This is a genomic window from Hymenobacter fastidiosus (genome assembly GCF_039539565.1).
Classification (GTDB): domain Bacteria; phylum Bacteroidota; class Bacteroidia; order Cytophagales; family Hymenobacteraceae; genus Hymenobacter; species Hymenobacter fastidiosus.
On sequence record NZ_BAABDJ010000006.1, the window covers coordinates 5,584 to 63,254 of the forward strand.

Genomic DNA, 57,671 nt, shown 5'->3' on the forward strand with positions numbered 1-57,671 from the left:
GGGGGCAAGTCTGGGTCAAGGCCCTGGCTGAAGGGGAGTTTCTCTTTCTCTTTGGCACGGCCGGCCTGACTTCGCTGGGGCAGTTCTACGCCAAGCGCTGGACGATAGAGCAGTGCTTTCAAAATCTGAAAGAAAGGAGATTCAACCTGGAAAACAGCCACTTGCGCTCGCACGACAAGCTGCGCAAACTCGTCGCGCTCGTCAGCCTGGCCTATGCTTTTTGCCTGAGCGTGGGCCAGGCGACGGACCGGCGCACGCCAGTGGCGCATGGCACGAATGCGCCGTAAGAGCAAAGAAGAACGATGACCTTACGCGTCCCTTTAGGCAATCGTAAAGAGGGTAGCGAAAACGAACGTTAAGACTACCACTCGCGCCATTATCTCAGATATTTAACTACTTAACAAGGTGTTAATCATGAAAACAGGCTCTAGTACCTCCGAGTCGGAGGTTCTGCCCTATTTGTTTAACAACACCCTTTATTTCTTTTCGGTCGGGAGCAACACCTGGTAGGTGTTCCAGAACTCGGCCCGGTAGGGCACTTTGCCGGCTGCTTCCAGCAGGTTGCCTTGCAGCACCTGTGGCTTGGTCAGCTCCACGCTGGTGGTGAGCATCTCGTGAATGTCCTGCCAGTGGTGTTTCTCTTGGCTGTCGCGCATTACGAAATCAAACGTTGACTCCCGCCGGGCGTATTTGAGGAAGTACGTGCCCTTCACTTCCTCGTACTGGTACACGTCGTGGTGTTTCAGGTAGTTCGTAAAGGGCTGCGTAAACCCGTAGCGTTTGAGGAACTTGGGCTTGCTCACTTCGTAGGGGCTGCGCGTGGTGAAGGCTTCGTACTTCACAACCGCGAAGTTCTCGGCATCGACATACACGGTGCCCACATAGGCATCAGCCGCCGGGTAGCCGTAGGGCGTGGTGAAGGCGCTGGGCCGGTTGCACACGAAGGCTACTGCGTACACCGACCGGCCGTTGTACTGCGTCTGGCCTTGCAGGGTGAGGGTGTACTTCGGCATCGTGCCGGCCTGGAGGGGGTTGCGGGTGGTCAGCACGGGGTCGTCGCTCCACAGCAGCCAGAAGTACGGCTGCTCCTTGTACTCCCACATGGTGGGGTCACCGGATTTGCGCTGCTGACGCAGTTGCAGAAAGCGGTAGCGGCTGGCGTGTTCCCAGCTGCCCCGGCGGTAGCCTTCCTGGTCGTAGAAGTCGAGCGCGCCTTCCTGCTGCACCCGCAGGGAGTCGTCGCGCCGGTACTGGGCCCGCGAATAAAGCTGCATGCTATGCGCCTGCTGGGGGTAGTTGGTCCCGATACGTTCGCGGGCCTTGGTCAGAATGGCCGCGGCGCTAAGCGGGGCCCGCACCAGCACGTCGCCCAGCATGTGGGCCTGTGGGGTGAGTGTCACGGCCAGCAGCACCCCGGCGGGCTGCCGGACCAGCGCCCGTCGCACCGTGGCGTAGCCGATGCAGGAAATCTGAAGGGTGTCGCGCGCGTGGGCCGTGGGCACAAACAGCGCAAACCCGCCGTCGAGGCCCGACACCGTGCCCGTGCCGGTGCCCCGGATGCCAATGCTGGCAAAGGAGACGGAGACGCCGGTTTTGGCGTCGCGCACCAGCCCCCGCAGCTGGTGGCCGGTTACGGGCACGGCCGCCACGGTTCCGGCCGCCAAGTTGTTGGTCGGGCGCATGGTTTGGGTGTAGAACAGGCCGTCGAACACTTCCGACCAGGGTGCCCGCGCGGGCAGATAGCCCAGCGGGGAGGCGTGGTAGCTGCCGGCGGACGTGCCGCGCAGGTTCACAAAGCCCGTGGCGCAGCCTCGCGCCCGAAACGCCTGCTCGATGCTGCCGGGCGGCGGCGTAGGCACCGGATAGAGGCGGGTGCTGTCGCCGGCCCGGCCGTAGGTGCCCTCGTAGGCCACGAAGCCCAGGGCATACACCCGGTTGCCCAGTTTTTCCTTCACCAGCCGCCCCATCGGCACGGCCCCGCCCAGCATGTGGCGCAGCGCGGCCGACGCGTCCTCGTCCGGCTCCCGGCGCTGCTGCACGGCCAATTGCTTCGCGTAGGCGGCCGTGGTGGCATCGTCCAGGTCGATGCGCTCCACCCGGTTGGCCAGGTGGTAGGAGGCGGCCCACACGATAATCTTCGGATGTTCGGGCTGTTGGGCCAGAAACAGCAGATTGTCGGCCATCTGCGCGTCGCGGTCGTTCTGGTTGGTCGGGGCCAGCTGGCGGCGGGCCTGGGCCTTCGCGTCCTGTTGCGACCGGGCCGCCATCTTTAGCCACTGCTGCCAGAACGCCGCCCGGCCGGCCTGGGCGGGGTATTGGGCCGCCACGTTGGCCAGCGACTTTCGGGTGCGGGCAAACCAGCGGGCCAGCGCCACGGTGTCGGCGGGGTGCAGCAGTTCTTGCTTGAAGTCGCCGCCCGAAAGCTCCGCCAGCAATTCCTGCGCGGGGTAAAAGTCAGCCTCGCGCCACTTCGTGCGCCGGTCCTGGGCCACGAAATCACGCAGCTCCGGCAATAGCAACTCGTGCGTGTACTCTCCAGAGAGCTGGCAATCGAAGCCCGCCACTTGTAGCTTAGGGTGCGTGCTCAGGTAGTCGGCCAGGGCCTTAAATTCCTGCGTGCCCGACCAGATGCCTTCGTACACCGAGTTTTGCAGCGTCGGCAGCACGGGCTTGCCCGCCGCTATTTCCCGGCGGGCTTTGTCCATGGCGTACAGGTCGCTCTCGAAGGCCAGCGTGGTGAAGCCCAACGAGTCGTGCAGGTAGCGAATCAGGTCGATTTTGGCTTCGAACGTCGTCGCGTCGTAGTGCGTCTGTTCGCCCAGCATCACCACGCGGGCATCGCCGATGGCCTGCCCCAGCGGCGTGTAGCGGTCGGGCGCAGCCGGGGCCAGGCAGTGCAGCGGCAGGGAGGGAAGAGGGTCATGTTTCGGCAAAGACTGCCCCCACGTCGATAATAGCCCTGCTCCCTGCACCAAAAGCACCAACACCAGCCGGGGCAGCAAATAATAACACCACTTTCTCATGCGTACCGCGTTGTTTCAGGCAAATTATCCAAGCAAATCCAGGCGGCTTTCGTCCCATTTTTCCTAAGTAGCGTCATAGCCTGTCCCATGAGCGAGTACGATGATTCCCGCCCTGCTGTGAAACGTGTCAATCGCCACTTAGCGTACTTTCACCACCGTAGTAAATGCCGTAGAGTAATTTTATTCCCCCGCTGTTGTAAGAAGGCCAGACAAGCCCTTTTACATACTGCAAACGGTCGTCTGAAACACGTAAAACCACGGCTTCGAAGGTCGTTTTCTGAGAGGACGCCATTAAGCGGCGAAAGGGGCGGGGGGTAAGGCGCCCCGTTGAACGACTCCTCGCTTACTGCTGCCCGACTACTTAAACTCTCAATTCGGCATCAGGCTCAGCTCGTGCAGCAGGCGCTCGGTGATTTCGCGGCGGCCCCGCAGGAACTGCTCGTTGGCATCCCTGCCGTCTTTGGGCTCCACGTTCAGGGCGAAGAAGTACACGTGGCCGGCCTGCTCCAGCCAGCCTACAAACCAGCCGTTGCTCATCTTGCCGCGCCGCGTTTTGCCCGTGGTGCCATACAGCGTCCAGTTGGGCGTGGCCTGCAGACGGAACAGGCTTTTGGTCAGCGCCTGGTTGTGCTCGGCGAAAGGCAGCTGCTGGTTGTAGAGCCGTCGCAGGAACGCCACCTGCTGAAACTGCGACACGCGCGACACGCCCGTCTGCCAGAAGCTGTCCAGCGTTTCGGGCACCACTACCATCATCCCGAACTTCAGACCGGCCAGCTGCTGGTGGAAGTTTTTCACCCCGATATCGTGGGCCAGCTGCTGAAAGCAGGGGCCGCACCGCGCCCGAATGGCCCGGCCAACCGCCATGGGCTGGTTCCAGGTGGAGTCGGGGCGCGGGGGGCCGGTGTAGGCAATCAGCTGAGTGGTATCGGCCAGCGCGCCGGTTTCCAGGCCGATGAGCACCGTGGGAATGTCGAACGTGCCCCCGGGCAGGAAGCCTTCGTTGCAGCGGGCCATGTTGTAGGCCGTGAAGCGGTTGGCCTGCTGGTCGTAGAGCAGGAACGAGCCGCGGACGCCATACTCGTCGAAATGCTTCTGAAAATTGCGTTCCGTAACCGCCTGAGCCACCGCCCCCGTCTGAATCAGTACCAGCGCAAAACCGAGCAGAAAACGCATGAACAGGAAGAAAATAAGGACTGACGACCAACCGGGTATCGGCTGACGAACGGGAGCGAAGGACGCCGTTCCGGGGGGGAGCGTTGCGCTCCGACCAGCCCGGGGCCCGAGCAGGAACAGCGCAATATAAGCGCCATTATCGTTTGGGTCCATCAGGCCGTACTACCTTGCCGGGGATCCTGCGGTCGGGCTCCGCTACATCCTCCAAAACTATCAGAGGACTTACGCAAAACCCTCCTGGTGCCATTTCACGCAGTGTTTCGCAGTGTTAAACCGCAGTGTTTCGCAGTGTTTAACGTCCTCGCACTGCGAAACACTGCGTGAAAGCATTTTGCGTAAGTCCTATATCCTGCAGAAACGCCCTCTCGGGCAATCTGACCTGCAGCTGGCGCCCCTGATGCTGGGCGGCAACGTGTTCGGCCGGACCGCCGACGGCTACCCGGCAGGGATGCCCGGCCTCACCGCGCCCATTGCCAGCGCCACCCGCCCGGAGCAGGTGCCGGAGCTGCTGAAAGCCCCCGAGCTGATGCTCAGCCCTGACGAACGTACCTTGTTAGGCCAGGCCGGCGCGTAGGCCCTTTGGGGGTGTTTGCCGGTCTGGGTGACGCCTGGTCGTAGCGCAACGCTGGCGGCTGACTACTCCGGAATTTCGGCTACCGGACCCGGCGGCGCGTAAACAGGCCGAGGCCGCCAGCACCCTTCTCTACTCTTGCTATTATGTCCCGAATAGATTCCACCGCCCTGGCTTTCCTCGACCTGCGCTGCCCGCGCTGCCACGAGGGCAAGCTTTTTACCACCCCGGCCCTCAGCCCGCGCTTTGCCCAGATGCCCGCGCACTGCCCGGTCTGCAACCAGGCCTACGAGCCGGAGCCGGGCTTTTACTGGGGCGCTATGTTCGTGAGCTACGGATTTTCGGTGGGCAGCTTTTTCATCGGCGGCGCGGCGGCCTACTACCTGTTCGATGACCCGCCCGTGTGGGTGTACATCCTGCTGGTCACGCTGCTCGTGCTGCTGTCTACGCCGCTGGTGCTGCGCTATTCCCGGGCCATCATGCTCTACCTGTTCGGCGGCATCAGCTACAACCCCGACGTGGCGAAGACCGCGCCGCAGCCCCGAGGCTGAAGCTGGCTTCAGTGCCCCCCCCGGCCGGCCGGCCATTCCGCGGCGCGGATTCCTGGTCGGCGCGGGCAAAAAATCGTTATTTGAGCCATGCCCTACCAGATTCTTTTCGCCTTCCTGCTGGCCGGACTGCTGCCGGCCTGCACTTCTACCCCGCCTCCCCGGCAGTGCGCCCCCACCCCGGCCGCCTACACCATCACCCCCCCGGAGTGGGCGCGCAACGCGAGCATCTACGAGGTAAATATCCGCCAGTACTCGCCGGAGGGCACGTTTAAGGCCTTTGAGCAGTCCTTGCCCCGCCTGCAGCGCATGGGCGTGGGCATTCTGTGGCTGATGCCGGTTCAGCCCATTGGCGAGCTGAACCGCAAGGGCACGCTCGGCAGCGGCTACTCCATCCGCGACTACCGGGCCGTGAACCCGGATATGGGCACCCTCGCCGACCTGCGCCACCTCATTGAGGCCGCCCACGCCCTGGGCCTGCACGTTATTCTGGACTGGGTGGGCAACCATACGGCCTGGGACAGTAAGCTGGCCACGGAACACCCCGGGTGGTTTACCAAAACGCCCCAGGGCAAGTTCCGCCCGCCGGTGTCCGACTGGCAGGACGTCATCGACCTCGACTACAGCAAGCCCGCCCTGCGCCAGTACATGCGCGAAGCCATGAGCTACTGGGTGCGCGACGTAGGCTTCGACGGCTTCCGCTGCGACGTGGCCGGACTGGTGCCCACCGATTTCTGGGTGGCGGCCCGCCAGGATCTGGAGCAGATCAAGCCCGTGTTCATGCTGGCCGAGTGGGACGAGCTGTTTCCGCCCACGTTTCTGCCGCCGGGCGAATTCGACCCCAACACTCACCTGCTGGAACAGGCTTTCGACATGACCTACGCCCTGCGCCTGCACGGCGTGCTCGACAGCATCGGCCAGCATAAGCTCCCGATGACGGCCCTCAACGGTTATCTGGCCCGGGAGCGGAAGAGGTATCCTCCCAGCGTGTACCTGATGACCTTCACCACCAGCCACGACATCAACTCCTGGGACGGCAGCGAGTACGAGCGGCTGGGGGCCAATGCCCTGCCCATGGCCGTGCTGACGGCCACGCTGCCCGGCATGCCCATGGTGTACAGCGGCCAGGAAGCGGGCCTGAAAAAGCGCCTTTCCTTCTTCGACAAAGACACTATTGCGTGGCATAACTACCCCCTGGCCGGCTTTTACACCAGGCTGCTCACCCTCAAAAAACAGCACCCGGCCCTGCTGAACGGTGACCCCTGCAGCCAGTTTGAGCCCCTGCCCACCGCCGGTTCGCCGGACGTATTTGCCTTCGTGCGCCGCAAGGATGCCGCCGCCGTGGTAGTAGCCGTGAACGTGGCTGATCAGGCCCGGGCCTTGCCGCTGGATAAACTAGCTGATGGCAGCTACCGGGAGCTGTTTACCGGCAAAATACTGCGCCTGAAGGCCGGCACGACCCTTTCCCTGCCCCCGCACGGCTACCAGGTCTACGAGCGGATACCGGAAAAATAGGCGAAGTCCCGTCGAGCCGGCAAGCCTGGACGCTGCTTTTTCGGCATGGCCCGGGAGCCTCAAGAATTGAGAAAGGCAACTGTTTCTCATCTGGTTTCGTTAGAGGCAACTCGAAAGCCGCTTCCCTATGGAAGCCGGCTCGTTGCTCACTGAAAAAGACAGATCCTATGAAAAAGCTCCTCGTTTTTGCCGCCTTGCTCACCGCCGGGGCCTATTCAGCCACTGCTCAGACCAGCACGACGACGACCAAGCAAACCACCACCACGCCGGCTACCCCGGTCATGACCACCCCGGTCATAACCACGCCGGTACTGACGCCTGCTCCAACGACGACGACCGTGGAATCGACCACGACCACTGTCAATCCGACCACTACGGTAACCCAGACGCCGGTGGTGCAGACGGTACCGACTGATGCCAAGGTGAAGGACAAGCGCAAAAAAACCAAGATCAAGCCCCAGGACTAGTTCTCCGGCAGTCCTGTACCAGGAAGAAAAATCCCCGGCCGCACCTGTTGCGCCCGGGGATTTTCGCGTGCGCCCTTTAGCGGGCCGGCGCGGCCTGCAGGTCGAAGGCCAGCTGAAAGTCGTTGCGGATGGCATAGCTGCCCAGATCCTGGAAGAAGCTGCTGGAATTGTAGTTGACCCCGAACTGGGTCCGGTCGATGCTGGCCGTGCCGCGTACCCGAACCGTGCCATCGGGCTGCCGCACGACGGTGATGGGGAAGCGCACAGGTTTGGTGATGCCCTTCAGCGTGAGCTGGCCCACCGCCTCGCCCCTGGTCACTTCGCGCAGTTGAAATACGGCGACGGGAAAGCGGGTCACGTCGAAAAAGTCCTCGTTGCGCAGGTGTTCCTGGAGGTTGGCATCGGCGTGGGTGATGCTGGCCATGTCGAACTCGAAGCGGCCGTTTTTCAGTCTGGTGCCGTCGTAGTCGAAGCTGCCGCGGCGCAGCTGGAGGGCGCCGGTGGGGGCCCAGCTGCCGGCCTCGGCGTGGCCGGTCCAGGTGAGGCGGCTGGCCGCGGGGCTGATCTGGTAGGAAGGAGCCACCGGCTGAAAAGCGAGGAGCAGGGTACTGAACAGAATGAGGCCGAGCGTTTTCATGCGTGAGGCGGGTAGGGTCATGCGGCATTCCTTGGCACGACGGTTGAAAAGAAATTGATCAGGGCTTAGCGGACGGTGGCTTCCGTTTCGATCAGGCCAAAGCCTTTATAGAGCTTGCCCGACGCGTCTTTGGCCAGAATGTACCACAGCGCATCACCCCCATACAGGCTTTTGGCGCTGCCGGCGTAGCGGTAGTTTTTGACGAAGGTGTAGGTAGCCCCCGGCTTCAGCTGCCCCTGCGGACAGTTGAAGAGCTCAGCAAACCCGGCGGGCGTTTCGGTGAGGTTAGCCTGCCAGCCCGCGGCACTGTACCAGATCAGGCTGCCGCACTCCACCACCTGCAGCGGCTCGCCCACCTCGTTGCGCACCATGGTGCGGTGCTTCCATACGTACTGCCCGGGCGTGGCCGGGTCCGGCTCGGGGTAGTTGGGGTTGGGCGTGTGCCAGAGCGTGAGCCCCACCGGTACCTGCCGGAGCTTATCGGGCAGCACGCGGGAGTGGTCGGTCCAGGCCGTTTGGGCGCGGCCGGCGGCGGAACTGAGCAGCAGCAGGGCCAGCCCTGGGAGAAAGTTTTTCATGACCATAATCGGTTAAGAGTACGGTCCAAAGATGGTGGGCCGGCCGGCCCCAAGCGCCCCGGATGCGGATTCAGGACGTCCCGAATCATGATGTGGGCGCAGGCGGCGCGCTTAGGCCGGGCGGTAGTCGCTGGGGGCCACGCCGGTGAGCTGCTTGAAGATGCGGTTGAACGTGGTTTTGGAGTTGAAGCCGCACTCGAAGGCAATGCCCAGCAACGTGAGCCGGGCCACCTCCGCGGGCTGGGCCAGGCGGCGCTTCACGGCTTCCACCCGGTAGCCATTCACCACGTCGTTGAAGGGCTTGCCGAACCCGTTGTTCACGGTGAAGGAAATCAGGCGCGGGGCCAGCCCCGTGTGCGCCGACAGCTCGGCCAGGGTCAGCGTCGGGTTCAGATACAGGTGGTCGTCTTCCAGCGCCCGCCGCAGCCGGGCCAGCACCGCCGGGTCCACGGCCGCCGGCTCGCGCGGCTCCGGCGCAACCACAGCAGCCCCTACTTCAGCCGCAAGGCGAGGAGCCGGGCGGGGAGCCGAACTCCCCGCATCAGCTCTTGCCCCCGGCGCCCCGTCCGCTTCGAGCAGGGTGGCTTCCTCGGGCCCAAAGTTTACGGCCTGCATATCGGCCTGCCGCAGGCCGACGACGCCGATGAGCAGCACCACGCCGCCCAGTAGCCAGGTGGAGTAGTCGTAGGTGTAGTAGATGCTGAAGAACTCGCGCAGCACCACTTCCCCGAGCCACTGCGCACTCACCACCGTCAGCACCAGCAGCAGCACGCGCAGCCAGGAAAGCCGGAGCTGGGAGATTTCGGAGAAGTTATCGGCCAGCCAGCGCTGGTAGCGGCGCAGGCGGCGCAAGCTCAGCCCCAGGTAGACAATCAGCGAAAGCCAGGTGCCGATAAACTCGATGCGGTAAGTGTAGGGCTCGTGGACCTGCTCCCAGAACCAGAGCCGGAAAGAGTAGGACTGAAAGCGCAGCCCCCAGTACAATGCCGCCTGGAGCAGCACCGGCGCAAAGTGCCAGCCGTAGGCCGCCCGCCATCGGAACTCGTGATTCACCAGGCTCTGCACGTAGAAGTACAGCAGCGGGCCGAAGGCAAACGAGTAGTAGATGGGCAGAAAATACCAGTCGGCATTCTGCCCGTACACGTTGGCCACCCGAAAAAAACCATCGAGCACCCACAGGGCAATAGCCAGCAGCAGCAGGGCCAGAAAGCGGTTGGGCACCTGGTTATAGCGGGCCAGCCCCAGCAGCGCGGCCGCGAATACGGCCTGGGCCAGCACGGCAAACAGCACTACGACATCGGGTGTTACGGTAACCTGCATCCGGCAAAGAACCATTTTTTTTCGCTTGGGTTATCCCTCATTTTCGGTTCTTCCGCTTACGGCCGAAACCGGCAGCCCCGCCTCGCCACCCGGCGCCGGGCCGGAGCCGAGCAGCCGGCACCGGCACCCCGGGAAACAAACCCGGTTTGCCGTTCTGCCCAGGCACCGGGAGCAGGGTTTTTACGTACCTTTTCATAGCCGAAAAAAACCGGTGGGAGCCTGTTTTTTCCGCTACCGCAATGCTCAGATTCTTACTACTCCCTTTGCTGGTGCTCCCCCTCCCCGGGCAGGCCCAGAACCGCCTGGCGGCCGCCGCTTCCCGCCAGTCCGTCGTGACCAGCTCCCGGGGGCAGGCGCTGACGGTATCGGGCGCGTGCGCCGTGCTCTACGCCCCCGACGCCGCGAAAATCAGCCATCTCAAGCAGCAGTACGGGGAAGCCAATTTCAATACCAGCGCCGGCGACAACCACGCTTACGTAGCCCGGTCGCGGGCCTATCTGCAGGGAAAGGGAATCCGCATTATCGAAACCACGGCCACCCAGCTGCGCTTCACCACTACGGGTGGAGCCCATACGGTGCTCGATCTGAGCAGCCCGGCCTACTCCTGGGGGCTGCTGCTGTTCAACGGCCGCACCGCGCCCCAGGAAGCCAACTTGGCCGACCCGGCCACGGACGTTCAGACGGTGATGAAAAAGTAAGGCGTACTGCCGTCGACATCCGGCAGGTTCAGCAACGCCGGCGGGCGGAGTTGCGTTAGGGAAGCACCTGTTTTCTTACCCCGTGTTGTTGGCCGCTGAAATCCTCCCCTTCGATTGGCAACGCATGCTGTTCTCGGACGATGCGCCCCCGCTGTTTTTGCTGGAAGTCGCGCTGCGCTGCCTGCTCACCTACGTCATGGTTATCGGGGCCCTGCGCGTGACGGGGCGGCGCGGGGTGCGGCAGCTGTCCATCTTCGAGCTGAGCATCATCCTGGCCCTGGGCTCCGCCGCCGGCGACACCATGCTCTACCACGACACGCCGCTGCTGCACGCGGCGCTGGTATTCGTGATGGTGACGGTTCTCTACCGCTTTTTCAACTGGCTCACGGAAAGGCTGCCCCGCTTTTCCGACTGGCTCGAGGGCGCGCCGGTGCTGCTGGTGGAGGATGGCCGCATCTGCCTCGCCGCCTTCCGCCGCCAGAACCTGACCCAGAAGGAGCTGTTCGGCGAGCTGCGGCAGATGCAGGTCGAACACTTAGGCCAGGTGCGCCGGGCCTACATCGAAGCCACCGGCGACATCAGCGCCTATTTTTATGCCAATGAGGATATGCGCCCCGGCCTGCCCATCTGGCCCGAGCGCCTGACCCAGGCGCGCCGCCGCGTGGAAGAACCCGGCCTTTACGCCTGCGCCACCTGCGGCCACGTGCTGAAATTGCCCCGCGGCGCAGTAGCCCGCTGCCCCGAGTGCCACGAAGACCAGTGGATTCCGGCCTGCGCGACGAAGCGCACCGCCTAAAGCCCCTGCGCGGGCTTATTCCGGCGGGTAATTGTAGGGCACGTAGTTCTCCCACTGCCACGGTGTAGTCCGGTCCCCGAGCAGCTTCTCCAGCAGCTCCCGGAATATCTTGTCGGCGTTGGAGCTGTTGCTCATCAGCAGCAGCCCTTTTTTGCGGTCCTGAAACACGACGCTGTGGTTTTCCCAGCCGTCATCGTGCCCCTCCTTGAAGTACGCCGGGCCGTAGGGCGACTCAAACGTACCCCACCCTAAGCCGTAAGCAAGCCGGATGGTGCGGTTGCTGTCGGGCGCGGCCACGGTAGCGAGTGGGCCGAACTGGGCCTGGTAGGGAATCCGTACCTGGGCCCGGGTCATTTCGGCCTTGGTAGCGGCGTTGAGGCCCCGGCCCTGCATCACGGCGGCCAGGAAGGCGGCGTAGTCAGCGGGCGTGGTTTCCAGGGAGCCGGCGGCCCCGGGCTTGGTCCGCTTACGCTTGCGCAGCGGCTGGCCCTGCTCGTCGTAGCCCAGAGCATAGTTCTGCTCGAAGGCCGGCTGCCACACGTAGCTGGTGCGCGTGAGGCCCAGGGGCCGGAAGATACGCTCGGCACTCAGCTCGGTCAGGCTTTTCTGCGTGATGGTTTCCACCACCAGCTGGAGCAGCTGCAGGCCTTCCCCGGAGTACCAGTACTGGGTGCCGGGCGCAAACTTAAACCGCAGCTTTTCGTCGGGTTCCAGCCAGCGCCAGTTGGGCAGGCCGGTGGTATGAGTCAGGCACTGGCGGGCCGTGAGCTGCCGCCACCGCGCGTCAGCGGCCAGGTCCTGGTAGCCTTCGTACTCGGGCAGGGGCTTGGTCAGATACTGCTGCAGAGGCCGGTCGAGGTCGAGGCGCTGTTCCTGCACCAGCTGCATGACCAGGTAGGCAAACACGGCTTTGCTGAACGAAGCCCCGTACATGGCCGTGCTGGTTTCCAGCGGGGCGCGGGTTTCCAGGTTACGGTAGCCGTAGGCTTTCAGGTAGCGCACCTTGTTGTCTTCCAGCAAGGCCACCGCCAGCCCCGGCACCCGGGCCGAATCCATCAGCCGCCGCACGAGCCGGTCGATTTCCGGACCGCGTAGCTTGCGGCCATCCAGGGTGTGAAAGGTAGGATTGGCCTGCGCCCCGGCCCTGGCCGACAGCAGCAATAGCAACAGGCCAGCCAGCAGCCAGCCAGCAAGAAGGGTTTTCATAGCGCCGCAGGTTGAATCCGGGGCCAAGGAAATCAATTTGACCGATAGTATGGTCCGCCTCGACTGGCTAGGGGCTGCTCCGCCCCAGACAGCTAGGTGCCGGAAATCCGGTACGCCAGCCCCAGCCGGAACACCTGCGAGTATACTTTGCCGCTGCCCACGCTTCCCTCCCGGTAGTCGTTCAGCCCCTGCGAATAGCCTACTGACAGGCCGGTACGCTTATAGTAAGCCGTCAGGTTGAGGCGGACGCGCCCGTCGAAGTTGGGCCGGGCACCCAGTCGGCGGTGTAGGTTACGCCCTGCCCCGTCTTCGCCTCTCCAGCTTCCCGGTTGCGGAGCAGGATGCCCAGTTCCGGACCAGCCGTCAGATCCACCGCCAGAGCTTTGACGGCAAACCGGCGCCCCAAAAACGGGTGCACGTTGATAAAGTAATGCGCAAAGCGGATGTGCCCCGCAGTGCTGATACCCGCGTCACTGTCGGTAAAGACGTTGGCAATCTGTACCCGGCTGCGCAGGGCTTCGTACCCGGCCTGCACCCCGAACAGGCTGCGTCTGGTTCCCACGCGCTGCACCTGAGTGGCCGCGCCGTAGCTCAGGCCGGGCTGCCGGACGTAGGGATTTATAGTATAAGCTGATGATCGGGCAGACGGAGGCGGAGCAACAATGATGGACGTGGCGGTGCTGCCCGTGCCCCGGAACGCAGCCAGCCCGGAGGTGAGGTGGCCGGAGAATTCGGTTTGCTGGCCGTAGCCGAGGTGGGCGGCCAGCAGGCTTAGCGTCAGCAGAGGAATATTTTTCATAGTAGCGAATGGTCGACGGGTAGCTTCAAAAGGAGCCGTAGTTCCCCGGCAAAGGTTGTCCGCGCCGCGGGGGTTTTTTTTCTCCCCGGAATTTTTCACCGCGCCAATACCATTTCCGACCGATATTACCGCTGCTATGCCCCAACCAACCGCGCCGCTGCCCTACCTTATTATCGACTTCGACAGCACCTTCACCCAGGTGGAAGGGCTGGATGAGCTGGCCGATATTGCCCTGCAGGACCACCCCGACCGGGAGGGAATCGTGGGGGAAATCCGGGCCCTGACCGACGCGGGCATGAGCGGCAGCCTGAGCTTTTCGGAGTCGTTGCGGCAGCGGCTGGCTTTGCTGCCGGCCCGGCGCGAGCATCTGCCCCTGCTGGTGGCCCAGCTCAAAACCAAGGTTTCCGACAGCATCGTGCGCAACCGGGGCTTCTTCGCCCAGTTCCCGGGGCGCGTGTACATCGTCAGCAGCGGCTTCCGCGAGTTTATCGAGCCCGTGGTAGCCGACTTCGGCATCGACGCCGACCACGTGCTGGCCAACACCTTCACCTTTGCTGATGACGGCCGCATCACCGGTTTCGACCCCGACAACGTGCTGAGCCGCGACGGCGGCAAGATCGAGCAGTTGCGCCGCCTCGACTTAAGTGGCGACGTGTACGTGCTCGGCGACGGCTACACCGACTACCAGATGCGCGAAGCCGGCTTGGCTAACCGCTTCTACGCCTTCACCGAAAACGTCAGCCGCGAGGCCGTGACTTCCCGCGCCGACGAAGTAGTACCCTCTTTCGACGAATTCCTGTACCAGAACAAGCTCCCGATGACCCTCAGCTACCCCAAGAACCGCATCAAGGTGTTGTTGCTCGAAAACCCCGACCCCCGCGCCGCCGAGCTGTTGCGCGCCGAGGGCTACCAGGTCGATACCGTGCCCGGCGGCCTCGACGAGGACGAGCTGATCCGGCAGATTGAGGGCGTGAGCATTCTCGGCATCCGCAGCAAAACTCAGGTCACGGAGCGGGTGCTCGAAGCCGCCAACCGCCTGATTGCCGTGGGCGCGTTCTGCATCGGCACCAACCAGATTGACCTGACGGGCTGCATGAAGCGCGGTATTGCCGTGTTCAACGCACCCTTTTCCAATACCCGCTCGGTGGTGGAGCTGGCCCTGGGCGAAATCATCATGCTGGCCCGCCGCATTCCGGAGAAAAACCCCAGGATGCACCAGGGCGAGTGGGACAAGTCGGCGCGGGGGGCCTTTGAAATCCGGGGCAAGAAGCTCGGCATCATCGGCTACGGCAACATCGGCTCCCAGCTTTCGGTGGTGGCCGAGGCCGTGGGCATGCAGGTGCTCTACTACGACGTGGCCGAAAAGCTCCAGCTGGGCAATGCCGTGCGCTGCCGCACCCTGGAAGAGCTGCTCCGCCAGGCCGACGTGGTGACGTTGCACGTGGACGGCCGCCAGGAAAACACCAACCTGATCGGGGCCGCCGAGCTGGCGCTGATGAAACCCGGGGCCCTGCTGCTCAACAACGCCCGCGGCCACGTAGTCGACGTGGCGGCCCTGGCCGCGGCCCTGCGCAGCGGCCACCTCGGCGGCGCGGCCATCGACGTATTCCCCTACGAGCCCAAAACCAACGACGAGACGTTTGAAACCGAGCTACGGGGCCTGCCCAACGTGCTGCTCACGCCCCACATCGGCGGCAGCACGGCCGAGGCTCAGCGCAACATCGCCGAGTTCGTGCCCGAGCGCATCATGCAGTACGTGAACACCGGCAACACCCAGCAGAGCGTCAACTTCCCCAACATCCAGCTGCCCGTGCAGCAAGCCCACCGCCTCATTCACATCCACGCCAACGTCCCCGGGGTGCTGGCCCGCATCAACAATGTGCTGGCCGAGCACCACGTCAACATCCTGGGCCAGTACCTGAAAACCAACGAGCACATCGGCTACGTGATTACCGACATCGACAAGGAATATGCGCCCGAGGTCATTGGCGAGCTGCGCAAGGTGGAGCACACGATTAAGTTTCGGGTGCTGTATTAATGCTGACGGCCTTATCCACTCTCGGCGCCATGATCCTGCTGCTCATCGGCAAGCCGGCGCCGGCACTTTTGCCTACCTGGGCACAAGCTCATTGGGCAAAATCGGGGCTGAGCACTACCTTCAGCCGGGCGGCCTACGCCACTCCCGGCTACCTGCAAGCTGACTTCAATAGCCGTGCTGGTTACCAGACGCGCCACCGGCAGCCAAGGCATTATAGTTCTGCACCAGGCCCTGGCTGCCCATCACGTACTGGGAGCTGGTTCCGACCCAAAATCCGATATACTATCCGGGAATTTTTCCTGGGTGGCCTACTGGAGTCTGTATGCTAAGCCGACTACCGAAGAAGTAATACTGGATGCCAACGGCGATTTAAAGGACCGCCTGGTTCACCTGAAGCACCCCTGTATCGAACTAAGGAAGGAAGATACTGGCGGCATGATTTACTGGAATGGCAAACGCTACATCTGGCTGCATCAAGGCTGCTGAATGCTTCCCAAGCCTCCCCCGAACATGCTAAGCTTCCGTTTCCGGCGCCGGTAGCGTTACATTCGTTCCCGCACCTGCCCCAACACCCGCTCCATTTCGGCGCGCACCGGTGAGTCGTCGCCGGGAATGCTGTTGTTTAAAAAGCTGAACGCCAACAGCCGGCCGGACTTCGTGCGCACGTAGCCGGTCAGGTTGCAGATGTTGGTGAGCGTGCCGGTTTTCGCCCAGAGCCAGGGCTGGCCGGCCACCACCGGGCGGTAGCGCCGGCGCAGGGTGCCGTGCCCGCCACCCGCCGCCAACAGGTTCAGCAGCCGCGGCTCGGGCACTTCCCGGTGCAGCCTGAGCAGCAGGGCCGTGAGCGTGCGGGGCGTGACGAGGTTGAGGCGGGAGAGGCCCGAGCCGTCCACCCACTGCGGGGCGTCGGGCAGGTCGGCGAGGAACTGCTGGCGCACGGCGCGAATGGTGCGGTCCGAGTTCAGCGAGTCGGGGCCCAGCCGGGAGGAGCACATCAGCAGCAGCTGCTCGGCCAGGAAATTGTCGCTCACCTGCAGCATGCGCCGGTACAGCGAATCGACGGGCAGACCAGTCAGGGTGCGGATGCTGTCCTGGGGGCGCAGGGCCCACGGCAGGGCGCGCACCGGGCGGCGCAGCGTATCCTGCAGCAGCTTCAGCAACAGCTCGGGGCTGGTGCGGAAGGGCGTTTCATCAATCCAGGTTTTGGTGAAGGGCAGCACGAAGAAGCGGTTTTCGAGCACGGCCCGGCGCACGTGGTCGGTGCTGCGGAAGCTGGCCGGGGCCGGCTCCACCATGGCGCTGAAGTCGCGGGGCAGCACCCGGGGGCGCTGGTTGGGCTTGGCGTAGAAGCGTACCGTATGGCCGTAGATGGGGAAGGGGCCGCGCTCGGGCGAGTAGTAGTAATTATAGTCGTCCCAACTCCAGCCCGGCCCGAACGCCTCGACGCAGGGAATAGCCGAGTAGAACAGCTTTTCGGGGCGATTCTGCAGGAAGGCAAACGCCCGGCGCGAGGGTACGTCGCCGTGCAGCAGCGTCGGGTCGCCGGTGCCCCAGAACAGCAGCGAATCGTGCCGCACCACGTAGCGCAGGCTGGGCAGCGAGTCGCCGAGCAGGTGCAGGCCGGCATAAAAGCTGAACAGCTTCATGGTGCTGGCCGGGGTGAAGTAGCGCTCCGAATTCAGCTCGTACAGCGGCTCCCCGGTCGCCACCTCGGTGATGCATACTCCCACCTGGTGCTGGCGCAAAACGGGCGACGTGGTGATGAGCCGGTTGAGCCAGTGCGGCCCTTTGCCCCGCCGCAGCGCCGTTTCCATAGCCTGCTCATCGTCGCCGGAGCGGGGCGTGGCCGGGGCCGACAGGGCTCCGCAGACCAGGAGCAGGGCGAATAAGTAGCGCATATCAAGGGCGTTTGGGGCGCGCAATATGCAGCTTCAATCTTTGATTTCACTATACACTCTATAAAATTTATGTACAGGTATTTATTGCAGCTTACTTAAAGTGTAGAATTAACTAAAAACGGGTTTTTTCACTCTTCCTGTCATCCTGAGCAAAGCGAAGGGTCTTCCGCCTCGCCCCGGCCTACCGTGCTTCAGGGAGCAACGCTTTTCCCTGCGCGCGGGGCAGCGATTTTCTGAGGTAAAAAGCTGGGCTGCTTAGCCGGGGAAGGTCCTTCGCTCGGCTCAGGATGACCGACGACCAAACAGCCGGCGCAGCTTCCCTCCTACCCTACTGTCGGCGCCACATTCCGGAAGCGGCGCCGCCCGACCCACTTATTTGAGTAGCTTTGCGTCCTGTTATGCCAGACAGAACCCCCACCCCCGCGCCCACCGCCAAGTACATCTTCGTTACCGGCGGCGTTACCTCTTCCCTGGGTAAAGGCATCATTGCCGCCTCCCTCGCCAAGCTGCTCCAGGCCCGCGGCTTCCGGGTCACCATCCAGAAGTTCGACCCCTACATCAACATCGATCCGGGCACGCTGAACCCCTACGAGCACGGGGAATGCTACGTGACCGACGACGGCGCCGAAACCGACCTGGACCTGGGCCACTACGAGCGGTTTCTGAACGTGCCCACTTCCCAGGCCAACAACGTCACCACCGGCCGCATCTACGACACGGTGATCCGCAAGGAGCGCGAGGGGGCTTACCTGGGCAAGACCGTGCAGGTGGTGCCCCACATCACCGACGAGATTAAGCGGCGCATGCTGCTGCTCGGCGACCATGCCGACTTCGACATCGTCATCACCGAAATCGGGGGCTGCATCGGCGACATCGAGAGCCTGCCCTTCGTGGAAGCCGTGCGCCAGCTGCGCTGGGAGCTGCCACCGAACGACTCGGTCGTGATTCACCTGACGCTGCTGCCCTACCTGGCCGCGGCCGGGGAGCTGAAAACCAAACCCACCCAGCACTCGGTGCGCGACCTGCGCGAAGCCGGCCTGCAGCCCGACATCCTGGTGTGCCGCTCCGAGCACCCCATTCCGATGGAGATGCGCAAGAAGATTGCGCTGTTCTGCAACGTCAAAATCAACTCCGTCATCGAGGCCCTGGATGCCGACAGCATCTACTCGGTGCCCCTGCTCATGCTCAAGGAGCACCTCGACGAGCGGGTTATCAAGAAGATGCGCCTCACCGGCGGCAGCGCCGCGCCCGACCTGGAAATCTGGAAGGACTTCCTGGGCCGGCTCAAGAACCCGACTGAGGAAATCACCATTGCCCTGGTGGGCAAGTACGTGGAGCTGCCCGACGCCTACAAGTCCATCAACGAGGCCTTCGTGCACGCCGGCGCCCTGAACGAGTGCAAGGTGACCGTGCGCAGCATTCAGAGCGACAACATCACCCCCGACAACATCGCCCAGCTGCTGCACGGCGTGGATGGGGTGCTGGTGGCCCCTGGCTTCGGCGAGCGGGGCTTCGAGGGTAAGATTACGGCCATTAAGTACGTGCGCGAAAACCGGATTCCGTTCTTCGGCATCTGCCTGGGTATGCAGTGCGCGGTGGTCGAGTTTGCCCGCAATGTGCTGAAGATGGACGGCGCCTCCTCCACCGAGATGGACCCGGCCTCGCCCTACCCCGTCATTGCCATGATGGAGGAGCAGAAGAACATCACCCAAAAAGGCGGCACCATGCGCCTGGGGGCCTACAACTGCGAGCTGCGCAAGGGCTCCAGGGCGGCCAAAGCCTACGGCCGCAACCACATCAGCGAGCGGCACCGCCACCGCTACGAGTTCAACAACCAGTATCTGCAGGCCTTTGAGGAGGCCGGCATGGTGCCCTCGGGCCTGAATCCGGAAACGGGACTGGTGGAAGTGATTGAGCTGCCGGCTCACCCGTGGTTCGTGGCCGGGCAGTTTCACCCCGAGCTGAAAAGCACGGTCCAGAACCCCCACCCGCTGTTCGTGCGCTTCGTGAAAGCGGCCATCCAGCACCACAAAAACGAGATTTAACCATCTCTTTTCGGCTGTTCATAAATTCGTCTGTTATCCTGAGCCGGCGCAGGACCTTCCTCTTTCCGCGCTGAAAACGCCTTTCAACGGCCAAAGCCCTTCGCCTACACTGGTGAAGGGCTTTGCTCATTTCAAAGGGCCGGCAGTGGCGACGAGGAAGGTCCTTCACTCCGCTGCGCGCCGTTCAGGATGACAGACGTATTCGTGGCGGCGCCTGCCAAAAATACCGGCTGGCGAATATTCTTCTGCCAAAGCTGAACTTTGCGGCGGCTCGCCGGATTTTTGAAGCGGGCCGTGCTTTCGCGTACCTTTGCGTTTTGCGGCGCCCGGCGCCCGTTATCTTTTCCAGTCAGTACCCTTCGATGGACAAAAACCAAGCAACCGGCCTGTTTCTGATTTCGGCCTTGCTCCTCGTCTACCTGTTCTTCTTCGCGCCCAAAAAGCCCGAGGACCAGCCCGCCCCGAAAGCCACCACCACGACCGCCGCCGCGAAGCCCGGCGCGGTGGCCACCCCGGCGCCGCTGGATTCAGTTGCCGCCGTGAAGGCGTTGGGTAGCTTTGCCACGGCTGCCCAGGGCACGGCCCAGCAGGTGCAGCTGCAAAACCCTAACCTCACGGTTACTTTCTCGACCAAAGGCGGCCGGGTAGAAGCGGTGCGGCTGAACAAGTACAAGACCTTCTTCGGCAAGCCCCTGGATTTGCTGGATGCCCAAAGCGCCCGGCTCGACACCCGCTTCCGCACCACCGACGGCCGCACCGTGCGGTTGTCGGATCTGTATTTCCAGCCCACCGCCGCGCAGCCCGGAGCCCTGGGTGAGCGCAAAGGCCAGAGCATAACCTTCACGGCCGCCGTAGCCGGGGGCCGCGTGGAGCAGGTCTACACCCTGCTGGACGATTCCTACGAACTGGGCTACATGCTGCGCATGCCGGGCCTGACCAACACCCTGGCCCAGGAGCCGCTGACCTTCACCTTCCTGGACCGCGTGCGGCAGACCGAGCAGGACGCGCCGCAAAACCGCAACCACAGCACCATCAACCACTTCCTGGCCACCGAGGACCACGGCGCGCTGGCCGAAGCCTCGGAAAGCCCGGAGGAAATCATTGCCTCGGCGCCGGTGAAGTGGGCAGCCCACAAGCACGACTTCTTCGTGGCCGGCATCATTGCCGATAACCAGTTCACGACGGGCAAATTCAACTCCACCGTGAACCTGGGGGATTCGACCTTCCTGAAAACCATGAGCACCACGCTCACTATTCCGGTGGCCGACGTGACCCAGGGCAAGGCGGGCTTCAGGTTTTATTTCGGGCCTAACTCCTTCCCCGTGATGAAGGCGGTGACGCCGGAATTTGAGCGCAACGTATACCTGGGCTGGGGTATTTTCCGCTGGATGAACCAGTTTGTGGTCTTGCCCGTGTTCCACTTCCTGGAGCAGTTCGTCGGGTCTTACGGCGTGATTATCGCCCTGCTGGTGCTGCTGATCAAGCTCGTAACCTGGCCCCTGACCTACAAAACCTACGTCTCGCAAGCCCGCATGAAAGTGCTGAAGCCCGAAATCGACGAGCTCAAGGAAAAGTACGGCGATGACCAGACCAAGGTGCAGAGCGAGACCATGAAGCTTTACTCCGCTTTCGGCGTGAGCCCGCTCAGCGGCTGCGTACCCACGCTGCTCACCATCCCGATTCTGCTGGCCATGTTCCAGTTCTTCCCCAACGCCATTGAGCTGCGCCAGGAGCACTTCCTCTGGGCCAAGGACCTGAGCAGCTACGACGTGTTCCTGAAGCTGCCCTTCTACATTAAGTGGTATGGCGACCACGTGAGCATGTTCACGCTGCTCATGACGGCCTCCACCCTGCTCATGACGTGGCAGAGCAGCCAGGTGAACCCGCAGATGCAGGGCCAGATGAAGGTGATGGGCTACGCCATGCCCATCGTGTACATGTTCGTGCTGAACAGCTTCTCGGCCGGCCTGACCTGGTACTACTTCGTGTCGAACATGATTACGTTCGGCCAGCAGTTCATCACCAAGAGCTTCGTGGATGAAACCAAGCTCCGCGCCCAGCTCGAAGCCAACAAGGTGAAGAACAAGGACAAGAAGCCCGGCGGCTTCCAGGCTCGCATTGCCGAAGCCATGAAAAACGCCCAGGAGCGCGAAGCCCAGGCCAAGCAAGGCAGCGCGGCCCCGGCCGACAAGCCCAAAAAGCCTACCCGCCGCTCGTAGTCAGCCTTTGGCTGGCAAGTCTCAAAGCCCATCTGCTTCGGCCGATGGGCTTTTTTTCGTTCCTTAGCCGAAGTGGTGCCACGACTTTTTGGTCGTGGCACCACTATCGCTGAACGACAGTCGTGTCCGCCTCAGCCACGGTAGTACCACGACCGAAAAAAGCCGGGGTACCATGGCTTCGGTTTGTTCGTGGTACCACTATTGCTGAGCGACAGTCGTGTCCGCCTCAGCCACGGGGGTACCACGACCGAAAAAAGCCGGGGTACCACGGCTTCGGTTTGGTCGTGGTACCACTATTGCTGAGCGACTGTCGTGTCCGCCTCAGCCACGGGGGTACCCCGACCGAAAATAAAGCCGGGGTACTACTCCTTCGGACCACCACCCTCATTTCCACCGCCATGCGCCTGCTCTCTGCCCTGCTGCTTGCCCTCCTGATTTCCGCCTCGGCGGCAGTAGCCCAACAGACTCCGGTTAAAACTGCTACTCAAACCAAAGCCAAGCAGAAGGTCAAACAGCCAAAGTCGACGAAGCAGGTGGCCGCTAAAAAGGCCCCGGTCGCGCCGGTTATCGTCTTCAGGCAGACGCCCTGCTTCGGCATCTGCCCCGACTATGATGCCACCATTTACCCCAACGGCCGCGTGACCTACGTAGGACGTCAACACACCAAACTCACTGGTACGCACGAGCTGAAGCTGCCGGCCGCTACGGTGGCCATGATCCTGGCCGAAGCCCGGAATATCGGCTTCCGCAAGCTGCAACCGCACTACACCGAAAACACGTCCGACCTACCCTCCACCTTTCTCAGCATCCGTCAGCCCGACGGCACGCTGAAAACCGTGCAGGTCGAGGAAGGCGCCCCCGCCAGCCTGCAAAAGCTACTGCATTACATCAGCGGCGAGCTGGATAAGATTTCGAGTAACACGGCCGACAGATAAAGAGTCGGTGGCGGGAAGGCGTAATCCCGGTTCTTGCGGGCATGCTGCGCATGAAGCAGAGCCGGAGCAGTCCGTCCTGAGCAACGAAGAAAATCTGGTTTCCTCAAAAAACCCTGACGCATGCCAGCGCCGGGGCTTGCTGCGTTAACCAAGCTCAGGCCATTGCACAGGCCGGATTGACGCCGCCCGAAGCACGAAATGTCCTTCGTGCTCGCCATGACAGTGCCCTGGTTGGGAGTAGGACTGGCTTACTCCTTCCGCACCCGCTCCAGTACCAGCTGGTTCATCGGATTGGGCGTCAGGCCGCGGATGTTGTTCTGGGTGAGGCGCACGACCTCGTCGTAGTAGAGCGCGATGACCGGGCTTTCGTCCACGATGATGCGGTCCATCCGGCGGTAGAGGTCGTAGCGCTTTTCCACGTCCTGCTCCAGGTTGGCCTGCTCGTAGAGCCGGTCGTAGGCGGCGCTTTGGAAGTGGGTTTTGTTGGGGCCGGCCGGGGCGAAGTTCTTGCTGTAAAACAAAGCCAGGTAGTTTTCCGCGTCGGGGTAGTCGCCAAGCCAGCTTTTGGAGAAAAAAGCCGCGCGGCCGTTGTCTACCATTTCCTGCTGGGCCCCGCCCTGGTTGATGTCGATGGCCACCCGCACGCCCACGTCGGCCCAGTTTTTCTGCAGGTACTCGCACACTTCCTTGCGCTCCACCAGGGTGCTCAGGTGCAGCGTCAGCGGCCGGGCCGGCCCATAGCCCGCCGCCTTCAGCAGCGCCCGCGCTTTCCGGGGCTGATACGAATAGCCCGGTACCAACTTGGCGCTGTACGAGGGCAACGACGACGGCACGAAGCCCGAGATGCCCGGCACGCCCACGTTGTTGAGGAAGTAGGCAATCAGCTCGGGCTTGTTGAGCGCGTAGTTCAGGGCCTGCCGCACCCGCTTGTCGCGCAGGGCCGGGTTGGCCGCTTCACCCCGCAGGTTGGTAGCGTCGAGCTGGAAGCCCAGGTATTCGGTGTTCAGGTAGGGGACTTTCTGCAACCGGAATTTACCTTTGAAGTCGTCGCGCACCGTGCCGTCGGGGTGCAGGATAAGGTCGCGGCTGCCGGCCCGGATGCCGCTCAGAAAATCCAGCTTGCCCTGCTGGAAAGTCAGAAACTCCGTTTTGCGGTCCTGAATAAAGCTGATCTGCACCGCGTCGAGGTAGGGCAGCGGGCGGTTCCGGGCGTCGCGCTTCCAGTAGGTGGGGTTGCGGTGGTAGATGATGGCGTTACCCTCGTCCCATTCCTTGAATCGGAACGGGCCGGTGCCCACCGGATGCTCCCGGAAGTCCTTGCCGTACTTTTCCACGGCTTCGCGCGGCACTACGTAGGCGTAGGGCATGGCCAGGATACCCAGAAACGGAATAAACGGCTCCTTTAAGTACACCCGCAGCGTGGAGTCGTTCAGGGCTTTAAAGCAGGTATCGGCCGGTTCGCCGGCGGCGTTTTCCAGCACTTTGCCCCGGAATATCCAGCCGCCGGGGCTGGCGGTGGTTTTGTCGAGCAGGCGGCGGAAGCTGTACACGAAGTCGGGCGCGGTAACCCGGCGGCCTTTGCCCCGCGGGAATACGGCGGAGTCGTGGAAGCGCACGGTGGGGCGCAGCGTGAAGGTATACTGCCTGCCATCGGCCGAAACCTCGTAGCGCCGGGCCACCGACGGAATGGGCCGCAGGGCCGAATCCAGCTCCACCAGGCCATTGTAGAGCTGCGTTACGGCCCAGATATTGGCCTGGCGGTTGGAGAAGGCCGGGTCCAGCGAGGTCAGCGACTCGGGCTGGTTGTAGCGGAACACGCGCCGGGCGTCGGTGGGCGGGGTGGCGGGGCCGCACCCGGTCAGAACCGGGAGCAGCAGGACAACATAAACGGCAAAACGACGCGCAAACGAAAGCATGGGAACGGGGGAATCACGTATATTTGTCAGACAAAGGTACCGGGCTCAACGCTACCAGCGGCTTGCTGTTGGCTATTCACTTTTCCTTTCGGCCTTCCGACGAAAAGCGAGCCGCGGCTACCGTCCTGACTCCAACACGACAAGCTAACAGCTAAAAGCCATTAGCCAACAGCTTCTACAAACACATGGGAAAAATCATTGCGGTAGCCAATCAGAAGGGCGGCGTGGGCAAAACCACGACGGCCATCAACCTGGCTGCCAGCCTGGCGGCGCTGGAATATCGCACCCTGCTCGTCGATGCCGACCCGCAGGCCAACTCCACGTCCGGCGTCGGGTTCGACCCGAAGGATATCGAAAACAGCATCTACGAGTGCATGGTGGACGGCATCAACGCCCAGGACATCATTCTGCAAACCCAGGTGCTGCCCCACCTCGACCTGATGCCCTCCCACATCGACCTCGTGGGGGCTGAAGTGGAGATGATCAACCTGCCCAACCGGGAGGAGAAGATGAAGGACGCCCTGCGCCCGCTGGCCGATCAGTACGACTTCATCATCATCGACTGCTCCCCGTCGCTGGGTCTGATTACGGTGAATGCCCTCACGGCCGCCCACTCGGTTATCGTGCCGGTGCAGTGCGAGTATTTCGCCCTCGAAGGTTTGGGCAAGCTGCTCAACACCATCAAAATCATTCAGAGCCGGCTGAATGAGGAGCTGGAAATCGAAGGCATCCTGCTCACCATGTACGACGTGCGCCTGCGCCTGAGCAACCAGGTGGTGGAGGAAGTCAAGCTGCACTTCCAGCAGCTCGTGTTCGATACCATCATCCCCCGCAACGTGAAGCTGAGTGAGTCGCCGAGCTTCGGCATTCCGGTGATTCTGCACGACGCGGAAAGTAAAGGCAGCATCAGCTACCTGAACCTGGCCCGCGAAATCGTGGAGAAAAATATCGTGGCCAACGCCCCGGAAGCGGCCGAGGATACGGCGGCGTAGAAGTTTCTACCTGAATTTTTAAAAAGGCCAGCAGTTTTGCCGGCCTTTTTAGTTTCTATGTGACGCGAAGTTCCACTTCGCGAAACGCCCGCGCCGCCTCACCGATTATTGTTCAACGCCTCGCGAAGTAAAACTTCGTGTTACGCCAGCGCGGCTTTGCGAACGACAGTAACGCGAGCTTTGTAGTTCGCGCTACTGTCGTTCGCAAAGCCGCTCACTTTTCAGTTTATATAACGGTTTCGCAAACGGGGTGGCTGCCGGTCCGGCGGCTTTTTCAGCCGTCGGGCCGGTCGTCGCTTGCGCCATGCCGCCCGAGCAGCGTCAGCGAACGGAAACCGGCCCGACGGCTGAAAAAGCCACCGGACCGGGACTTACACCGTTCGCCAAACCGCTATAAGTGTGTCGATATGCTTGCCGCTATAGCGGTTTCGTGAACAGTATACCCAGTGTCCGCTACTCTGGACTGGTCGCCGGGAGCGGACGTTGAACGTCCCGGGCCAACGACGACCGGCCCGACGGCTGGCAGCCGCCGGACCGGCAGCCACACCGTTTGCGAAACCGCTATAACAGCCCCTAACATCCAGATACCCGCAACTCTCCCACTTCCAATTTGCCGCAAGCCTACCAACGGCAGCCCGCTACCCGCTACGCAGCGACCCATCCCGCTAGCGGCAATGCAGCGACGGGCCCGGCTAAGGTAAGCAAATGCCCCTTCGCTACTTCGGCGAAGCCGAGTCACTTCAGGCGCCTGCAGCGTCTTTTGCCGCGAACCGGCCCGCGCCCCACCCCTACCAGTGCCTCTGGTCAACCCGGTAATGCCCATTGGCACTTTGGCCGAACCGCCAGCCCGCTGACTGACAGCCTGCCACCGCAACGTTCCACGATTATTTCGGCACCGTGGAACATTTTTTCCGCTGCTTCGCCTCGGTTTGTGTATTTTTGAATCCCGCTTCCGCCTGGTATTGGGTACAAGCAGCTTGTAGGTATGTCCGAGAAGAACGAAGAGAAAACGACGCCGGCCGCCATTCCCGCGGTGGCCAAACGCAAAATCGGTGGGCTGGGCCGGGGCCTGAATGCCCTGATTGAAGGCAGCTACGAGAAGAAGGGCGAGCGGCTGGTGTCGCACCCCATGAACTCGGTGGGCTTCATTCCCCTCACGCATATTGAGGCGAATCCCTACCAGCCCCGCACCCACTTCGACCAGGAAGCGTTGCAGGAGCTGGCCGAATCCATCAAGATTCAGGGCATCATCCAGCCCGTAACGGTGCGGCAGATGGGCACCAACTCCTACCAGCTTATTTCCGGGGAGCGGCGCCTGCAGGCTTCCAAGCTGGCGGGGCTGGATACCATTCCGGCCTACGTCCGCAAGGCCGACGACCAGCAGATGCTGGAAATGGCCCTGATTGAGAACATCCAGCGCGAAAACCTCAACGCCATCGAAATTGCGCTCAGCTACCAGCGCTTGGTCAGCGAGTGCAACCTGAAGCAGGAAGAGCTGGGCGACCGGGTAGGCAAAAACCGCTCGACCGTAACCAACTACCTGCGCCTGCTCAAGCTGCCGCCCGACATTCAGATCGGTCTGCGCGATACGGCCATATCCATGGGCCACGCCCGCGCCCTGATCAACATCGAAGATGCCGAGCAGCAGCTGGCGTTGTTTCACCGCATTCTGGCGGAGGAATTGTCGGTGCGCAAGGTGGAGCAGCTGGTGCGCGCCGGGGGCGCCGCGCCCAGAAAGGCCGACGCGCCCGCAACGCCGAACGGGCCGGACCAGCCGCTGCACGTTCCCGTGGCCGAGCTGCGCCGCACCGAGCGCTACCTTTCCGACCGGTTTGGCAGCAAGGTGCTGGTGAAGCCCGGGCCGCAGGGCAATGGCGAGATTAAAATTGCGTTTGACTCGGTAGAAGACATGCAGCGTATTCTGCATATTCTGCAACCGGCTTAAGCTTTATTCCTTCCTATGATCGGGCTCCGCAACGTAACGGCCGGGTTGGGTTTGCTGCTGACCGGCGCGCTGGCGCCCGCCGCCCGGGCCCAGGCCGTGATGACGGCCGGCCCCGACTCGACCCAGGTCACTACCACTGCCGTCACGGACTCTTCGCGGCGCACTGAGCAGCTGTTTGGCTTTCGGATGACGCGGCCGGCCAAGGCGGGCCTGCTCTCGGCCCTGTTGCCCGGCACCGGCCAGATCTACAACCGCAAGTACTGGAAGCTGCCGCTGGTATACGGCGCGGTGGGCGGCACCATTTACGGGGAGATTTACTACCAGCGCCTGTATAAGGAGTTTAAAACAGCTTACGCGGGCTTGCTGCAGAACCCGAAAATAGCCCCTTCCGGCCCCAACAAAGACGTCATCGGGATGGACAGCAGCATTGCCTACCGGGGCATTGTCGCCAACCGTCGTCCCCGCGACCAGTTCTACTTCTACATCGGCGTGGCCTACGCCCTCAATATCCTGGATGCCGTAGTCGATGCCCACCTCCGCGACTTCGATATCAGCGACGACCTGAGTCTGCACTGGGAGCCCAGCATGCTCTGGGTCCCCACGGCTCTTCCTGCTCCCGGCATCACGCTGACGCTTAATCTGACCTCCCGGCGCCCGGCGCGCCCAACCACGACCTTATGAAACTGCTGCTGATTGGCTACGGCAAAATGGGCCAGGCTATCGAAGCCCGGGCTATTGCCCGCGGCCACCAGATTGTCGGCATCGTGGACCCGTCCCGCCCCGACACTCACATTTCTGATTTCGATTCCACCTCGGCCGACGTGGCCATCGAGTTTACCCACCCCGACGCGGCTTTTGCCAACGTCATGGCCGGCCTGAAACAGGGGCTGCCGGTGGTGTGCGGCTCTACGGGCTGGCTGCACCATTTCGCGGAAGCCAAAGCGCTGGCCCAGCAAACCGGCGGGTCCTTGTTCTACGCCTCCAACTACAGCGTGGGCGTGAACCTGTTCTTCCACTTCAATGAGTATATAGCCGCCAAGATGCACCAGTTCGGCGGCTACGACGTGCGGGTCCGGGAGATTCACCACACCCAGAAAGTAGACCAGCCCAGCGGCACGGCCCTCACGGCAGCCGAAGCCATTCTGCGCCACTTCCCCACCAAAACAACCTGGCGCAACGAGCTGACCCAGGCCGCCAACGAGCTGGCTATTCTCTCGGAGCGCGAAGGCCAGGTGGTGGGTACGCACATCGTTACCTACTCCTCGGAGGCCGACAGCCTAGAGCTCAGGCACGAGGCCCACAGCCGCGACGGCTTCGTGCAGGGCGCCCTGCTGGCCGCCGAGTGGCTGCCCGGCCGCCCGGGCGTGTTTGGCATGAAGGAGCTACTGGACCTGTAGGGTTTTGGTTGTTCGTTTTTGGTTGTTCATTTTTGGTTCCTGGAGTTTCGTTGTTCGTGGCGGCCTGAAAATCAAAAACCAATAACCCGAAACCAAATTCAGATATTACGTCGTTCAACAGCAGCTGCCGCTGCTCTATCCGTTTCATTTCGCCGACTTATGGCCGTCCAATCCTGGGAGGAGCGCACCGCCGCCCTCAATACCGCTACTCCATCGTCACCCCAGCAGAAGCCCAAAGGCTTCCTGCGCGAATGGGGCGATGCCATTCTGTTTGCCGTGGTAGCGGCCACCCTCATCCGCTGGGCTACGTTCGAAGCCTACACTATCCCGACGCCCTCGATGGAGGATTCGCTGCTGGTGGGCGACTACCTGTTCGTGAGCAAGCTGCACTACGGCCCGCGTACCCCGCAGACGCCTTTGCAGCTGCCCCTGACCCACCAGACCGTCTGGGGCACCAGTATCCCAAGCTACTCCGACGCCCTGCAGCTGCCCTCCTACCGCCTGCCGGGCTTTTCGGAGGTGAAGCGCAACGACGTAGTGGTATTCAACGTGCCCTTCGAAAATCAGCACCCCGCCGACCTGCGCACCAACTACATCAAGCGCTGCGTGGCCGTGGCCGGCGACGTGCTGGAGCTAAAGGAGCAGCAGGTCTACATCAACGGCAAGCCCTTCACGCACCCCGTGGAAAGCCAGAACCGCTACTTCCTGCAGGCCGCCGAGCCCATCCGCGACAAGGTATTCCAGGAGCAGGGCGTAACGGAGTACAACCCCACCGGCGTACCGCAGCCCCGCCCCGAGGCCATGGGCGCGTACGTGGTAGATATGACGCCCAAAACGGCCGAGTTCTTCCGGCAACAGCCCTACATAAAAGGCGTGGTGCTCGATAAGTCGGCAGCCGGCGTGGGCGAAGCGGACGTATTTCCCAACAATCCCGACTACCCCAACAGCCTGCCCAACATGACGGGGTACGGTCCCTACAGCAGGTGGAACAAGGATAATTACGGTCCGCTCCAGATTCCCAAGCAGGGCCAGACGGTGCAGCTCACGCCCCGGAATTCGCCCATCTACCAGAAAATCATTCTGCGCTACGAGCATAATGAAGGCATCACGGTAAAGGATGGCGTGATTCTGCAGAACGGCAAGCCGCTGACCAGCTACACCTTCAAGCAGGACTACTTCTTCATGATGGGTGACAACCGCCACGACTCGCTCGATTCGCGCTACTGGGGTTTCGTGCCCAAAGACCACATCGTGGGTAAGGCCGTGATGATCTGGCTGTCGGTAGACCCCTACGCCGATTTCTTCCGCAAGATCCGCTGGAGCCGCCTGTTCGACCTCATCCGCTAGACCACGGATTCGTCCGGATTTTTCGGATTAATCGGATTTTGTGGACGATTACTGGCACGACAAAGGCCACCCGCAGGGGTGGCCTTTGTCGTTGTCCTTGGCTGAGGATGAAAATGCCGGTGTTCGCGCCGTTCACAAAATCCGATTAATCCGAAAAATCCGGACGAATCCGTGGTTCAGACAGTTTTACCAGGCAATCGGCGCCAGCCCGTGCTTGGTCAGGTAGTCGTTGGTCTGGCTGAAGGGCCTGGAGCCGAAGAAGCCCCGGTCGGCGGCAAAGGGCGAGGGGTGGGCCGACTTGATAACCAGATGCTTTTGTCCGTCGATGACTTCCCCTTTTTTCTGGGCGTAAGCCCCCCAGAGAACGAACACGACGTGCTCCTTGCCGGCCGAGACCTGCTGAATCACGGCGTCGGTGAACGGCTCCCAGCCTTTTTTCTGGTGGGAGCCCGGCTCACTGGCCCGTACGGTAAGCGTAGCATTGAGCAGCAGCACGCCCTGCCGGGCCCAGCGGTCCAGGTTGCCGCTGGTGGTGGGCGGCGTACCGGGCAGCTCGTCCCGGAGCTCCTTGAAGATGTTCTGTAACGAGGGCGGGATACGGATGCCGTCGGCCACGGAAAATGACAAGCCGTTGGCCTGACCCTTGCCGTGGTAGGGGTCCTGCCCCAGAATTACCACTTTTACCTGATCGAATGGGCAGGCGTCGAAGGCATGAAAAATGCTCGGGCCGGGTGGGTACACGGTGGCCGTGGCATACTCGCCCCGAACGTAGGCAATAAGATGCTGAAAATAGGGTTTTTCAAATTCGGCGGCGAGTACCTTACGCCAGCTTTCTGCTATCTTTACAGACATTTTTGTGGACATTGAATGAAGTTTTCAGGGACCCGGGCAAGCCATCGGGGTTCCTGGTTGCGTAGATAAACCAATTGCCGAAGACGGCTGTTAGTTCTCCACCGCATAGCATAGGAGCCATGAATACTACAACAACCCAGGGCGTAACGGTAAGCGTTACGACCAACTATCTGCCCGATTACTCCAGCCCCGGCCAGGAACACTACGTGTTTGCCTATAAGATAGATATTCACAACGGCAGCGAATATACGGTGAAGCTGCTCCGACGCCACTGGTACATCTACGATGCCAACGGGGTGGTGCGCGAGGTGGAAGGCGAAGGCGTGGTAGGCCAGCAGCCGGTGCTGGAACCCAGCGAGTCGCACCAGTACGTGTCGGGCTGCAATCTGAAATCGGGCCTGGGCAAGATGCGCGGCACCTACCAGATGGAGCGCCTCGTGGACGGCAAGGAATTCACGGTTGAGATTCCCGAATTCACCCTCGTGGTTCCGTATCGGTTGAATTAAGTTTTTTGCTATTGGTTTCTGGTTTCTGGTTTTTGGGCTCCTGAACCCCAAAAAACTAAAAACCAAAAACCAAAAACCGCTTCCCTCCTTTGTTTTTTCAGGCGTTCAGCTACATCCGGTTTTTACTCCGCTCGGGGAATGCGCATGGTCTGCATTCCCCATTCGTTTTTGGGCTCTATACCCGCGTCATCCACGATGATACCGCTCGGGCGGCTTACGCCCCGGTAGAGGCCCGCCGGCAGGAGCTGCGGCACAGTGCCGATACCATCGCGGTGCGGGACTTTGGCGCGGGCTCCCATACCGGGGCGGGGCGGCAGCGCCGCATCCGCGACATTGCCCGCACGGCCGCCAAGCCGCGCCAGTTCGGGCAGCTGCTGTTCCGGCTGGTGCAGCACTTTCAGCCCCGCGTGGTGCTGGAGCTGGGTACGTCGCTGGGTTTGACTACCGCTTACCTGGCTTCGGCTGATGCGCAGAGCCAGATAGTCACCTTTGAAGGTTGCCCGCAAACGGCAGCCGTAGCCCGGCAGACTTTCGCGCAGCTGAGTCTGCCCAACATCAGGCTGGTTGAGGGCAACCTGGATGAAACCCTGGCCCCTGCCCTGGCCGCCCTGCCCGGTCCGCTCGACTTCGCCTTTTTCGACGGCAACCACCGCTACGAGCCCACGGTGCGCTACTTCGAGCAGTGCCTGCCCTACCGCACCGAGCACAGCGTGTTCGTGCTCGACGATATCCACTGGTCGGCGGAAATGGAGCGGGCCTGGCACACGATCAGGCGGCATCCCGAGGTGATGCTCACCATCGACCTGTTCTTTATCGGGCTGGTATTCTTCCGCCGCAATCAGCCCAAGCAGCACTTCACGCTCCGCTTCGATAACGCGGTGGATAAGCTGCTGAACCGCGTGAAGCCGCTATCAGCCTGATTCTTCAGTTGCCGGTTGCCAGTTGCCGGTTGCCGGTTGCCAGTTGCCGGTTGCCGGTTGCCGGTTGCCAGTTGCCGGTTGCCAGTTGCCGGTTGCCAGTTGCCAGTTGCCGGTTGCCGGTTGCCGGTTGCCAGTTGCCAGTTGCCGGTTGCCGGTTGCCAGTTGCCGGTTGCCAGTGCGTTCTTGGTGTGTAAATGAACTGGCAACCGGCAACCGGCAACTCAACGGATGGCTTCCCGCACCCGGGTTAGCTTGATGAGCAGCTCTTCCAGCTTGTCCAGCGCCAGCATGTTGGCTCCGTCCGATTTGGCGGTGGCGGGGGTTGGATGCGTTTCAATGAACAGGCCATCGGCACCCACGGCAATGGCGGCTTTGGCAATGGTTTCGATGAGGGCGGGCTGACCGCCCGTGACCCCGCTGGCCTGGTTGGGCTGTTGCAGGGAGTGCGTCACGTCCATCACCACCGGCACGCCGAAGCTGCGCATGGCGGGCAGGTTGCGGAAGTCGACTACGAGGTCGGAGTAGCCGAAGGAGTTGCCGCGGTCGGTGAGAATGACGTGCTCATTGCCCGACTGGCGCACCTTATCCACGGCAAACTGCATGGACTCGCCGCTCAGGAACTGGCCTTTCTTCACGTTGACCACCTTGCCGGTTCTGGCCGCCGCCACCAGCAAATCGGTCTGGCGGCACAGGAAAGCCGGAATCTGCAGCACATCCACGTACTCCGCCGCCAGCGCCGCTTCCTCCGACTCGTGGATATCGGTCACGGTAGGCACCCCGATTTCGCGCCCCACTTTAGCCAGGATGCGCAGGGCCGTTTCGTCGCCGATGCCGGTGAACGAGTCGAGGCGGCTGCGGTTGGCTTTGCGGTAGGAGCCCTTGAAAATAAACGGAATCTGGAGCTTGTCGGTGATATGCTGCACCCGCTCAGCGATGCGCAGGGCCATATCCTCGCCCTCGATGACGCAGGGCCCGGCCATCAGAAAAAACTGACCGGAATTGGTGTTGCGGAAATGGGGCAGCGCGGAGGCCAGGGAAGTCAGCATAAAGGAAAGAATGTGCCCCCAGGCTCCAGCCCGGGGCGGCGTTGAAAAGTATCGTTTCGTCGTTCAGCAAGCGGCCAGGCCGGAGCCCGGGGCTACTTCTTCTTCAGACAGATAAACAGCTCCCGACCCTGCCGGGGCTGGAGGGAATTGTAGGCCGTTTCGAAATGCCGGAAGTCAAAATACGGCGCAAAGTAGGCATGATACTCTTCCCGGCTGCCACCGAACGGCGGTTCCGTGACGGGTCCAAAATCAGTATCGAACAGCAGACCCATCAGCGTGCCACCGGGCCGGAGCAGGCTGGCGCAGTGCTGCGCGTAGGCTGGCCGCCGAGCTGGCGCCAGGGCGCAAAAAAATGTCTGCTCCACAATCAGATCGTAGGGGGGCTCGGCGGGCAGCCGGAAGAAGTCCTGCAGCAGCAGGTGCGCCGCCGGGAAGTCCGGCACTCGTTGCTGCAAAGCGGCCAGAGCCCCGGGCGCTACGTCGGCCACGAAAATATTTTCGTATCCTTGACGATGCAGATACTCCGCCTCGTAGGCCCGGCCCGCGCCCGGAATCAGAATGCGCCGGTTGTCGGAGGGGCCCAATTGGGCGAAATACTCCCGCAACGGCGGCGTTATCGCTCCCGCATCCCAGCCGGTGCGGCCGGTGGTGTAGCGCTCCTGCCAGTAGGCGGCGGCGAGCGGCGAATCCATTTCCATGCGGATGTAGTATTTATGGCTTAAACTTGCCAGGGTCGGCAATCCCTCTATTTTTGCCCAAAGGTAACTTCCCCTCCGGATTGTTCCGGCTTCATTTAACCCCTTCCCGCAATGGAACAAGATCAAAACCCCGAGCCCAAGACCAACAACAACCGCGTGCTGCTGATTGTGGCCCTGATCCTGGTTTTGCTCGGCATCAACGGCGTGCTGTTTTATATGAATCAGCAGAAAGGCAAGCAGAACGAGCAGCTGACCGCCGACCTGAAAGTGAAGGACACCAAGCTGGAAGAGCAAATCAAGCAGTATGAAACCCTGAAAGCCGATTTCGAGCGGCAGAGCCAGGAAGTGCAGGGCATGGGCCTGGCCAACGACTCGCTCGAAGCCCGGATTGCCTCTATCAACGCCGACCTGCTCAAGCTGCGCTCCTTCAAGGCAGGCAGCTTCTCGGTAGCCGAGCAGCGCCGCTTCCGTAACCGGGCGACGAATCTGGAAAGCCAGCTCCGCAAGAAAGACGAGGAAATTGCGCAGCTCAAGCAGGATAATGAAGCCCTCTACACCGAAACCACCACGCTGAAAGAGCGGCAGAACAAGCTCACGGATACCATCTCCACGGTGGTGCGGTCGAATCAGGAGCTATCGGAGAAGGTAACCATTGCCTCCCGCCTACAAACCGAGAATATCCGCGTGGGCGTTATCAACTCCCGCAACAAGGAGAAAGACGATGACGACAACGAGTTCAAGGCCAAGCGCGTGGAGAAGGTGAAAATCACCTTCAACCTGGCCCGCAACGATGTGTCGCCGAAGGAAACCAAGCAGGTCATGATGCGCCTGATTGAGCCCGACGGCGCGGCGCTCTACAACCTGAGCACCGGCGGCGGCACGTTCATGATTGATGGCTCCGAAGCCTTCTACACCGCCAAGCAGGACCTCGTGTACGACAACACGCGTCAGCCCGTGCAGTTCGTCTACGCCAAGGGGGCACCCTACAAAACTGGCCTCCACACCGTGGAAGTATACGAAGGCGGCGTGCTGATCGGCAAAACGACGTTCACGCTCAAATAAATCACTGATTCGCACTGATTAGATTGATTTCGCTGATTTTTTGTTCTGCTGAATCAACTTGCATCAAAAGACAAAGGCAAACAAAGAGCCCCGCCAAAATATGGCGGGGCTCTTTGTTTAATTGAGATAATCGCCAGGGCGAAAAATCAGCGAAATCAACCTAATCAACGTGAATCAGTGATTCGAACTCGTCCAGCTGCTTGTGGGTGGCGGTAATGTTCTCGGTGAAGATGACCACTACCGAGCCGTCCCGGGCCGTTTTGAGCACGTGGTCGATGGCTTCCGGCTCGTGCTCGATGTAGGTGATGGACAAATCGGGCTTGTCGAGGCGCAGGCCTTTTTCCATCAGGCTCTTGATTTCTTCGGCCGTTTTACCGCGCAGGTCGCGGTCCTGACGCAGAATCACCTCGTCGAAGATCTGACCGGCAATGCGGGCGAAGCCCAGCGTATCCTCGTCGCGCCGATCGCCCAGGCCCGATACGATACCGACCTTATGGGTTGCCGGCGTGGCGTTCAGGAACTCGGCGAATTTCTCGATGCCGGCCGTATTGTGGGCGTAGTCGACGATGACCTCAAACTTGGGAAACTTGTACACGTTCATGCGGCCCGGCGTTTTGGTAGCCGAGGGAATAAAGGTGCGCAGCGCGGTTTTGATGTCGTCCCGCTCGAATCCGGCCAGGTAGCCCGCCAGCGCCGCGGCCAGGCTGTTTTCAATGTTGAACCCGGCCCGGCCCCCGAAGGTAATCGGGAACTCGGCGGCCCGGTCGATGCGCAGCTTGTAGCTGTTGCGGTAAATGGTGATGTAGCCTTCCTCGTATACCGCGGCTACCCCCCCGGCTTCCACGTGGTCGAGGATGCGCGGGTTGTTTTCGTCCATGCTGAACAGGGCCACGCGGCATTGCAGGCCCTTCGTCATGGCGTACACCAGGTCGTCGTCGGCATTGAGTACGGCCCACCCGTTTTTGCGCACGGTGCGGGGCAGCACCCCCTTCACGGCGGCCATTTCCTCCACCGTGTGAATGTCGCGCATACCCAGGTGGTCGGCGGCCACGTTGGTTATCACGGCAATGTCGCAGGTGTGGAAGCCCAGCCCGGAGCGCAGCATACCCCCGCGGGCCGTTTCGAGGACCGCGAAATTTACGGTCGGGTCTTTCAGAACGAACTCCGCGCTGACGCCGCCGGTGCAGTCGCCTTTCTGCAGCTGCTTGTTCTGGATGTAGATGCCGTCGGTGGTTGTGAAGCCCACTTTGTAGCCCTTGGCGGCCACCATGTGCGCAATCAGGCGGGTAGTGGTGGTTTTGCCGTTGGTGCCCGTCACGGCGATGATCGGGATACGGGCCGTGACGCCGGGCGGGAACAGCATGTCCACCACCGGCGCGGCTACGTTGCGGGCCAGCCCAATGGTGGGCGAAATGTGCATCCGGAAGCCCGGCGCGGCATTCACCTCAATTACGGCCCCGCGCGACTCATTCAGCGGCACGGCAATATCGTTGGTCAGCAGATCGATACCGCAGATATCCAGCCCCACGATGCCGGCCACCCGCTCCGCGAGCAGCACGTTGTAGGGGTCCAGCAGGTCGGTTACGTCGGTAGCGGTGCCGCCGGTGCTGATGTTGGCCGTGCTCTTCAGGTACATGATTTCCCCGACCGGCAGCACGGATTTCAGCGTCAGGCCGGCGTCTTTCAGAATACCCAGCGTGTGCTTGTCGGCTTTGATACTGGTCAGCACTTTCTCGTGGCCCACGCCGCGGCGCGGATCCTGGTTAACTTCATCGATAAGCTGCTGAATCGTGTTCTTGCCGTTGCCCGTTACGGCGGCGGGGGTACGCTTGGCGGCCGCCACCAGCTTGCCGTTTACCACCAGCAGGCGGAAGTCGAAGCCCTCGATGAACTGCTCCACGATAACGGCCCGCGAGTACGCCTGCGCGGCTTTGAGGCCGGCCGCCGCGTCCTTCCAGTTCTTGATGTTGATGGTAGCGCCTTTGCCGTGGTTGCCGTCGAGCGGCTTGGTCACGATGGGGAAGCCCAGCTCCTCGATGGCGTCGCGCAGGCCGGCCTCCGAATACACCGTAGTGCCGTTGGGAACCGGTACGCCGCCATCCTTGAGCAGGGCCTTCGTGCGGTTCTTGTTGCCCGCAATTTCCACCCCGGCGTACGAGGTATGGGAAGTGGTGGTGGCCCAGATGCGCTTCTGGTTCACGCCGTAGCCGAGCAGAATGATGCTGCTGTTTTTGAGCTGGATGTAAGGAATATTGCGCGAAGCGGCTTCGGCCACGATGCTCCAGGTGCTGGGGCCGAAGAACTCGTCTTCCCGGATTTCGTGCAGCTCGGCAATGATGGGCTTGAGGTCCACCTTTTCCTTTTTGCACAGCGCCTCCACGATTTCTACCGCGGCTTCGGCGGCCACCCGGCCGGCGCGCTCTTCCTGATAGGCAAACACGACGAACTCCACGCCTTCTTCTTTGGCCGGATACGATTTGCCCCAGTACACGGGCATTCCGGCCAGGCGCTGCAGCTCCAGCGCCACGTGCTGAATCACGTGGCCCAGCGGCTCGCCGTCGGCCAGCTGCTCCTGGGTCAGCGGCGGATGCTTAACCGACTGTTTGGCGGACGTGTAGCCCGAATTAGCCGACGTATCGCCGGGCATGCCCAGACCGGGCAGGAGTTTGGTGAGGCGCCCCGCGAGGCCGGGCACGGCGTTGGACCATTTATCGGCAAAATCCCCGAGGTCCACCTTCATAACAATGAGCTTAAAGTGCTTTACGGACCAATAGCTTGGGCCGCGCATCGTGCGGAGGTCAATAATCTTCATACTGGGCTTGGGGGGTGGAGGGCGAGTTGTGGGCGGTTGTACGCGGAATTGAAATGTAGGGATAATGATTCAGGAAAACATCGTCAGCCCGACAGTTGGGCCATTTTTAGCGCCGCCCGGAGCCGTGGGGACTGAACGCAAAAAACCCGGTCGGGGCTAGTCGACCGGGTAACAGAGCTAATAGAAAACAGGAACTAGAAAAAGAGGTGACGGGCGGATTCGAACCGCCGTAGGAGGTTTTGCAGACCTCTACCTAGCCACTCGGTCACGTCACCGGGCTTTTGATTGGGTTGCAAAGCTAAGGCATTGAATTGCTTTTACCAAACCGCTACGCCGTTTTTCCTCGGCCAAGGCCCTAACCCATTGGGCAGCTGAAAGAAGAAATGAGAACCTCATGCTGAGCGCCGTCAAAGCCTCTCGCAGGCTGGCTCCTGATTACTACCTCACCCTCAGCCCGCGAGATGCTCCGCCAAGCCCGACAGAGCGGGCTGGGCTGGCAGCAATGGTCCGAAAAAAAGGCCCCGGATTGCTCCGGGGCCTTTTCACTTACGCCAAGCAGAAAACCCTAGGCTTTCTCTTCGTCCTTTTTGTCAGCGGCTTCGTCGCCGGCAATCAGGTCTTTGGCTTTGTCAGCCACGTCACCAGCAACTTCGGTCACCTTGGTAACCACGTCGCCAGCTACTTCTTTGGCCTTGGTGAAAGCCTCCGAGTGGGTAGCCGCGTCAACAGCGTCGCCGGCAACTTCCTTGGCCTTGTCGAAGGCGGCGGAAGCGGCACCGGTTACGGCCGCCAGGATACCACCTTCGGCGGGAGCCTCAGCAGCAGCAGGGACTTCAGCAGCCTCGGCGGCCGGAGCAGCTTCAGCAGCCGGAGCAGCTTCAACAGCGGGAGCTTCAACCGGAGCGGCAGCTTCAGCCGGGGCAGCCTTTTCGGCCTTCTCCGCCTTGGGAGCAGCCGGAGCCGCAAGCTTCTGCTCGCCAGCCTGACGCTCAGTACCCATCATCTTGTCGCGCAGAGCGGACAGCGCATCCAGGTCGCCGAGGGTCGACTTCTCACCCGTAGCGGGCTTCTTGAGGTCGCTCAGTTTGCCTTCACCCTGGGCAGCAGCGCCGCCAGCCGGCTTCTTCTTGGTGAACTTCGAGTTGCGGCTGTCTTCTTCCTGCTGCTGGTTAAATACAGCGGTGTGCGACAGCACAATGCGACGGTCATCCTTGGAGAACTCTACTACGCGGAAGTCCAGCTGCTCGCCGTTCTCGGCGTTTGAGCCGTCCTCTTTCACCAGCGACTTCGGATACGCGAAGCCTTCGATGCCGTACGGCAATTCGAGCACCGCGCCACGGTCGTTCTTCTCCGTAATCGTAGCCTTGTGCACCGAGCCGGGGGTGAATACCGTCTGGAACGTATCCCAGGGGTTTTCCTCCAGCTGCTTATGACCCAGGGCCAGACGACGGTTGGTTACGTCCAGCTCCAGTACTACCACGTCCAGACGGTCGCCCACCTTCACCATTTCGGAGGGGTGCTTGATCTTCTTGGTCCACGACAGGTCCGAAACGTGCACGAGGCCGTCTACGCCTTCTTCCAGCTCGACGAACAGGCCGAAGTTGGTCAGGTTACGCACCAGACCGTTGTGCTTGGTGCTCACGGCGTACTTGGTGCCGAAGTCGCCACGGGTCCACGGATCTTCGCTGAGCTGCTTGATACCCAGGCTCATCTTGCGGTCTTCGCGGTCGAGGGTCAGGATCTGCGCCTCTACTACGTCGCCCTGCTTGATGAAGTCCTGCGGGTTGCGCAGGTGCTGGCTCCAGCTCATTTCTGAAACGTGGATCAGGCCTTCTACGCCCGGTACGATTTCCATGAAGGCGCCATAGTCGGCTACGTTCACGATCCGGCCTTTCACTTTAGTGCCTATGCCCATTTCGGCGGGCAGCGAATCCCACGGATGCGGGGTCAGCTGCTTCAGGCCCAAGGAGATACGCTTCTTGGCTTCGTCGAAGTCGAGAACGACAACGTTGAGTTTCTGATCTAATTGCAGCACTTCGCTCGGGTGCGCAATACGGCCCCACGAGATGTCGGTGATGTGCAACAGACCATCTACGCCACCAAGGTCGATGAACACGCCGAAGTTGGTCATGTTCTTGATAACGCCCTCGAGGATCTGGCCTTTCTCCAGGTTGTTGAGGATCGCCTCACGCTGCTTCTCGAGGTCTTTCTCGATCAGGACTTTGTGCGAAACTACCACGTTGTCGAAAGCGGCGTTGATTTTCACCACCTTCACTTCCATGCGCCGGCCGACATAAATGTCGAAGTCACGGATGGGCTTCACGTCAATCTGCGAGCCGGGCAGGAAGGCTTCTACGCCGTCCAGGTCCATGATCAGACCACCTTTGGTCCGACGCTTTACCACGCCTTCGAGAATGGTATCATTCTCCAGCGCATCGTAAATCGACTTCCAGGCCTGCTTGATCTTTGCCTTCTTGCGGGACAAAATCAGCTGACCGTTCGAGTCTTCCTGATCTTCGATGAATACCTCTACCTGGTCGCCGATCTTCAGATCGACCAGGTCGCGGAATTCGGACAGGGGCACGAGACCGTCGGACTTGAAGCCGATGTTCAGGATAACGTCGCGGTCGGTGATACCTACGACGGTACCTTTTACCACTTCTTCTTCCTGGACCGTCGTCAGCGTGTCGCCGTACATCTGCTCCATCTCGGCGCGCTGCTCGGGGGTATAGCTACCGCCAAACTGCGAGGCTCCGAGGTTGTCCCAATCGAAGTTATCTGCTACTTCTACTGCCATAATACGTGTTGGCCCTTCTGTACACGTCCGGCGCAGGGCCCCCAACCGGAACGCGTTATGAGTAAGTTCCTGAAGCTCAGCCCCAGACCCCGCCACCCTGGCGGGGCGGCAAAGATACAGAGCCGGGAGCAGGAATCCGATAAGTAAAACGGCTGAACCGCATTCCTTTGAAGCTCTTCCCGGGAACGGGCCCTGCCATACGGGCTGTCACCCCGTTAGTACCAGCAGTACCAACGCAGCCTTTGGGTTTGCGGGAGCAGCAGTTTACTAATGTTCAAAATTTTGGCCTATGGGTACCATTTCAGCTTCCGATTCGCCCCGTTCAACGCCCCACCCCGCCGGTTAACCTATTCGGCGTCTATCGTCGGGGGGGCTTGCTGGTTCAGCGCTGGTAACTCCGCGTAGCGGGAAACAGTATGGGTTGGCATATCCGAATCATCACCACCAAACACCCTCCCTCATGAGCTACCTCAACGCCGGCCAGGATACCAATGGCCAGGACATCAAGCTGCACTATACCGACCAGGGCCAGGGCAACCCTATCGTGCTGATTCATGGCTGGCCTGCCACCTACGAAATGTGGGAGTACCAGCTGGCCGAGCTGCCCAAGCACGGCAACCGCGTAATCGCCTACACCCGCCGGGGCTTCGGCAACTCGACCAAAACCTGGGACGGCCACAACTACGACACGCTGGCCGACGACCTGAAGGCCGTACTCGACGAGCTGGACCTGCAAAACGTGACGCTCGTGGGCTTCTCGATGGGCGGCGGCGAAGTGGCCCGCTACATGAGCCGGCACGGCGGCGCCCGGGTGGCCCGGGTAGCTTTCGTATCAGCCGTAACGCCATTTCTGCTGCAAACCGACGACAACCCCGACGGAGCACCCAAGGAAGTGTTTGACGGGATGGTAGAGGGGATCCGCAAGGACCGGTTCGATTTCCTGGCTACGTTCGGCAAGAAGTTTTTCGGCGTGGGCACTATCAGCCACCCCGTCAGCGACGCTACGCTGAGCTGGATGCAGGCGATGTGCCAGCTGGCCTCGCCCCGCGCTACCGAGCAGGATGTGTACGCCTTTGCCACTACCGACTTCCGGCAGGATCTGAAGCGCCTTAAAGTGCCTACGCTGGTTATTCACGGCAGCAAGGACGAAACCGTACCGGCCAAAGTAAGCGGGGAGCGAATGACGCAGTACGTGCCCCACGCCGAGTTTATAGAGTACGACGGCGCCCCGCACGGCCTGTTCATAACGGAGAAAGACCGGCTGAACCAGGATCTGCTGGCCTTCGTGGGCTCGACCGTTACCATGCCCTCCAGGCAGTCGACGGATTAACCGGTAAAGCCGCTTAACCTGAAAGGGCCCGGTTCCGAAGCAATGCTTCAGAGCCGGGCCCTTTCGTATGGAACCTACGTACCGTAGTTACGCCCGGCCCATCTGGCGCAGGAAGGCAACGTGGGAAGCTACGGCGTAGCGCATCTTGGGGTATTCGTTGTAAGTAACGCCGAACTCCTCGCAGGCCTGGCGGATAATTTTGCTGATGGCCGGATAATGAACGTGGGAGATGGTGGGGAACAAGTGGTGCTCCACCTGGAAGTTCAGCCCGCCCACCAGCCAGCTGATGACGCGGTTGTTGGTGGCGAAGTTGGCCGTGGTCTTGATCTGGTGAATGGCCCACTCGTCTTCCAGCTTACCCGTGATTTCGTCGGGCATGGGGAAGGCCGCGTGCTCTACGGTATGCGCCAGCTGGAACACCAGGCTGAGGGTGAACCCGGCTACCGAGGCGAACAGCACGAAGCCCACCAGCCAGCTCACGAAGCCCACGGTGTAGATGGGCAGGACCACAAACAGGAACAGGTGCAGGACTTTGAAGCCCCAGAACACGGACTGGTCCGTAGCCGTCATTTTCTTGATCGGCATCGAGCCGACTTTGCCTTTGAAATACTTCTGGTAATCCATGAAGAAAATCCAGGCGATGTAGAGCAGGCCGTAGAGAAACCAGAAGTAGAGGTGCTGAAAGCGGTGCAGCTTGTGGCGCGGCTGGGTGCTGCTCATGCGCATCCAGGGCTGCACGTCGATGTCGTCGTCGACGCCATCGAGGTTGGTGTACATGTGGTGAATGAGGTTGTGCTTCACGTTCCACATAAAGCTGTTGCCGCCCATCACGTTCAGGGTGAAGGAAGCAAACTGGTTCACCCAGCGGCGCTTGCTGAAGCTGCCGTGGGCCCCGTCGTGCATCACATTGAAGCCAATGGCCGCACCGACCAACCCCAGCACGAGGCATTCCACCAACCCTAACCAGACCGGCGGGGTGAAAAATACCAGATGCACGTACAGAAACACGAAAGCGCCCGTCAGCACCAGGGCCTTCACGAACAGGCTGGCATTACCGGTGGTCGATGTTTTGGTTTCCTCGAAGTAGGTATTGATTCTACGCTTGAGCTCGGCGTGAAACGAGCGGGAAGCCGCAAACTTAGGAACTGCCATGGATGGGGATTGGATGGAATTTGCAAAGATATTCCATCCAACCTCAATTCGCGGCAGTTAGTTTAAGCCGGTTTTGCGGTCGAGTTGTTTTTCCGCCCCGGGGCCCACAAAAAAACCGGCCGCGCGGCGGTCGGCTTGGGCGGCTCATCAGTTCAGATAGGCGTGCCAGTGGTGGTCGAGGGTACCGGCGCTGAGCTTGAGGAACCCGGCCAGGGTGGGCTTTTTGGGTTTCTGCCGCACGTGCAGCCCGGCTTCGTCGGGGGTGCGGTGGCCTTTGGCGTGGTTGCAGCGCGAGCAGGCCGTGAGCAGGTTCGTCCAGCTGGAGTCGCCGCCGCGCGAGCGGGGCAGCACGTGGTCGAGGGTCAGGTTTTTGGTCGAGCCGCAGTACTGGCACTCGAAATGGTCCCGCTTCATAATGTTGTGGCGGCTCAGGGCAATGCCTTTGTAGGGCACGCGCACGTAGCGCTGCAAGCGGATGATGCTAGGCTTGGGATAAGTATGAGAGATGGTCCGCAGCGTGCCGTGGTCTGAGTTAGCTATCATCTCGGCTTTGTCGAGATAGAGCAGCACAAAGGCCTTCTGCACGCTGCACAACGTGATGGCAGTATAGTCGCCATTCAGCACTAGCACTTTTTGGTCCATACGCGCGGGAGTCGAATCATCGGGTACAGCGAAAGCTAGATGATTCTAAGCGTATTAACAACAGCGTAGTGGTTTCAGTTGCCGGTTGCCTGTTGCCTGTTGCCAGTTGTGTGTTGCCAGTTGCGTGTTGCCGGTTGCGTGTTGCCGGTTGCGTGTTGCCGGTTGCGTGTTGCCGGTTGCGTGTTGCCGGTTGCGTGTTGCCGGTTGCCGGCTATCAGTGTTCGTTGAACGAACTGGCAACTGGCAACACGCAACTGGCAACTGATAACACGCAACTGGCAACTGATAACTCAATCCGCCAGGATGCGCTTGATGAGGCGGAGCTTGTGGGAGTACTTCTGGCGCTGCCGGTGGTAGATGCCGTTGTGGTCGAGCGGGTCGATGCGCACCTCGCCGCTGGCGTGCAGAATCTGCTGGTCGTCGAGCATGATGCCGACGTGGACAATGACGCCGTCGGCGTTGTCGAAAAAGGCCAGGTCGCCGGGCCGGGTCTGGGATACGAAATGCACCGTCTGGCCGTGGTCGATCTGCTGGCGGGCATCGCGGGGCAGCGGCACCCCAATCAGCCCATAAAGCTGCTGCATCAGCCCCGAGCAGTCGAGCCCGAACAGGGACTTGCCGCCCCACACGTACGGCGACTTCAGATACACCTGTCCCATTTTCTGCACCAGCGCCAGGCGCTTGTCGACCGGGCCACCGGGGCCGTGGCCGTTGAGGGGATTGGTAGCGGCCCCGTTGTAAAACAGCTGCTGGCTGCCCAGGCGCAGCGTCATGCCATCAAAAAACGGCAGGCGGCTGCCCAGCGTGACCGGAATGCGGGTATGCGCGTCGCTGACCATCTGCACCACGTCGAGGCTGCGCGGGTGGTCCTGCGCATTCCAGGCCGTGAAATACTCCGCCGTCACGGACATGTGCTGCTTGAAGTCGATCCAGCCCAGGTAGTGGTCGGCGGCCAGGCGGATCTGGTGCCAGTTGCCCTGGGTGAGCAGAACGGTGTAGCACTCGCCAAAAATCAGCTGGGTAACCAGCTCGGCCTTATCCGTGGGCTCGGCGCGTACCGGCACGGCGCTCAACGCGCAGATTCCATATTCCACAATCGCTGATTAAGGCTGATTTCTTTGATTTCGCTGATGCTAACGGGCTCAACGGCGGGGCAGGCCGCCACATTGCGCACGAAGCTCCGGATAACTATCGGCTTCTCAAAAAAACAGTTGTGCTTAAAGCACTCTACTCCACCCCGCAGAAAGCCAATCGGCCAATAGCCAATATGGATCCGATGAAGCTGTTTAGTATTCGATTTTTTGTCGATTGTCATCCTCATCTGGCGTCCGCTTGCGAAGGAACTTCCTCTTTCAGCACTCCAAAACTCCTTTCAACGCACAACATCCTTCTCTACGCCACGGGGAAGGATGTTGTGCGTTGAACTAAGCTTGACAGGATATTCGAGGAAGGTCCTTCGCAAGCGGACGCCAGATGAGGATGACAGACTGCTTGACTTCCTAAACAGCTTCGATGTCAGAATCAGAGCAATCAAAAAAATCAGCGGCAATCAGCGATTAGTGTTCCCGCGCCCGGTCCATCTCGCGCTTCTGGTCTTTGGCCTTGATGTCGTCGCGCTTGTCGTAGAGCTTTTTGCCCTTGGCCAGCGCAATTTCCAGCTTGGCGAAGCCCCGGTCGTTCACGAACAGGCGGATGGGCACGATGGTCACGCCCTGCTCCACGGCCTTGCCGGCCAGCTGGCGCATTTCCTTCTTGGTGAGCAGCAGCTTCCGCTCGCGCTTGGCTTCGTGGTTGTTATAAGTCCCCAGCGAATACTGCGAGATGCTCAGGTTGTGCACCCACAAGCTGCCGTCGGCGTGAAACGCGCAGAAGCCGTCCTGCATGTTCACGTTGCCCTCGCGGATACTTTTGATTTCGGTGCCTTGCAGCATCATGCCCGCGTCGTACTTGGCCAGGAAGCTGTATTCGTAGCTGGCGCGGCGGTTCAGGATGTTAACGCGCTTGGGGGTATCGTCTTTTTGTTTGGCCATGGGAGGAGGTCGCGGCGGCCGGAGCCGCCGCGGGTAATGGGAGAGTAGCGTAAGTACGGAAATTCGCCGAAGCCGACGGGATTCCGCCTACTTCAGCTTCAGCCGGGGGTCGGGGCTGACGAGCTGGTTGGCAAAGTCCCCCGCTTCGTACTGGAAATGAGCCGTCATGGCGACCATGCCGGCGTTGTCGGTGCAAAACTCGAAGTCGGGAATGAAGATTTCCCAGCCTTTTTCGGCGCCGAGCTTCGTCAGCGCCTCGCGCAGGCCCGAGTTGGCCGCCACGCCGCCGGCTAAAGCCAGCTGGGTCAGGCCGTGGTCCTGGGCCGCGCGGGTCAGCTGACGCAGCAGGGTGAGGATAATGGTGTGCTGGATGCCGGCGCACAGGTCGGCCCGGTTTTCCGGGATGAAGTCCGGGTTGCGGGCCGTCTGCTGGCGCAGGAAGTACATCACCGCGGTTTTCAGGCCGCTGAAGGAGAAGTCGTAGCCGGCCATGGCCCCTACCGGAAACGGGAAGCGCGTGGGGTTGCCCAGCCGGGCCTGCTTGTCGAGGTGGGGGCCGCCGGGATAGGGCAGCCCGAGCAGCTTGGCCGTTTTGTCGAAGGCCTCCCCTGCCGCGTCGTCAATGGTCTGGCCGATAACCTCCATTTCCAAAGCGCTGCGCACAATCACCAGCTGGGTGTGGCCGCCGCTGACGGTGAGGCACAGAAACGGAAACGCCGGCCGCGGGGCCCGGATGAAGTGCGCCAGAATGTGGGCCCGCATGTGGTTTACGGCAATCAGCGGCTTGTTCAGGGCCAGGGCGAAGGTTTTGGCAAACATGCTGCCCACCAGCAGCGACCCCAGCAGGCCCGGCCCCTGGGTGAAGGCCACGGCGTCGAGGGCGGATTTATCTACCTTTGCCCGGCGCAGCGCCTCCTGCACCACCGGAATCAGGTGCTGCTGGTGGGCGCGGGAGGCCAGCTCCGGCACCACGCCGCCGTATTGCTCGTGTACTTGCTGCGTGGCCACCACGTTAGCGAGGATTTCGCCACCCGCCATCACGGCGGCGGCGGTATCATCGCACGAAGATTCGATGGCCAGGATAACGGGGGAAAGCATTGCGGTAAGGTCAGCGGTGGAAAAGCCGGCGGACCGGCTGCGGAAGCACAAAGGTCGTTTAAATCAGTAAACCGGGAATAGTGAAGATAGTCTGACGTACCTAAGGTGCTTTTTCGGGTGGGCACTGTTTTTGGAGGCGGGCGGTTTCGCGTCGGCGGCCATTGACCAAATTCCCGCATCTTCGTATTCTGCCCGACTTCCTTTTCCGCTCAATTCCCCGTGCCGCGCTTCCTCTCTATCCCGCTTAAAGTTCTGCTGGGCCTGCTGCTGCTGGTAGTGCTGGCGGTGGGCGGCGTGCTGCTGGCGTTGCGCGTGCCCAGCGTGCAGACCCGGCTGGCCCACCGGGCGGCGGCGCTGCTCACCGACAAGCTCGGGCAGCGCGTTATCATCGGTAGCGTGGATGTGCGGCCCTTTTCGCGGGTGCTCCTCGAAGGAATACAGGTGCTGGACCGCCGCGGCAACGAGCTGTTCAGCGTGGGCCGCGCCGACGCCGACATTCGCCTGTTTTCCGTGTTCGACCCCAGCCACCTGCACGTCGGCAAGCTCATTCTGGAGGAGCCCCGCTTTGCCCTGGTCACCTACGCCAACACGCCCGACTCGACCAACCTGAGCGAATTCCTGGGCGCCGTGCAGCGCCTGCTCGGCCCCACCGACACCACCAAGGTCAGTAAGCCGTTCGACTTTCAGATTGAATCTATTGGCCTGCGCAACGGCCGCTTTATCCTCGACCGGCAGGATACGCCCCGGATTCCGGAATACGGCCGCACGATGGACTATGCCCACATGCGCGTCGACAGCATCTACGCCGATGCCAGCGAGCTGCGCTTCCGGGCTGATTCCATGCACGCGAAGATTGCGGGCCTGCGGGCCGTGGAGACACCGTCGAAAACCCGCCTCCACGAGCTGACGGCCAACATGACCTACGCTACCCGGTTCTGGGAATTCGCGGGCCTGAACCTGCGCGTGGGCCGCAGCCAGCTGCACAACTACCTGCGCTTCGACTTCCGGCACTTCCTCAACTTCACCGACTTCAACGACTCGGTACGGGTGACGGCCAACCTGCTGCCCTCCCGCCTGTACTCCGCGGATATTGCCCGGTTCGCGCCCCAGCAGAATATCCGGGACCTGCAGGAAACGGTGCTGATTTCGGGGCAGCTGAAAGGCTATGTCCGCAACTTCACGACCCGCAACCTCGACGTCACCTACGGCAACCAGACCCACGTAGTGGGCAACATCGACGTGCAGGGGCTGCCCAACCTGAAGGAAAGCTTCGTGTCGATGCGCCTGAAGCCGTCGGTGATTGACGGGCGCGACATCCGGCGCTACATTCCGGCCTCGGGCTGGCCCTACGTGCAGCGCCTGGGCACGGTCCGGCTCCAGGGCGAGTTCCTGGGTTTCTACAACGACTTCGTCGCCAACGGCGCCTTCCGGACCGCGCTGGGCGACGTGGTGTCGGATGTAAACATCAAGTTCAAAACCGACCCGCGCTACTCCAGCTACGAGGGCCAGGTGCGCACCACGGGCTTCCAGCTCGGCAAGCTGCTCGGCGACGAAAGCACCGTGCGCGACATCACCATGAACGGCCGCGTGGAAGGCGTCGGCTTCCGGCCCGAAAGTGCCCGGCTGAAAGCCAACGCCACCGTGCAGAGCATCTGGCTCAACGGCTACCGCTTCCGCAACATCACCACCAACGGCCGGTTCAGCAAGCAGTTTTTCGACGGCCAGCTGGCCGTGAACGACCCCAACCTGCAGATCAGCGCCACCGGCACCGTAGACCTGAACAAAACCCGGCAGGCCTTCGATGTGAAAGCCCAGGTGCAGCGTGCCGACCTGCGGGCGTTGGGGTTGACCACCCAGCGCATCACGCTGGCCACCACGGCCAACGCCCGGTTCCGGGGCCTGAAGCTGGACGACCTCATCGGCACCATCAAGCTTCGCCGCTCGCGCCTGAGCTACGAGGGCCAGACCGTGGCCGTCGACACGTTCGACGTGGTGAGCCAGCGCGTGGCCGGGCAGCGCAACCTGACGGTGCGCTCGGAAGTGCTCAATCTGGCGGCGGCCGGCAACTTCAACTTCACCACCGTGGCCCGCGACGTGCAGACGCTGCTGACCGAGTACCGGCTCAACTTCGAAAGCAACCAGGCGGCTACGGCGGCCTACTACCGCCGCAAGCAGCAGCGCCCGATTGCGGAGTACGACATTGCCCTGGACCTCTACCTGAAGCAGGCCAATCCGGTGCTGCGCATGTTCGTGCCCCAGCTCACGGTATCGGACTACTCCCGGCTCGACGGCTCCTTCCGCAACGGGCTGACGTCTATTTTCCAGCTGGGCGGCCACTTCGACGGCCTGCAGTACGACAGCATCCGGGCCGTGAATACCGACTTCGAATTCACTACCTCCAAGCTGCCGTATAAGCCCGAAGTGCTGGCCCAGGCCAATATTACGTCGGAGCGGCAGGTGCTGCCCGGCCTCGGCCCGACGGAGAAGTTCTACGTCGAAGGCGTGTGGGACCAGCAGCGCATCAACTTCTCCACCTCCCTGGCCCAGACCGGCACCACGAATAAAGCCACCATCAACGGCTCCCTGGCCTTTCTGCCGCGGGCGCTCCAGGTGGTATTCCGCCAGTCGGGGGTGAACCTGCTGGGGAAAGACTGGACCATCGCGGCCGACAACTCCGTCATTATCTCGGGCAAGGGCACGGAGTTCGACATTCAGCACCTGAGCCTGAGCAACGGGGCCCAGAGCGTGAGTGCCCAGGGCTTTATCTCCAACGACCCCGGCAAGGTGCTGAAGCTGGCCCTGAAGGACTTTCAGCTGTCCACGCTCAGCTCCCTGACCACCCAGAAAATCGACGGCCGGGTGAATGCCGAGGGCAGCATCAGCGGCCTGTTCGGGCCGCTGGTCATCAACAGCACCCTGAACGTGGACTCGCTGACGCTCGATAAAACCCTGATCGGCGACGTGCGCGGCCGCGGCGACTGGCACAACGGCACCAACCACCTCGACGTGGACCTCGACGTAATCCGGGACCAGCAGCGGGTGGTCCGGCTGGCGGGCACCTTCGCCCCGCGCGAGGCCGAGCAGCAGCTCAACCTGACCGCCATCCTCGACAACGCCCCCGTAAAGCTGGCGGAGCCCTTCCTGAAAACCCTGTTCCGTGACGTCAGCGGCACGGCGATGGGCACCCTGCGCCTCACCGGCCGCCTGGCCGCTCCCAGCCTGGTGGGCGACATCGACGTGCGCGCCGGCAAGCTGACCTTCCTCTATCTGGGCACCACCTACACCTTCGCCGACCGGATTCGCTTCGCCCCGGATGGCATCGTGCTGAAAAACGTGCGCCTGCGCGACCCCCTGGGCAATTCGGGGGTGCTCGACGGCACCATCTACGAAAAAGGCTTCCAGGATACGCGCCTCGATCTGCGGGCCACCTTCACCAAGCTGCTGGTCCTCAATACCACCCGCAAGGACAATCAGCTTTATTTCGGCACCGCCTACGCCACCGGCGACGCCCGGGTGCGCGGCCCGGCCGACAACCTGGTAGTGAACGTGACGGCGCGCAGCGAAGCGGGCACCCGCCTGTCGTTGCCGCTCGATAACGCGGCCAAGGCCCAGAAGGCCAGTTACATCAGGTTCGTCAACCATAACGTAACCGATACGCTCACCTCGGTGAAGATTCCCACGGCCGCGGCGGGCCGGGTCGACCTGTCGGGCATCCGGCTCAACTTCAACCTGACGGTGACGCCCGATGCCTACATTGAAATCCTGCTCGACGAAAGCACCGGCGACGTAATCCGGGGCACGGCAACCGGACAGCTGCGGCTGAACATCGATACCCGCGGTGACTTCAATATGTACGGAGCCGTGGAGATTGTGCGCGGCGCGTACAATTTCACCCTGCAGGGGCTGGTCAACAAGGAGTTCGTGGTGCGCCCCGGCGGCACCATCACCTGGAACGGCGACCCGCTGCAGGGGGAGATGAACGTGGCGGCGGCCTACACCCAGCGCACCTCGCTGGCGCCGATTCTGCAAACCAACAACGCCGTGGTGCCCGTGACGGCGGTAATGAACCTGACCGGCCCCCTGCTGCTGCCCATCATCCGGCTGAACCTGGAGTTCAACGACATCCCCTCGTCGCTGGAAGGCGAGCTGACGCCGTTCCTCTCGGCGCTGCGCAACGACGAGCAGGAGCTGAACCGGCAGGTGTTCAGCCTGATTGTGTTCCGCCAGCTCACTTCGCCAGGGTCGTTGGCCTCAGTAGCTTCGTTCCGGGGGCAGGACAATGCCTTTGGCAACAGCCTGGGGCAGATTATTTCCACCCAGCTCGGCCTGCTCACCTCCCAGATTGACCCCAACCTGGAAATCTCCTTCAACTTCAGCGGCCTTACCGCCGAGCAGCTGCAGGCCCTGCAGGTGCGGCTGAGCTACAATTTCTTCAACGGCCGGCTGCGCGTGACGCGCGAGGGCGGCTTCAGCAACGGCTCGACCGTACCCACGGGGACTACCGGAGCCCCTACCGCCCAGGCTTCCCTGCTCGGCGACCTGAGCCTGGAGTACTACCTGCGCCCCGATGGGAAGTTCCGGGCCAAGCTGCGCTACGAAACCACTCCGCGCGACTACAGCGACCTGTCGGGCCTGTCTAACCAGGCCCGGGCCGGCGTCAGCCTGCTGCACACCGAGCAGTTCGACTCCTTCCGGGAGCTGCTCTCGCGCAAACACCTGACCCGCCGCGACGCCGCCACCCGCAAAGCCCGCGAAGTGCTGAACGTGGACGACGACCCGCGCACGGTGTTGTAGCGGTCAATTATCAATGGGCAATTATCAATGAGCAATGAGCAATTAACTGATGTTACGCAGGGTGAGGCAGTTGGCCGGGCGGGAGAAGCCAGGAGCTAGAAGTCTAAGGATCAGGGGTTAAAACAATAAGGAGCGAAACGGGTGCCAGGGCAGACGCGCCTTACCTCGGCAACCGGCTCGTATTCTGACTCCTAGCTCCTGACTCCTGGCTCCTCAAACAGGGTTTCAGTAATGCCCCGTGCAACAGCAGTAATCAACAGTCAGCCCTGCCTCTTCCCGGGAATGGCTGAACGGCTCGTGGTTAATTGCTCCCTGATAATTGTTCATTGATAATTGTTCCTTGTACTTTTGCCCCGCATGCCCTCAAACCGTCCTACCCGTAAAAAGAAGCTTGGCAATTATCCGCACCTGATGGTGGTGTTCAGCATCACGCTGGCCTTGCTGGTTATCGGACTGTTCGGGCTGCTGCTGATTCACGCCCACAAGCTCTCCAACCTGGTGAAGGAGAACATCGAAATGCAGGTGTACCTGGCCCGGGACCTGCCCGAAACGGAGCTGCTGCGCCTCCAGCAGGACTTTGGCCGTAAGAAATATATTGCCTTCAAGGATGACCAGCCCCAGGTTCGGTTTCTTTCCCGGGAGGAAGGAGCCAGGCAGTTCATGGAACAGACCGGCGAGGACTTCCAGCAGTTTCTGGGCGACAACCCTCTGCGCGACGCCTACATCCTGAAGATCAACGCCGAATACTCCGATTCCGCCAATCTGCGCGGGATTGAGCAGGACCTGCGCGCCCAGCAAGGCGTGCATGAAGTGCAGTATGTGCAGAGCCTGATTACCTCCATCAACCAGAACGTGCGCAAGCTGAGCCTGGTGCTGCTGGGTTTCGCCATCATTCTCACGCTGGTCGTGACGGTGCTCATCAACAATACCATTAAGCTGGCGTTGTTTTCCCAGCGCTTCCTGATCCGGAGCATGCAGCTGGTAGGCGCCACGTCGTTTTTTATCCAGCGCCCGTTTTTACGCCGGGCCACCTGGCAGGGCTTCGTCAGCGGCGCCCTGGCGGCCCTGCTGCTGCTGGCCCTGCTGCAATACGCCTACCTGGAAGTAGATGAGCTGCGCCTGCTGCGCGACGAACAACTGATTGGCGCCCTGCTGGCGCTGATGGTGGCGTTGGGCGCGGGCATCGGTTTTTTCAGCTCCTACCGCGCCGTGCGCAAGTACCTGGGCATGGCCCTGGATGATTTGTATTAAGTGGTTTTTAGTTTTTGGTTGATGGTTTTTAGTCGTTTGTCATCCTGAGCTTGCGAAGGATCTTGGCGTTAAAGAACAGATCATGGTCCCGATTATCGTTCTACCGGAAAAGGTCCTTCGCGCTGCTCAGGATGACAAACGACCAAAAACCATCAACCAAAAACCAAAAACCACCCCAGGAACCCAAGCCCCCAAGACGCTCCTATGAAACCCACTCCCCGCTTTGCCTTCGGGCCGCGCAACTACCGGCTGATGTTTATCGGTCTGGCCGTGCTGGCCGCCGGCTTTATCACCATGACCCTGGACTCGTCCGACTACGGCGCGGGGTTCCTCGGCATCACCCTCGGCCCGATTCTGCTGGCAGTGGGCTTCGGCATTGAGTTCTGGGCCGTTATGGCTCGCAACGGGGGGCCAGCGGAGGTAGCTACCGATGCCGTTACCCGTGCGGAGGTCGCCGCTAACCCCATTCCCGGCGGGGCTCCGGTTACGACGCCGGCCGCGCCTGTTCGCCCAACCTACAAACGCCCCTAGATGACCTACTGGCACGCCCTGCTGCTCGCTATTGTCGAGGGCCTGACGGAGTTCCTGCCCATTTCCAGCACCGGGCACATGATTATTGCCTCCGCCCTGCTCGGCATTCCGGTCACGGCCTTCACCAAGCTCTACCTGGTCGTTATTCAGCTGGGGGCCATTCTATCGGTGTTCGTGGTGTATTGGCGGCGCTTTTTCCAGAGCGTCGACTTCTACCTGAAGCTACTGGTGGCGTTTCTACCCATTATCGTGGTAGGGCTACTGCTCAAAAAGCATATCGACGCCCTGCTTGAATCGGTGACTACGGTGGCCGTAATGCTGCTGCTGGGGGGTATCGTGCTGCTGTTCGTGGACCGGTGGTTTCCGCAGGAAGAACCCCAGGAAGGTGGCAACCCGGTTACCAATCCGGGCTTTAAGGAAGCTTTGCTGATTGGCTTGTTTCAGTGCCTGGCCGTGGTGCCGGGCGTGAGCCGCTCGGCCGCCACCATCATCGGGGGCCTCACCCAGAAGCTCACCCGCCGCGCCGCCGCCGAGTTTGCCTTCTTTCTGGCCATGCCCACCATGGCCGCCGCCGCCGCCAAGGATTTGCTCGACTACCATCAGGAAGGCATTCCGCTGACGCTGGACCAGATGAAATTACTGCTGTTCGGCAACGCCGTGGCCTTCGTGGTGGCGCTGGTGGCCATCCGGCTGTTCGTGGGCTTCGTTGCCAAATACGGGTTTCGCGCTTTCGGCATCTATCGTATCATCGTGGGGGGGCTGCTGTTGCTGATGCTGGCCCTGGGCATTAATCTGAAGTTGGTATGAACACTGAAAAAGCGGCAGGCTCCAGGCTGCAAGCGGCAAGCACTTCGCCTGAGCCGGAAAATGAACCCGCGGCAAGCTCCAGGCTCCAGGCTGCAAGCGCTTTGCCTGAGCCGGAAAACGAATCCGCTTACAGCTTGCCGCTTGCGGCCTGGAGCTCAGAAGAAGGCGCCGTGCTGCTGCTGGATAAGCCCCTGACCTGGACTTCCTTCGACGTGGTGCGCAAGGTAAAAAACACCCTGCACATCAAGAAGATTGGCCACGCCGGTACCCTCGACCCGCTGGCCACCGGGCTGCTGATTCTGTGCACCGGCAAAAAAACCAAGCAGATCGACCTGATTCAGGCCCAGGAAAAAGAGTATACCGGCACCTTCCGCCTCGGCCAGACCACGCCCAGCTTCGACCTTGAAACTGCCGTGGATGCCGAGCAGCCCTTTGCCCACCTCACCGAAGCCGAAATCCGCGCGGCCACTACTCAGTTTATGGGCCTGATTGAGCAGACGCCACCCCTGTTTTCGGCCGTCAAAATCAACGGGGAGCGGGCCTACGAAGTAGCGCGGCGCGGCGGCGCGGCGGAAATCAAGAGCAAGCAGGTGACCATCCGCGAGTTTGAGATTACGCGCATCGCGCTGCCCGCCGTGGATTTCCGCGTGACCTGCTCCAAAGGCACCTACATCCGCAGCCTGGCCCGGGACCTGGGGGCCGCGCTGGGCGTGGGGGCCCACCTGACCAAGCTGGTCCGCACCCGCATCGGCGAGTACGCGCTGGCCGACGCGCTGACGATGGAGCAGATTGAGGCCCTGCGCCCGCCGCGCCCCGAGGGCGGGGAAGCCCGGCCTCCGCGTCAGCAGCGGCCGCCCCGCCCGGAGCGTCGCGCCGGCCTGGAGTTCTACAACGCCCACAGCGCTAACCCCGCCGCTGGCACCGAACCCAACCCCACGCAACCTGAATAACTCCTTCGCGGCTTCTGCTCGACAGAATCAGCGAAATCACTCCAATCAGCGCAAATCAGCGGTTTATGGAAGTCGTTCGGGACCCGGCCCAGTTTCCGGCTTTGGGCAATGCCACGGTGACTACCGGCACCTTCGACGGCGTGCACGTCGGCCACCAGCAGATTCTGCGGCGCCTGCGGGAAGTGGCCCGGCAGAGCGGCGGCCCGGCGGTGGTCATCACCTATTGGCCCCACCCGCGCCTGGTGCTGGGGCCGCCCCTCACCCACCCCGAGTGGCTGGATCTGCGCCTGCTCAACACCCTCGACGAGCGGATTGACAAGCTCCAGGAATTCGGCGTCGACTACCTGCTGATTATTCCCTTCACCCGCGAATTCGCGGCCCTGACGTCGGAGGAGTACATTCAGAACATTCTGCTGCGTACCGTGGGCACGCGCAAGCTCGTGATTGGCTACGACCACCGCTTCGGCAGAAACCGGGAAGGCGGCTTCGAATACCTCAGTCAGCACGCCGGCCGCTACGGCCTGACGGTGGAGGAAATTCCGCGCGAAGACGTGGATGCCGTGGGCGTGAGCAGCACCCGCATCCGCCAGGCCCTGCTGGCCGGCGACGTGGCCACGGCCAACCGCTACCTCGGCTACCACTACCCGCTCACGGGTCGGGTGGTGAAGGGCCAGCAGCTGGGGCGCACCATCGGCTACCCCACCGCCAACCTGGCGCTGCTGGAGCCGCTGAAGCTGGTGCCCGCCCGCGGTATCTACGCCGTGTGGGCCCGCACCGCGGCCGGCACCCGCCACCAGGCCATGCTCAGCATCGGCGTGCGCCCCACCATCGGCGAGGACCTGACCCAGACTATTGAGGTCAACCTACTCGATTTCAGCGGTGATTTATATGATCAGGAGCTGACGCTGGAATTCGTGGTCTGGCTGCGGGCGGAGGCGAAATACGACGGGTTAGAAGCTTTAACGGCCCAGCTGGCGCGGGATGAGCAGGACACGCGCACGGCGCTAAATTAACTTTCTCGCAGAGGTCCGCGGAGGAATGCGCAGAGGTTAAAAAGAGGAACGACCTCCCTTTACCTCCGCGCATCCCTCCGCGGACCTCTGCGAGAAAACTTTACCTTTCGGCTCCAAACCCATTTCCCACCCGATGATAAATAAAGTTGTAGCCGATGCCCGGGCCGCCCTGCACGGCCTCACCGACGGCATGACCCTCATGCTCGGCGGCTTCGGCCTCTGCGGCATCCCCGAAAACTCCATTCAGGAAATCCTGCGCCTGGGCGTGCGCAACCTGGTGTGCATCAGCAATAATGCCGGCGTCGACGACTTCGGCATCGGGCTCATGCTCCAGACCAAGCAGGTGCGCAAGATGATTTCCAGCTACGTGGGCGAAAACGCCGAGTTTGAGCGCCAGCTCCTCTCCGGCGAGCTGGAAGTGGAGCTGATTCCGCAGGGCACCCTGGCCGAGCGGTGCCGGGCCGGCGGGGCGGGCATCCCGGCCTTTTTCACCCCGGCCGGCTACGGCACCGAGGTGGGCGAAGGCAAGGAAAGCCGCGAGTTCAACGGCAAGATGTACCTGCTCGAAACCGCCCTGCACGCCGATTTCGCCTTCGTGAAAGCCTGGAAGGGCGACACCGCCGGTAACCTGATCTATAAGGGCACGGCCCGCAACTTCAACCCTATGATGGCCACGGCCGGCAAAATCACGGTGGCCGAGGTAGAGGAGCTGGTGCCCGCCGGCGCGCTGGACCCCAACCAGATTCATACCCCTGGCATTTTCGTGCAGCGCATTTTTGAGGGGCGGGATTATGAGAAAAGAATAGAGCAGCGCACGGTTCGGCAGAACTAATGTGCGAATGCGAGAAATGTGCTGAGGTGCTAATGGCTTGTTTGCCCGGCCCACATTCCAGCACCTGTTCCCAACGATTTCCCACATTTTCACATTAGCACCTCAGCACATTACCCTTATGCTAGACAAACACGGCATTGCGAAACGCATTGCGCAGGAAGTACAGAACAACTCCTACGTCAACCTCGGCATCGGCATCCCCACGCTGGTGGCCAACTACATTCCCGCCGGCATCAACGTGGAATTGCAGTCTGAGAACGGGCTGCTGGGCATGGGCCCCTTCCCCACCGACGCTGAAGTAGACCCCGACCTGATCAACGCCGGCAAGCAGACCGTAACCACCCTGCCCGGTTCCAGCCTGTTCTCCTCCGCCGACTCGTTCGGCATGATTCGCGGCGAGCACGTCGACCTGACCATTCTGGGGGCCATGGAGGTTTCCGAAAACGGCGACATCGCCAACTGGAAGATCCCGGGCAAGATGGTGA

The 57,671-nt window shown here is 61.6% G+C and carries 46 protein-coding genes, 1 tRNA gene and 1 pseudogene (1 of these 48 running past the window's edge); 28 read left to right on the forward strand and 20 right to left on the reverse strand.

The features are described from left to right. A partial coding sequence (locus tag ABD833_RS03570) for a transposase (protein WP_345071031.1) occupies positions 1-287 on the forward strand: 287 nt, incomplete at its 5' end. Between the two features lie 189 nt (positions 288-476). Here the strand turns inward: ABD833_RS03570 and ABD833_RS03575 are convergent. Continuing rightward, positions 477-2,933 (reverse strand): erythromycin esterase family protein, encoded by a 2,457-nt coding sequence (locus ABD833_RS03575; RefSeq protein ID WP_345071033.1) that lies wholly within the window; start codon positions 2,931-2,933, stop codon positions 477-479. A 459-nt stretch (positions 2,934-3,392) separates the two neighbouring features. Continuing rightward, entirely contained in the window at positions 3,393-4,196 is an 804-nt protein-coding gene (locus ABD833_RS03580) for a penicillin-binding transpeptidase domain-containing protein (RefSeq protein WP_345071034.1), read from the reverse strand. A gap of 331 nt (positions 4,197-4,527) precedes the next feature. Here ABD833_RS03580 and ABD833_RS03585 point away from each other — a divergent pair, with 331 nt between their 5' ends. The 4 genes from ABD833_RS03585 to ABD833_RS03600 all read left to right on the forward strand — a co-directional run bounded on the left by ABD833_RS03585 (position 4,528) and on the right by ABD833_RS03600 (position 7,297). Next, positions 4,528-4,770 (forward strand): hypothetical protein, encoded by a 243-nt coding sequence (locus tag ABD833_RS03585; protein WP_345071035.1) that lies wholly within the window; start codon positions 4,528-4,530, stop codon positions 4,768-4,770. Between the two features lie 143 nt (positions 4,771-4,913). After that, on the forward strand, positions 4,914-5,318 hold the full coding sequence (locus tag ABD833_RS03590) for a DUF983 domain-containing protein (RefSeq protein ID WP_345071036.1): 405 nt from the start codon (positions 4,914-4,916) through the stop codon (positions 5,316-5,318). A gap of 87 nt (positions 5,319-5,405) precedes the next feature. After that, a complete protein-coding gene (locus ABD833_RS03595; protein ID WP_345071037.1) occupies positions 5,406-6,830 on the forward strand; it encodes an alpha-amylase family glycosyl hydrolase in 1,425 nt (474 codons plus the stop codon). A 167-nt stretch (positions 6,831-6,997) separates the two neighbouring features. Then, the gene (locus ABD833_RS03600) at positions 6,998-7,297 is read left to right on the forward strand and encodes a hypothetical protein (protein WP_345071038.1); all 300 of its coding nucleotides are present in this window, start codon (positions 6,998-7,000) and stop codon (positions 7,295-7,297) included. A 76-nt stretch (positions 7,298-7,373) separates the two neighbouring features. Here ABD833_RS03600 and ABD833_RS03605 read toward each other — a convergent pair whose 3' ends face one another. From ABD833_RS03605 to ABD833_RS03615, 3 genes are all read right to left on the reverse strand, one after another. Next, complete coding sequence (locus tag ABD833_RS03605) at positions 7,374-7,934, reverse strand: YceI family protein (RefSeq protein WP_345071039.1); 561 nt, start codon at positions 7,932-7,934, stop codon at positions 7,374-7,376. A gap of 65 nt (positions 7,935-7,999) precedes the next feature. Then, positions 8,000-8,512 carry a hypothetical protein gene (locus ABD833_RS03610; protein WP_345071041.1) on the reverse strand — a complete coding sequence of 171 codons (513 nt, stop codon included), beginning with the start codon at positions 8,510-8,512 and terminating at the stop codon, positions 8,000-8,002. Between the two features lie 111 nt (positions 8,513-8,623). After that, positions 8,624-9,832: a helix-turn-helix domain-containing protein gene (locus ABD833_RS03615; RefSeq protein WP_345071042.1), complete on the reverse strand. Its 1,209-nt coding sequence runs from the start codon at positions 9,830-9,832 to the stop codon at positions 8,624-8,626. Positions 9,833-10,101: 269 nt separating this feature from the next. Between ABD833_RS03615 and ABD833_RS03620 the strand changes: the two genes are divergently transcribed. Both ABD833_RS03620 and ABD833_RS03625 read left to right on the forward strand, forming a co-directional pair. Further along, complete coding sequence (locus ABD833_RS03620; protein ID WP_345071043.1) at positions 10,102-10,530, forward strand: hypothetical protein; 429 nt, start codon at positions 10,102-10,104, stop codon at positions 10,528-10,530. Positions 10,531-10,618: 88 nt separating this feature from the next. Then, a complete protein-coding gene (locus ABD833_RS03625) occupies positions 10,619-11,326 on the forward strand; it encodes a DUF421 domain-containing protein (protein ID WP_345071044.1) in 708 nt (235 codons plus the stop codon). Positions 11,327-11,341: 15 nt separating this feature from the next. Here the strand turns inward: ABD833_RS03625 and ABD833_RS03630 are convergent, their stop codons facing one another. Together ABD833_RS03630 and ABD833_RS03635 are read right to left on the reverse strand one after the other, a co-directional pair. Continuing rightward, positions 11,342-12,532 (reverse strand): serine hydrolase domain-containing protein, encoded by a 1,191-nt coding sequence (locus ABD833_RS03630; protein ID WP_345071045.1) that lies wholly within the window; start codon positions 12,530-12,532, stop codon positions 11,342-11,344. 232 nt (positions 12,533-12,764) lie between these two features. Then, positions 12,765-13,331 carry a hypothetical protein gene (locus ABD833_RS03635; RefSeq protein ID WP_345071046.1) on the reverse strand — a complete coding sequence of 189 codons (567 nt, stop codon included), beginning with the start codon at positions 13,329-13,331 and terminating at the stop codon, positions 12,765-12,767. Positions 13,332-13,467: 136 nt separating this feature from the next. Between ABD833_RS03635 and serA the strand changes: the two genes are divergently transcribed. After that, positions 13,468-15,369, forward strand: a complete 1,902-nt coding sequence (gene serA / locus ABD833_RS03640; RefSeq protein WP_345071048.1) for a phosphoglycerate dehydrogenase — start codon at positions 13,468-13,470, stop codon at positions 15,367-15,369. Between the two features lie 542 nt (positions 15,370-15,911). Here the strand turns inward: serA and ABD833_RS03645 are convergent. Then, positions 15,912-17,267, reverse strand: a complete 1,356-nt coding sequence (locus ABD833_RS03645) for a D-alanyl-D-alanine carboxypeptidase/D-alanyl-D-alanine-endopeptidase (RefSeq protein ID WP_345071049.1) — start codon at positions 17,265-17,267, stop codon at positions 15,912-15,914. 398 nt (positions 17,268-17,665) lie between these two features. On the opposite strand from ABD833_RS03645, the gene pyrG reads away from it, so the two are divergent. From pyrG to ABD833_RS03660, 3 genes are all read left to right on the forward strand, one after another. Continuing rightward, on the forward strand, positions 17,666-19,312 hold the full coding sequence (gene pyrG, locus ABD833_RS03650; RefSeq protein ID WP_345071050.1) for a CTP synthase: 1,647 nt from the start codon (positions 17,666-17,668) through the stop codon (positions 19,310-19,312). A 362-nt stretch (positions 19,313-19,674) separates the two neighbouring features. Continuing rightward, complete coding sequence (gene yidC, locus ABD833_RS03655) at positions 19,675-21,531, forward strand: membrane protein insertase YidC (protein ID WP_345071051.1); 1,857 nt, start codon at positions 19,675-19,677, stop codon at positions 21,529-21,531. A 398-nt stretch (positions 21,532-21,929) separates the two neighbouring features. After that, positions 21,930-22,466 (forward strand): DUF6438 domain-containing protein, encoded by a 537-nt coding sequence (locus ABD833_RS03660; RefSeq protein ID WP_345071052.1) that lies wholly within the window; start codon positions 21,930-21,932, stop codon positions 22,464-22,466. A 248-nt stretch (positions 22,467-22,714) separates the two neighbouring features. Here the strand turns inward: ABD833_RS03660 and ABD833_RS03665 are convergent, their stop codons facing one another. Then, positions 22,715-24,382 carry an ABC transporter substrate-binding protein gene (locus ABD833_RS03665; protein ID WP_345071053.1) on the reverse strand — a complete coding sequence of 556 codons (1,668 nt, stop codon included), beginning with the start codon at positions 24,380-24,382 and terminating at the stop codon, positions 22,715-22,717. A gap of 185 nt (positions 24,383-24,567) precedes the next feature. On the opposite strand from ABD833_RS03665, the gene ABD833_RS03670 reads away from it, so the two are divergent. From ABD833_RS03670 to lepB, 5 genes are all read left to right on the forward strand, one after another. Next, on the forward strand, positions 24,568-25,374 hold the full coding sequence (locus ABD833_RS03670) for a ParA family protein (RefSeq protein WP_345071054.1): 807 nt from the start codon (positions 24,568-24,570) through the stop codon (positions 25,372-25,374). A gap of 985 nt (positions 25,375-26,359) precedes the next feature. After that, positions 26,360-27,319, forward strand: coding sequence for a ParB/RepB/Spo0J family partition protein (locus ABD833_RS03675; RefSeq protein WP_345071055.1), 960 nt, complete (start codon positions 26,360-26,362; stop codon positions 27,317-27,319). Positions 27,320-27,334: 15 nt separating this feature from the next. Beyond that, complete coding sequence (locus ABD833_RS03680) at positions 27,335-28,000, forward strand: DUF5683 domain-containing protein (protein ID WP_345071056.1); 666 nt, start codon at positions 27,335-27,337, stop codon at positions 27,998-28,000. Beyond that, positions 27,997-28,716 (forward strand): 4-hydroxy-tetrahydrodipicolinate reductase, encoded by a 720-nt coding sequence (gene dapB / locus ABD833_RS03685; RefSeq protein WP_345071057.1) that lies wholly within the window; start codon positions 27,997-27,999, stop codon positions 28,714-28,716. The genes ABD833_RS03680 and dapB overlap by 4 nt, the downstream gene beginning before the upstream one ends. Positions 28,717-28,875: 159 nt before the next feature. Further along, entirely contained in the window at positions 28,876-30,063 is a 1,188-nt protein-coding gene (lepB, locus tag ABD833_RS03690) for a signal peptidase I (RefSeq protein WP_345071058.1), read from the forward strand. A 186-nt stretch (positions 30,064-30,249) separates the two neighbouring features. Here lepB and ABD833_RS03695 read toward each other — a convergent pair whose 3' ends face one another. Beyond that, entirely contained in the window at positions 30,250-30,915 is a 666-nt protein-coding gene (locus ABD833_RS03695) for a uracil-DNA glycosylase (protein ID WP_345071060.1), read from the reverse strand. 119 nt (positions 30,916-31,034) lie between these two features. On the opposite strand from ABD833_RS03695, the gene apaG reads away from it, so the two are divergent. Further along, entirely contained in the window at positions 31,035-31,421 is a 387-nt protein-coding gene (gene apaG / locus ABD833_RS03700) for a Co2+/Mg2+ efflux protein ApaG (RefSeq protein WP_345071061.1), read from the forward strand. A gap of 89 nt (positions 31,422-31,510) precedes the next feature. Beyond that, a complete protein-coding gene (locus tag ABD833_RS03705; protein ID WP_345071062.1) occupies positions 31,511-32,341 on the forward strand; it encodes an O-methyltransferase in 831 nt (276 codons plus the stop codon). Positions 32,342-32,562: 221 nt separating this feature from the next. On the opposite strand, the gene kdsA is transcribed toward ABD833_RS03705, so the two are convergent. After that, positions 32,563-33,387: a 3-deoxy-8-phosphooctulonate synthase gene (gene kdsA, locus ABD833_RS03710; protein WP_345071063.1), complete on the reverse strand. Its 825-nt coding sequence runs from the start codon at positions 33,385-33,387 to the stop codon at positions 32,563-32,565. 92 nt (positions 33,388-33,479) lie between these two features. Beyond that, the gene (locus tag ABD833_RS03715) at positions 33,480-34,079 is read right to left on the reverse strand and encodes a methyltransferase domain-containing protein (RefSeq protein ID WP_345071064.1); all 600 of its coding nucleotides are present in this window, start codon (positions 34,077-34,079) and stop codon (positions 33,480-33,482) included. Positions 34,080-34,196: 117 nt separating this feature from the next. Between ABD833_RS03715 and ABD833_RS03720 the strand changes: the two genes are divergently transcribed. Beyond that, positions 34,197-35,147, forward strand: a complete 951-nt coding sequence (locus ABD833_RS03720; protein ID WP_345071065.1) for a hypothetical protein — start codon at positions 34,197-34,199, stop codon at positions 35,145-35,147. Positions 35,148-35,307: 160 nt separating this feature from the next. Here the strand turns inward: ABD833_RS03720 and cphA are convergent, their stop codons facing one another. The 3 genes and pseudogenes from cphA to rpsA all read right to left on the reverse strand — a co-directional run. After that, a complete protein-coding gene (gene cphA / locus ABD833_RS03725; protein ID WP_345071066.1) occupies positions 35,308-37,959 on the reverse strand; it encodes a cyanophycin synthetase in 2,652 nt (883 codons plus the stop codon). Between the two features lie 204 nt (positions 37,960-38,163). Then, a tRNA-Cys gene (locus tag ABD833_RS03730) sits at positions 38,164-38,234 on the reverse strand. A gap of 707 nt (positions 38,235-38,941) precedes the next feature. Continuing rightward, positions 38,942-40,756: pseudogene (gene rpsA, locus ABD833_RS03735) on the reverse strand (30S ribosomal protein S1); the annotation flags it as partial. Between the two features lie 460 nt (positions 40,757-41,216). Here rpsA and ABD833_RS03740 point away from each other — a divergent pair. After that, positions 41,217-42,086, forward strand: a complete 870-nt coding sequence (locus ABD833_RS03740) for an alpha/beta fold hydrolase (RefSeq protein ID WP_345071067.1) — start codon at positions 41,217-41,219, stop codon at positions 42,084-42,086. 87 nt (positions 42,087-42,173) lie between these two features. Here the strand turns inward: ABD833_RS03740 and ABD833_RS03745 are convergent, their stop codons facing one another. The 5 genes from ABD833_RS03745 to tsaD form a co-directional block, all read right to left on the reverse strand. Continuing rightward, on the reverse strand, positions 42,174-43,238 hold the full coding sequence (locus ABD833_RS03745) for a fatty acid desaturase family protein (protein WP_345071068.1): 1,065 nt from the start codon (positions 43,236-43,238) through the stop codon (positions 42,174-42,176). Between the two features lie 147 nt (positions 43,239-43,385). Next, entirely contained in the window at positions 43,386-43,880 is a 495-nt protein-coding gene (locus ABD833_RS03750) for an HNH endonuclease (protein ID WP_345071069.1), read from the reverse strand. 290 nt (positions 43,881-44,170) lie between these two features. Then, positions 44,171-44,974 carry a C40 family peptidase gene (locus ABD833_RS03755; RefSeq protein WP_345071070.1) on the reverse strand — a complete coding sequence of 268 codons (804 nt, stop codon included), beginning with the start codon at positions 44,972-44,974 and terminating at the stop codon, positions 44,171-44,173. 462 nt (positions 44,975-45,436) lie between these two features. Continuing rightward, entirely contained in the window at positions 45,437-45,910 is a 474-nt protein-coding gene (smpB, locus tag ABD833_RS03760) for an SsrA-binding protein SmpB (protein WP_345071071.1), read from the reverse strand. A gap of 87 nt (positions 45,911-45,997) precedes the next feature. Further along, a complete protein-coding gene (tsaD, locus tag ABD833_RS03765; protein WP_345071072.1) occupies positions 45,998-47,008 on the reverse strand; it encodes a tRNA (adenosine(37)-N6)-threonylcarbamoyltransferase complex transferase subunit TsaD in 1,011 nt (336 codons plus the stop codon). 219 nt (positions 47,009-47,227) lie between these two features. On the opposite strand from tsaD, the gene ABD833_RS03770 reads away from it, so the two are divergent. The 8 genes from ABD833_RS03770 to ABD833_RS03805 form a co-directional block, all read left to right on the forward strand. Beyond that, positions 47,228-51,802: a translocation/assembly module TamB domain-containing protein gene (locus tag ABD833_RS03770; protein ID WP_345071073.1), complete on the forward strand. Its 4,575-nt coding sequence runs from the start codon at positions 47,228-47,230 to the stop codon at positions 51,800-51,802. Positions 51,803-52,159: 357 nt separating this feature from the next. Next, entirely contained in the window at positions 52,160-53,053 is an 894-nt protein-coding gene (locus ABD833_RS03775) for a cell division protein FtsX (protein WP_345071074.1), read from the forward strand. 204 nt (positions 53,054-53,257) lie between these two features. Next, positions 53,258-53,584, forward strand: coding sequence for a DUF3098 domain-containing protein (locus tag ABD833_RS03780; RefSeq protein WP_345071075.1), 327 nt, complete (start codon positions 53,258-53,260; stop codon positions 53,582-53,584). Further along, positions 53,585-54,391: an undecaprenyl-diphosphate phosphatase gene (locus tag ABD833_RS03785; protein ID WP_345071076.1), complete on the forward strand. Its 807-nt coding sequence runs from the start codon at positions 53,585-53,587 to the stop codon at positions 54,389-54,391. It begins immediately after the preceding gene. A gap of 134 nt (positions 54,392-54,525) precedes the next feature. Then, the gene (gene truB, locus ABD833_RS03790; RefSeq protein WP_345071078.1) at positions 54,526-55,341 is read left to right on the forward strand and encodes a tRNA pseudouridine(55) synthase TruB; all 816 of its coding nucleotides are present in this window, start codon (positions 54,526-54,528) and stop codon (positions 55,339-55,341) included. Positions 55,342-55,406: 65 nt separating this feature from the next. Further along, positions 55,407-56,354 carry a bifunctional riboflavin kinase/FAD synthetase gene (locus ABD833_RS03795; protein ID WP_345071079.1) on the forward strand — a complete coding sequence of 316 codons (948 nt, stop codon included), beginning with the start codon at positions 55,407-55,409 and terminating at the stop codon, positions 56,352-56,354. A gap of 133 nt (positions 56,355-56,487) precedes the next feature. Next, a complete protein-coding gene (locus ABD833_RS03800) occupies positions 56,488-57,186 on the forward strand; it encodes a CoA transferase subunit A (protein ID WP_345071081.1) in 699 nt (232 codons plus the stop codon). 118 nt (positions 57,187-57,304) lie between these two features. After that, on the forward strand, positions 57,305-57,671 hold the 5' portion of the coding sequence (locus ABD833_RS03805; RefSeq protein ID WP_345071083.1) for a CoA transferase subunit B. Its footprint extends 293 nt past the window's final position; 367 of the gene's 660 nt are visible here — the first part of the coding sequence; its start codon is at positions 57,305-57,307; the stop codon falls past the right edge of the window.

Coding starts and splice junctions, on each gene's coding strand:
- ABD833_RS03580 (WP_345071034.1), bottom strand. CDS start 4,196: ATGCGTTTTCTGCTCGGTTTTGCGCTGGTACTGATTCAGACGGGGGCG.
- ABD833_RS03590 (WP_345071036.1), top strand. CDS start 4,914: ATGTCCCGAATAGATTCCACCGCCCTGGCTTTCCTCGACCTGCGCTGC.
- ABD833_RS03595 (WP_345071037.1), top strand. CDS start 5,406: ATGCCCTACCAGATTCTTTTCGCCTTCCTGCTGGCCGGACTGCTGCCG.
- ABD833_RS03600 (WP_345071038.1), top strand. CDS start 6,998: ATGAAAAAGCTCCTCGTTTTTGCCGCCTTGCTCACCGCCGGGGCCTAT.
- ABD833_RS03605 (WP_345071039.1), bottom strand. CDS start 7,934: ATGAAAACGCTCGGCCTCATTCTGTTCAGTACCCTGCTCCTCGCTTTT.
- ABD833_RS03610 (WP_345071041.1), bottom strand. CDS start 8,512: ATGAAAAACTTTCTCCCAGGGCTGGCCCTGCTGCTGCTCAGTTCCGCC.
- ABD833_RS03615 (WP_345071042.1), bottom strand. CDS start 9,832: ATGCAGGTTACCGTAACACCCGATGTCGTAGTGCTGTTTGCCGTGCTG.
- ABD833_RS03630 (WP_345071045.1), bottom strand. CDS start 12,532: ATGAAAACCCTTCTTGCTGGCTGGCTGCTGGCTGGCCTGTTGCTATTG.
- ABD833_RS03635 (WP_345071046.1), bottom strand. CDS start 13,331: ATGAAAAATATTCCTCTGCTGACGCTAAGCCTGCTGGCCGCCCACCTC.
- serA (WP_345071048.1), top strand. CDS start 13,468: ATGCCCCAACCAACCGCGCCGCTGCCCTACCTTATTATCGACTTCGAC.
- ABD833_RS03645 (WP_345071049.1), bottom strand. CDS start 17,267: ATGCGCTACTTATTCGCCCTGCTCCTGGTCTGCGGAGCCCTGTCGGCC.
- pyrG (WP_345071050.1), top strand. CDS start 17,666: ATGCCAGACAGAACCCCCACCCCCGCGCCCACCGCCAAGTACATCTTC.
- yidC (WP_345071051.1), top strand. CDS start 19,675: ATGGACAAAAACCAAGCAACCGGCCTGTTTCTGATTTCGGCCTTGCTC.
- ABD833_RS03660 (WP_345071052.1), top strand. CDS start 21,930: ATGCGCCTGCTCTCTGCCCTGCTGCTTGCCCTCCTGATTTCCGCCTCG.
- ABD833_RS03665 (WP_345071053.1), bottom strand. CDS start 24,382: ATGCTTTCGTTTGCGCGTCGTTTTGCCGTTTATGTTGTCCTGCTGCTC.
- ABD833_RS03670 (WP_345071054.1), top strand. CDS start 24,568: ATGGGAAAAATCATTGCGGTAGCCAATCAGAAGGGCGGCGTGGGCAAA.
- ABD833_RS03675 (WP_345071055.1), top strand. CDS start 26,360: ATGTCCGAGAAGAACGAAGAGAAAACGACGCCGGCCGCCATTCCCGCG.
- ABD833_RS03680 (WP_345071056.1), top strand. CDS start 27,335: ATGATCGGGCTCCGCAACGTAACGGCCGGGTTGGGTTTGCTGCTGACC.
- dapB (WP_345071057.1), top strand. CDS start 27,997: ATGAAACTGCTGCTGATTGGCTACGGCAAAATGGGCCAGGCTATCGAA.
- lepB (WP_345071058.1), top strand. CDS start 28,876: ATGGCCGTCCAATCCTGGGAGGAGCGCACCGCCGCCCTCAATACCGCT.
- ABD833_RS03695 (WP_345071060.1), bottom strand. CDS start 30,915: ATGTCTGTAAAGATAGCAGAAAGCTGGCGTAAGGTACTCGCCGCCGAA.
- apaG (WP_345071061.1), top strand. CDS start 31,035: ATGAATACTACAACAACCCAGGGCGTAACGGTAAGCGTTACGACCAAC.
- kdsA (WP_345071063.1), bottom strand. CDS start 33,387: ATGCTGACTTCCCTGGCCTCCGCGCTGCCCCATTTCCGCAACACCAAT.
- ABD833_RS03715 (WP_345071064.1), bottom strand. CDS start 34,079: ATGGATTCGCCGCTCGCCGCCGCCTACTGGCAGGAGCGCTACACCACC.
- ABD833_RS03720 (WP_345071065.1), top strand. CDS start 34,197: ATGGAACAAGATCAAAACCCCGAGCCCAAGACCAACAACAACCGCGTG.
- cphA (WP_345071066.1), bottom strand. CDS start 37,959: ATGAAGATTATTGACCTCCGCACGATGCGCGGCCCAAGCTATTGGTCC.
- ABD833_RS03740 (WP_345071067.1), top strand. CDS start 41,217: ATGAGCTACCTCAACGCCGGCCAGGATACCAATGGCCAGGACATCAAG.
- ABD833_RS03745 (WP_345071068.1), bottom strand. CDS start 43,238: ATGGCAGTTCCTAAGTTTGCGGCTTCCCGCTCGTTTCACGCCGAGCTC.
- ABD833_RS03750 (WP_345071069.1), bottom strand. CDS start 43,880: ATGGACCAAAAAGTGCTAGTGCTGAATGGCGACTATACTGCCATCACG.
- smpB (WP_345071071.1), bottom strand. CDS start 45,910: ATGGCCAAACAAAAAGACGATACCCCCAAGCGCGTTAACATCCTGAAC.
- tsaD (WP_345071072.1), bottom strand. CDS start 47,008: ATGCTTTCCCCCGTTATCCTGGCCATCGAATCTTCGTGCGATGATACC.
- ABD833_RS03775 (WP_345071074.1), top strand. CDS start 52,160: ATGCCCTCAAACCGTCCTACCCGTAAAAAGAAGCTTGGCAATTATCCG.
- ABD833_RS03780 (WP_345071075.1), top strand. CDS start 53,258: ATGAAACCCACTCCCCGCTTTGCCTTCGGGCCGCGCAACTACCGGCTG.
- ABD833_RS03785 (WP_345071076.1), top strand. CDS start 53,585: ATGACCTACTGGCACGCCCTGCTGCTCGCTATTGTCGAGGGCCTGACG.
- ABD833_RS03795 (WP_345071079.1), top strand. CDS start 55,407: ATGGAAGTCGTTCGGGACCCGGCCCAGTTTCCGGCTTTGGGCAATGCC.
- ABD833_RS03800 (WP_345071081.1), top strand. CDS start 56,488: ATGATAAATAAAGTTGTAGCCGATGCCCGGGCCGCCCTGCACGGCCTC.